This window comes from Pseudoalteromonas sp. MB41, from assembly GCF_020966275.1.
Lineage (GTDB): Bacteria > Pseudomonadota > Gammaproteobacteria > Enterobacterales > Alteromonadaceae > Pseudoalteromonas > Pseudoalteromonas lipolytica.
In genome coordinates this window covers 56054-113724 of sequence record NZ_JAJJZF010000013.1, presented here as the reverse complement: position 1 = coordinate 113724, position 57671 = coordinate 56054, and the positions used below count along the sequence as shown (strand labels likewise).

Below are 57671 nucleotides of genomic sequence, written 5' to 3'. Positions count from 1 at the left end.
CGGGATGTGAAGATATCGCCTCGCAACTCGTTAACTTCGAAGCAAACCTTGAAGCACGTTATGCGGGATTAGATGTTGATGGCTTAGAAGTCGTGTTGGGCGGTGGTCGTCGTCACTTCTTACCTAAAGATGCCGCGTTTAACTCTGCGGACGCTGTAAGCAGTGTTGAAGGTGACCGTACGGATGGTCGCGACCTAACTGCTGAGTGGAAAGCGAAATACCCAGCGGGTCAATATGTTATGGACCAAGCAAGTTTTAATGCTGTGAATGCAGACACAACTGAGCGTTTATTTGGTTTATTCAATGAATCACATATGCAGTATGAAGCCGATCGCGCTAACGATATTGCTGGTGAGCCTTCATTATCTGAAATGACCGCAAAAGCAATTGACGTGCTTGATAACAATGACAAAGGTTTCTTCTTAACCGTTGAAGCGGGTCGTATTGACCATGCTCACCATGCGGGCAATGCGTACAACGCATTAAGTGATACGGGTGAGCTTTCAAAGGCTGTTCAAGTTGCATTGGATAAAACCAGCATTGAAGATACTTTGATCATTGTTACGGCTGACCACAGCCATGTGTTCACGATTGCAGGTTATCCAAAACGTGGTAACCCAATTTTAGGTAAAGTCGTGCCTGTGGGGAGTGATGAGCCATCACTCGCAGCGGATAATATGCCATACACTACTGTAGGATACACTAATGGCGGTGGCTTTCGTGACTTAGGTGATGAAACTGATGCGGATGCGGGCTATAACTTTGCACCCGTGACTGGGCGTGTTGATCTCACCGATGTTGATACAACTACACCGGGTTTCCATCAAGAAGCGGTGGTACCGCTTAGCTCTGAAACACATGCAGCAGAAGATGTTGGTGTGTATGCAGTAGGCCCAGGAGCCCATTTAGTTACTGGTACGAATGAGCAAAGCCTTATTTTCCATGTGATGGATTATGCCGCTGACCTTGTGAAACAAGCTGATGCTAAATTAGCCCAATAAATGTTAGCAGAGAGCCCTTAGGGGCTCTCCTTACATCGAATACAACACCTTTAAAAGAAAAGAGACTCCCGTGAAAGCTGCGATATTAATTGCTTCATTACTTAGCCCACTTGCTGTTGCAGGTCAGTGCGATACAAACACCGGTTATGCGAAAGCAAACTATACTGTCACAACCGATACTGTTGCTAACAAACAGCACACAGAAAACGCCTTTACGCTTTGGCGTACGCCTCATCAAGTGGCTAAGCAAAACCCACAATTTGTCGAGTTGTGGCAACAGTTACGTAATCAGCAAATGCGACCAATCCGATACTTTCAACACGCACAGCGTGGTATTGAATATCAGCCTTCTGAGGTTCAGGGCGAACAGGATTGGAGTGCCAAATATCAGTTGGTAAGTAATGCACTGCTCGAAAAAATGACTTTAAAAAACAGTGCAGGCGAAGGTTGTGAGCTGACTGAACATTATCAATACCAGCAAGCAGAGACAAAAATAGAGTTAACGTGGCTTGCTAATCAGCAGCTGGTTAAAGAAATGCGTATTTCATCGCCTTCTTATAGTCGCACAGTTGCTTTAACTACGGTTGAGCACAATAAAGACGCGGTAACAGCACAATTTGCTAAGTGGGATAACTTTCAAACGACAGATTATGCCGACATTGGTGACAATGAAAGCGACCCCTTTTTAGCCAAGATGATTAATTTAGGGTTTGTAGAGCATGGCGCGACTGGTTTTTATGATGCGCAAGGTAATCAATTGCAAAGTGAGCATCAGCACCATCATTAACATGCCTTGCTAAACGTTGCCGCTGAATGTATTAAAGCGGCACACCCTTACAGCACGTCTATGGCTGTGCGATTTATCATTTAAAGTACACAGTTCAATAAGCACCAGCCCTTGGTTTTTTGTTATCAGTCCCAAGGTATAGGGTATACGCTAACGAAGGAGCAGACGAATGACAAAACATGTGGTTGTAACGGGTGCCAATAAAGGTATTGGTCTTAATTTCTGTAAGCACTATTTAACGCTAGGAAACCGTGTTACGGCGGTTGTTCGCACGCCAAGTGAAGAGCTAAAAGCGCTCGATGTGAAAATAATCAGTGATATTGATGTCGCTAATCCAGACGATGTAACAACACTTGCCAATCATCTTCATGGCGACAAAATAGATATTTTGATCAACAACGCGGGTATTTTTCATAACGAAACCCTCGATGAGATGGATTTTGCTGCAATTGAAAAGCAAATAAGTGTTAATGCCATCGCGCCTGTTCGTATTACTCACGCGTTATTACAAAACTTAGGGATTGATGCCAAAGTAGCGATGATTACATCACGAATGGGCTCAATCGCTGATAACGGCTCGGGAGGTTATATAGGCTATCGTATGTCAAAAGCCGCACTCAATGCTGCGGGAGTGAGTTTGGCTCATGAGCTTAAAGATAAGCAGATAGCCGTTGGGCTATTTCATCCCGGGTTTGTACAAACAGAGATGGTAAATTTTGCAGGTGATATCAGCCCAGAGACAGCCGCTGAACGTTTAATAAAGCGCATCGATGAGCTAAACCTTGATAATAGTGGTGGTTTTTGGCACTCAAATGGTGAAACCTTACCTTGGTAAAGAGTGAGAAAATAAGTCATTAACAGTAAAGCAGTTAGCAATAAAAAAGCGGTTAACTGCTGATAACTTTCGCTAATTTTTGCTCTTTTTGTTTGCTATACTTCTACAATGACAGCCATATTGATGTAGAGAACAGCACATGGAACTAGAGCAAAATAGCGATTTAACCCTTCCCCTTTTTTATTTCGATGAGCATCTCAATAGTCGTGACATTGAGTCGCCTGATTTACTTTTACACGTCACATTAGATGAAAATCTCCTTACTCAGCTTTGCCAGAACCCTGCTGTTGATAGTAGTGTGGCTATTGCCTTAACTGATTATCGACTCGAAGCATTGGCTGAACAATATCAGTCACTGATAAAGGGTGAGCACCATGCTCAGCTAACCCTTGTTCGTGGGCCACTATTAAGTGCAATGCTCAGCGCTGAGGGCGACAGCAGTTTTGTATCGCCTCAAGTCGATATGATGCCAACCTTTGACTTAGGTGATGACCTAGAGGATAGCGAGGAAGAAGGATGAAAAAAACCTTCACGACACTATTAGGCTTAATCTTATTAAGTGGTTGCGCTTATTTAGGGGCAGCGCACTATGATGAGCTATTTGGTAAAGAGCAACCTCAACAGCGTGTTGTTGCAGCATCAACCCCACAAGGTGCTGAGTTTCTGGCAGATGTAAAGCCAGTGCTTGATAGTCGCTGTGTGGTGTGTCATGGCTGTTATGATGCGCCGTGTCAATTGAAGTTATCCTCGGTTGAGGGCATCGACAGAGGCCTCAGTAAAGAACGTGTTTACGATGGAACGCGCTTGCTGGCCCAAGAGCCTAGCCGATTGCTGTTTGACGCACTCGATACCACTGAGTGGCGAGAAAAAGGTTTTACACCGGTGCTTAATGAGCGTGTGCAAACTGAAGAGGCGAATTTGGCTGCCAGTGTCCTTTACAATGCGTTAGTGCTTAAACAAAGTAGCCCGCTTCCGACACAAGCAATCTTAGGTGATGAGTTTGATTTTAGTCTCGATCGTGAGCAAACATGTACAACCATGAATGAGTTCGATGCGTTTGCAAAGGACAACCCGCACAGTGGGATGCCATATGGTTTGCCGGGTATTTCAAGTGAAGAATTTCAGCGTTTAGCAAAATGGTTAAAGCAAGGGGGCTATCTGGCACATATTGAGCCGCCAGAAAAAAACGTACTTAAACAAGTTGAGCGCTGGGAAGCGTTTTTAAACCAAGAGGGTTTAAAGCATCAACTTGCAGCTCGGTATATTTATGAGCACTGGTATTTAGCCCATATTTATTTCCCCGAACAGGGAGATAAACACAGCTACTTTAAACTCGTTCGCTCATCAACCCCACCGGGCCAAGACGTTAAAGTGATTAGTACGCGTCGTCCTTACGAAGATCCCAAGGTATCTCGGGTTTATTATCGTTTGATGCATGACCGTTCAACTATTTTGGCAAAAACACACCTGCCGCTTGCTCTTAATGATGAAAAACTTGCGCGTTTGCACGCTCAATTCATCGAAACAGAGTATCAGGTTGATAAGCTGCCAAGCTATAAACCGGATGTTGCTTCAAATCCATTTAAAGCATTTGCGGCCATCCCGGTAAATTCTCGTTATCAGTTTATGCTTGATGAAGCTGAACTGATCATTATGGGGTTTATTAAAGGCCCTGTATGTCGTGGTCAAATAGCCCTTAATGTTATTAACGATCAATTTTGGGTTGCCTTTGCAAAACCTGAAATGGCAGCAACCCCTAAGGTGGGTGAACTGTTATTACAGCATGAAGATGCACTGGCATTGCCCGCTGAAGAAGAAAGTAACGCACTGCCTATTTCAAGCTGGGTGAAATACTCAAAGAGTCAAAATAAGTATCTCTCTGCTAAAGTGGCTTTGGCCAACAAAATGTTCGCCAATGGCCAGCACTTAACCACCGATTTACTGTGGCGTGGCGATGGTCATAATCAAAATGCGGCACTCACCGTTTTTCGTCATTTTGATAGTGCAACCGTGGTTAAAGGCTGGATAGGCCAACAGCCTAAAACTGCATGGGTGCTTGATTATGCTTTGTTTGAGCGCATTCACTACTTGCTGGTGGCTGGCTTTGATGTGTATGGCAATATAGGCCATCAATTATTAACGCGTTTATACATGGACTTTTTACGCTTAGAGGGTGAGGGCAATTACTTAGCGTTACTGCCAGAGAACAAACGAGAAGAAATCAAAGCCCAATGGTATCGTAAATCACCGCCAAGTCTCACGAGCTTTTTTGAAGATGAACTGTCCTTTAGTCAGCCATCGGGCATTGAATATAAAACCACAGACCCACAGGCAGAGTTATTCAACATCCTTAAAGCAAAGTTAAAGCCTATATTGAGTACGCGTTATGATTACACGCAAGTGCCAGAGCCTCTCTCGCAGATTAATGAGTTACCGGTAAAAGCGATTAACTTATTGCCACAAATTTCATTTGTGTTAGTGAAAGAGGGGGCGGATGCGCATAAGGCATACACCATTATTCACCATAATGCTCATTATAATATTTCGAGCTTATTGAACGAAGAAGGTCAGCGTGCCTATGATGAAGATACCGTGACGATTGTGCCTGGTTTTATTGGTGACTACCCCGAAGCGATTTGGTACTTACACAATACTGAGCAAGTTAATGCGTTCGCATCAGGCCTTGCTAAAGTCACTGATGAAGCAGCGTACAGAGACTTGAAAAGTGAGTTTTCCATTCGTCGAACGCACCCGCAGTTTTGGCAATACAGTGATATTTTGCACCACGTTGCCAAGCAATATCGCGGTGTTGAGTTTGGGCTATTTGATTATAATCGGCTCGAAAATAGATAAAGTAATTGATAGTGTTAACCGATAGTTTAAAGCCCACCTAGAGTGGGCTTTATTGTGAAATGTGAACTACAATTATGCTTAAAAATAAATGAGTAATACATGTTGAAGCTAGTTAAGGATATCCGACAACGATATCGGTGGGGGTTATCAGCCATTGCTATTTTGATAACCATCTCTGCTGCCCTAATGCAGACTCTTTTTTATGTGCAAAAAGGGGATGCGAAGGTGATCAACATTGCCGGTAAGCAGCGGATGCTTTCACAAAAAATAGCGCTGCATGGAAATGCCTTGATCTATCAGGATTCAGAGCGTCTAAAAGAGCAACATCGTAGGTTGTTACAGCAGGCTGTAGAACAATTTGTGTCAGGACATCAGTTTTTACTTGAACAAGAAAATGGCGAATTTATTCATTTAAACTCTGCACTCGAAGCGCATTACTTTTCTCCTCCAAACCAACTTGATGCGCATGTTAAGCGCTACATAAGTCAGGCTCAGCAGTTATTAAATAGTCGCACTAACTCCAGCAATATAGACAGTTCTATTTTTGTGAGCGAACAATTAGAGGCGCTGCTAACTAAGTTAGATCAAGCGGTAAAATTACTCGAGCAAGAATCGGTGTATAAAGTCACGATTATCTCGGTACTTGAGGTGGTGTTTTGGCTTGCTGCTATTGTGTTGTTAATCATAGAGCTTATTTTTATTTTTAAACCAATGGAAAAGCTGATTGCAAATACCATTCAGAAATACCAACAACAAAAAGAGTATGCAGAGCGGGTTAATAAAAATAAAGAGCGGTTTATTGCGCGAACAAGTCATGAGTTCAGAACCCCCTTGCAAGGTCTTACCTCGTCGATAGAAGCGCTTGATATTAGCGATAATCAACAACTGACGAAGCAACAAGCCATATACTGCGTTAACCGTTTGGTAGCTATGCTCGATGAGCTACTCGATTTACAACAGCTATCATCAGGCGACTGGCAGCTAAAGCCACATTCAAGCAACTTACTAACCACCTTGAATCAAGCTATTGCGCCTTATAAGTACGCGTGTAACGATAAAAATATTACGCTCAGTGTGAATATGTCTGAGGCATTAGACAAAGACGTGGTGACTGATCACGCAAGGCTACAACAAGTGCTTTCTGAGCTTATCAATAATGCGGTTAAGTTCACCCCTAAACAAGGTCGAATTGCCGTGAATGCGATTTGCAAAGGTCACAAACAGGTAATTCTGGAAGTGCAAGATAATGGCACCGGTTTTGAGCATCCTCCTGCTGAGCTGCTTGACTTTGAGCATGATAGCGAACAGCATTTTCAGGGCTTAAAAACAGGCCTGTTACGGGTTATGCATATTGTAAAAGCACTGAATGGCAAGATTGAGTTTCAAAACGTTCAGCCTCATGGGGTTAAAGTCGTTATTCATTTGGATCTCGAAAATGCCCCCAAATCTGAAATGCCAATGCAGCTACCAACAAACCTGCATTGCTTAATAGTTGAAGATAATCCTCTCAATGCCACAATTTTAGGGCGTATTATTAGTCAGTTTGACTTTAGTTATGACATTGCGAGTAATGGCTTAATTGCGACAAGTATGACAGCTGAAAAAAAATACGATGTGATATTTATGGATTTAAACATGCCAGTTATGGATGGTTTTAAGGCAACAGATATTATCCGCAATGAACAATCGCTATTAACGCCGATACTTGCCGTAACAGCCAACACCTCGAATGAGGACTTGCAACGAATTTATGACTTAGGCGCCGATATGCATGTGTATAAGCCGATTTCAGTCGAGTCAGTGCAAAAAGCCCTCGGCGCATTATTCACAGAGGGCAAACAGGGATAAGTTGTTTAAAATGAAGAGTTAGTGTCTAACTTTTATGTCACCAACGCCGACTTCTACGTCAATGTTGTACTGACCGTTGTCTTGGTAACTTGACTGTGAGCTCACCACTTTACGGTGCGTGTTAGCCTCATTTTTTAAGCCACGAATTTTGGTATCACCAACACCTGACTCTAATTCAATGCGTTTGTAGTCATCAAGTGCACTATCGATCCGCACTGCACCGACACCCAGTTCAATCTCAACCGAATTGCTCAGTTCATTAATCTCAATGTCACCCACACCTAATTCAACATCAATCGCCATTGATTTTGGCATTTTAACTAACCAATTTTGTTGAATGTCATCGTTATCTAATTTCAAACTTAATAGATTAGCGCGTTGAGAGTGGTTCAGTTCGATGTCTGACAAGTCAATCTCTGAGCCAAACCAGCCTTTGTCATTTTTTGGCTCAATACGAATGGTGACGTGTACTTCGCTGCCGTCATAGCTTTGTACTTCTAAGCTGCCCACCGGAAAGTCGATATCAAGCTGACTGGCATTATTAATCGCAAACGTGTGATTGAGTTCACGTGAATCTTTTGCCATTGCTTGTGAGGTTGTCAGTATTAAGCCCACCGCTGCTACACCCAGTAATTTTTTCATTGTATGTTCCTGTTAATGACCTTTTATACCTTAGTCGCAGCGGTGATTAAAAAAGGTTTAAACGGTTTTTAATTTTTTATTGAATGCGGTAACGTCGAACTAAACATAACGTGGAATGAGGGTTCAAAGTGCAACAAACGCAGTTGGTTAATGTTAAAGCCAGCCTAAAAGGGCAGGGCAATGATGTATATTGTGTAGACAATTTAAGCATGACAGTATCAGCATCGCAGCACTGGGTGTTACTAGGTGCAAATGGTGCCGGAAAGTCGGCAATAGCGGCTGTTATCGCTGGGTTTGCTACTATCGAACAAGGCCAGTACACAAATAGTTTTGAGCGCGTCGCGCTGGTATCGCCAGATAGACAAAAGCAATTACTTGCAGAAGAATTAAACAAAGATCAGGACGATATTATTGAAGGGGTGTCTTCATTCAGTCGTGTCAGCGACCTCATTTTAGCAGGTCGAAGCCCTCAACAAATCGATAATCAGCTGCTCAATCAGCTATTAGAGACCTTTGATTTTGAAAGTAAACTACATAAAGCGTTTCGTGATTTATCGACCGGTGAAACACGTAAATTAATGCTGATCCAAGCGTTAATAGGTCAGCCTGAGCTATTGGTACTTGATGAGCCCTTTGATGGCTTAGATGTAGCAGCGATGACTGAATTGAACCATCAGTTAGCAAAGTTAAGTGAAACAACGACGATGGTTTTTGTGCTTAATCGATTATCTGAGATTCCAGACTGTGTTGATCATTATGCGTTTATAAAAGACGGTAAAGTTACTCATCAATTAGCGCAGCCAAGTGCTGAACAGCGAGATGATTTACTTAAACTATTGCATCTAACATACACCGATTTAGAGATACCAGAGGCTGATAGTGACCATCAAGCGCCACCGCTCATTGACCCTATCCTGGTTAAACTCACGAATGCGTCGGTCAGCTTTGGCGGAAAAGCTATTTTTGAAAAGCTTAATTGGCAAATTAATCAAGGCGAGCATTGGCAATTAACCGGCAAAAACGGTTCTGGTAAAACCTGCCTATTAAACCTCATTACTGGCGATAACCCACAGTGTTATAACAACGACATCAAGGTATTTGGTTATCAGCGGGGGAGTGGCGAAAGTATTTGGCAAATAAAGCAGCATATTGGTTATATTTCTAATGCGTTACACATGGACTACCGTGTGGGTACTTCGGCGTTGAATACGATTATTTCTGGTTTTTATGACAGTATTGGCCTTTATCAAAAAGCGAGTGATAAACAGCTGGCTATAGCTAAAAATTGGCTAGCACTACTTGGCTTAAGTGATAAACAAAATAGTTCATTTACTCAGTTGTCATTTGGTGATCAACGCCTGTTGTTGATTGCCCGCGCGATGGTTAAGCATCCTAACTTACTCATTCTCGATGAGCCATGTTTAGGACTTGATGAGGCAAACAGACAGCGGGTTTTATTATTAATCGAAAAAATTTGCAGCGCAAAAACCAGTACCGTGATTTATGTTAATCACCATGCAAGCGATCACATTGCTGGAATAGCGCATTATTTAGAGATGGAAAATGACATAAAAAAAGCGCCTTAGGCGCTTTTTGGACATGCAATTGATTTAAATGCGTGTCACCGTAAAGCCTTTATCGGCTAGCTGTTTAAGTAAACCGTGCTGCTCAGGCAAATGCAGTGCCCCGACTGCTATAAATAGCTTTTCTTTACCGATACGCTTAGATAATTGCTCAACCCAGTTGTTGTTGCGATCAATTAGCATCACTTGTTCACTGAGTTCACCATACTGTGAGTCATCAAAACTTTCGTTATAAAACTGAGTGAGTGTTTCCATATCACCCGACTTCCACGCGTTTATTAAACCAAAGAAATAGGTGTCGGCATCGGCGAGTTGCGCGAAAGTTTCTTCAATCATTTTATCATTCATGATTGCTAAGTGTTCAAACATTTCCATTTGTCGCTCTAGCGTTTCAAGCTCACCCACTGAAATTTTATGGTCTTTAGCGTAAGCAAGGACTTGCTTGTCAATTCCGTATTGGTCAGAAAACCCCACTTTTTGAAACTCCATTTGCATCATGGTTATCATGACGGCCCACGGTGCTAAGTTTTTAAACATAGCAATATCTATGGACTTATCTGCAAAGTATTTTTGCAGTTTGGCATAGTTAGCTTCAGAGAGTTCTGACTGTAATGTTTTGCCGTCTTTTAGCATCATAAAAGGCAATGAACGACGTTGCATATCGACAGGAGATATCGCACTGATATCGACTTCAACGATGACTTTATCGGTCTTATCAAGTGCATTGGTTACTTTGCTTGGCAGTCCTTGCATACTTTTATCACCGACATGCACCGTGCCGAATAAATATGAGGCAATGCCGTTTTTCTCTACTTTCCAAAGTCCTGGTTCAGCAAATACTTGCTGACTAAAGCCCAGTAGTAGTAGAACAAAAAACAGGGCATTAATACGCTGTATGAATTTCATAACTTTCCTTTTCATGCTGTTGTTGTTTTCAATACTAAACTAATTTTCACAGAGAGGTTTAATAAAATGAGAACAACCCGAAAAAAATTACCTATGAAAGCTAAAAATTAATCAATCATTTAATTGGTTATAACGAGGTATGAAATTTCAATAGCTAGCTATGTGTGAATTTTTAATCTTAAATATAGTTAATTTTAGATATTTATTTCTTTAATTTCGTTTTTTGTGATGTTTTTTGAATTGATTTTTATGTTGACTTGAAGGGCTGGGCGCGGTACTAATAGAAAAAGGCAGCGGGATGGCTAGATTTCCGCAACAAATGACACGAATTTGGTATCAGTAAATGCTTACAAATAAACTATCTCTAATCCTAATTAACGTCGTGGTGATTATTATTACCGCGGGGGCTACTTAGTGCTTAGAGAAAAGTGAAGCATTAAAAAAGCCCCCCGCACTTAACAGTCCGGGGGGCTTTTTGTTTTAACCGCAAAAAATACACAATGTCACTGAGGAATGAGGATTTAAGATGACAGGCGCAGAGTTAACAATCGATTTATTAGCCAAACATGGCGTAAAGGATGTCTTTGGTTACCCGGGTGGTGCCATTATGCCTATTTACGACGCTTTGTATGGCGCGCCCGTCAAACATTATTTGACCCGTCATGAACAAGGCGCTGGCTTTGCCGCTGTAGGTTTTGCACGTAGTACGGGTAAGTTGGGAGTGTGTTTTGCAACGTCAGGCCCAGGTGCGACCAACCTTATCACGGCATTGGCTGACGCGATGATGGATTCGGTGCCATTACTGGCGATAACGGGGCAAGTGCCTACCGCAGCGATTGGCTCAGATGCATTCCAAGAGATTGATGTACTCGGTATGTCGTTGTCTTGTACAAAGCACAGCTACATGGTTGAACGCCCTGAAGATTTAGCTGAAATACTGCAAGAAGCCATCCACCTAGCGCAAACAGGGCGTCCTGGTCCTGTGTTAGTCGATATTCCTAAAGACATTCAAATGGCACAGGTGCCATTCCATCCTTGGTTAGCGGCAGAAGATACGTTGCCAAAACTTGACCCCAACCAAGTTGCCATTGCGAATCAAATATTAAGTGAAGCACAACGACCCGTTGCCTATGTGGGGGGCGGTGTACAAGCCGCAGATGCACAAAACGAGCTTATGCAGTTTTTAGAAAAAACCCACATGCCAGCGGTAACAACGTTAAAAGCGTTGGGGAGTGTGTTACCTGATTACGAGTACGACCTTGGCATGCTAGGTATGCACGGTGGCAAAGCGGCTAATTTAGCAGTACAAGAATGCGATGTTTTAGTGTGTATTGGTGCGCGCTTTGATGACCGAGTAACGGGCAACCTAAGTAAGTTTGCCGCCAAAGCTAAAGTTATTCATTTGGATATCGATGCAGCAGAAATCGGTAAACGAAAGCCTGTAAAAGCGTCTCTCGTCGCTGACTTAAAAACGTCTCTACCGCAACTCGATTGCTTTGTAGCCCCAGATGAGTGGCTTTTGCATATTGAAAGTATGATGAAAGAGCATGCGTGGCGTTATGACTACCCGGGTGAAAAAGTATTTGCGCCTTACCTGCTAAATCAACTGAGCCAAAAAATGCCGAATACCGGTGTGGTGTGCTGTGATGTGGGCCAGCATCAAATGTGGGTTGCACAGCATATGAAGTTTTCGCACCCCAGCAATCATTTAAGCAGTGGCGGGGCGGGTACGATGGGCTTTGGTTTGCCTGCGGCAATAGGTGCACAAGTGGCACGCCCAAACGATTTTGTTATTACGGTCTCGGGTGATGGCTCAATCATGATGAACATTCAAGAGCTGGCGACAATTCGCCGTAATAATTTACCAGTAAAAATACTTATCTTAGATAACCAGCGTTTAGGCATGGTACGTCAATGGCAGCAGTTATTTTTCGAGGGGCGTTATTCTGAGACCAATCTTTCAGATAACCCTGATTTTGTACAACTCGCTGCAGTGTTTGGTATCCCAGGTCAAACCGTGACAAGAGCGGATGAAGTTGACACGGCGATTGATGCACTTGTGAATAGTCAAGGTCCTTACATTTTACATGTGTGTATCGATGACAAAGAAAATGTATGGCCGCTTGTACCACCCGGTGCAGCCAATGATGAGATGATGACGGAGACTGTAAAATGAAACACACCCTAACGATTGCACTCAAAAATCAAAGTGTCGCTGTTGAGCGCTTTTTACGCGTTGCCCGTCATCGCGGTTTTGATCTAACAAAAATGAACTTAGAAATGGCAGAAGATGCATTCAGAGTGACTATGACAGTGGTTAGCGATAAACCCATTCATTTATTAACGTCGCAGTTAAATAAATTGGTCGATGTAAAGCATGTGACGCTTGAGAGTCAGCTGCAACAGCAAGCAATTTAATCACAGACAAATTCAACAGGTAACTAGAGCAGCACAGACTATGCTTTAGTAAGAAATAAACTAGGAATGAGGAAGTCAGTGGCACTCCACTGCAACAACAGAGGTAACTATGGCTAAATTACGAAGTGCAACAACAACAGAAGGTCGTAAACGCGCAGGCGCACGTGCATTGTGGCGTGCAACAGGAATGACAGATAAGGACTTCGGTAAGCCAATTATCGCTGTTGTGAATTCATACACGCAGTTTGTTCCAGGGCATGTTCATTTAAATCAACTCAGTGAGTTAATGGCCGAAACGATTACTGAAGCGGGTGGTGTACCAAAAGAATTTAATACCATTGCGATTGATGATGGGATTGCGATGGGCCACGGCGGTATGCTGTATTCGCTACCTTCTCGCGATCTGATTGCTGACTCAGTAGAGTACATGGTTAACGCGCATTGTGCCGATGCGATGATCTGTATTTCTAACTGCGACAAAATCACCCCAGGTATGATGCTGGCTGCATTACGCTTAAATATTCCGGTTATCTTTGTGTCAGGTGGACCGATGGAAGCAGGTAAAACCCGCCTTGCTGATATCGACATTAAACTCGACTTAGTTGATGCCATGGTGAAAGGTGCCGATAGCTCAGTCAGCGACGAAGACTCAGACAAAGTAGAGCGCTCAGCGTGCCCAACGTGTGGTTCATGTTCGGGGATGTTTACGGCTAACTCAATGAACTGCTTATTAGAAGCAATTGGTTTGGCATTGCCTGGTAACGGCACAACACTTGCCACTCATAAAGACCGTAAACAGTTATATGTTGAAGCAGGCGCACGCATCGTTGATTTATGCCGTGAGTATTATCAAAAAGATAATGCCGACGTATTACCACGTGCCATCGCCAATCGCACCGCTTTTATGAATGCAATGGTGGTGGATATTGCAATGGGTGGCTCATCAAACACGGTGTTACATTTATTAGCCGCAGCCCAAGAAGCGGGTGTCGATTTTGATATGTCGCATATTGATGAGCTTTCACGCAAAACGCCTTTTTTATGTAAAGTTGCACCTGCCACAAGCAAATATCACATTGAAGACGTGCACCGCGCTGGTGGCATGATGGCAATTATCCGTGAGCTAGGTAAAGCGGGTTTAGTTGATTTGTCTGTGGATCACGTTGCTGGGATGACGATGGCGGAGTTAGTTGAGAAGTGGAATGCCACAGATCCAAACAATGCCGTTGCGCAAAAGTTCTATAAAGCAGGCCCAGCGGGTATCCGCACCACGAAGGCGATGAGCCAAGAATGTCGTTGGCCTGAACTGGATAACGATCGTGAAAATGGCTGTATTCGCAGTGTTGAAAATGCGTTTCGTCAAGATGGTGGCTTAGCGGTGCTGTCGGGAAATTTAGCGCTGGATGGTTGTATTGTTAAAAGTGCCGGTGTTGTTGAAGAAATGCTGCATTTTGAAGGCCCAGCAGTGGTTTACGAATCACAGGATGATTCAGTTGAAGGTATATTAAATGGTGAAGTAAAAGCGGGTGATGTTGTGGTGATCCGCTATGAAGGGCCAAAAGGGGGCCCAGGTATGCAAGAGATGTTGTACCCGACCAGCTACTTAAAATCGGTAGGTTTAGGTGAAAAATGTGCATTGATCACTGATGGCCGTTTTTCGGGTGGTACCTCTGGTTTATCGATTGGTCATGTCTCGCCTGAGGCTGCCAGCGGGGGAGCAATTGCGTATGTAGAGAACGGCGATAAAATTATTATTGATATCGCCACCCGCGAAATCACCTTAGCCCTGAGCGATGAAGAGCTTGAAGCACGTAAGCAAAAGCAATTAGCACGTGGTAAAGAGGCCTTTAAACCACGCGATCGTGAGCGTTATGTATCATCGGCACTAAAAGCGTATGCATTATTGGCAACCAGTGCAGACAAAGGGGCGGTCCGTGATTTAGCTAAGCTTGAGGAGTTAAGTTAATCATGGTTTCACAGGAGCTCGATTATTTTCGCGCTATCATCCAAGCAAATATGGAGCCGCTTGCAAAGGTTACTGAGGTCAGTGAAATGGCCGAACTTAGCGCAAGGCTCGGTAATCATGTGTGGTTGAAGCGTGAAGACCAACAACCGGTTTATTCGTTTAAATTGCGCGGTGCATTCCATAAGTTGAGTAAGTTGCCAAAGGGCTCTGATGTGGTCACTGCATCGGCTGGCAACCATGCTCAAGGCGTCGCGTTAAGTGCATCGTTTTTAGGGCACAAAGCGACAATTGTTATGCCGGTAACCACACCCGAAATTAAAGTGAGTGCAGTGCGCGCGCTAGGTGGTGAGGTTGTATTACATGGTCATCACTTTGATGCAGCAAAAGCCCACGCGTTAGCGCTAACAGAGCAGCGCAATGGCGTATTTGTGCCTCCTTTTGATGACCCCGATGTCATTATTGGTCAAGGCACAGTTGCGCGAGAACTGATGCAGCAGCTAAACGACCTTGATGCCGTTTTTATTCCTGTTGGCGGTGGTGGCTTGTTGGCGGGAATGGCTGTGTACATAAAATCATTGCGACCTGATATCAAAGTAATTGGTGTTGAAGCGGATGAAAGTGCGTGTTTAAAAGCAGCATTAGAGGCGGGGAAACCTGTGGAGCTTGACCGCGTTGGTAGTTTTGCTGATGGCGTAGCGGTAAAAATAATCGGCACCGAAACGTTCCGCTTAGCACAAAAGTTTTGTGATGAAGTTGTGACCGTGAGTGGCGATGAGATTTGTGCTGCTATGCAGGATATCTTTGTTTCTACCCGTGCAATTGCTGAGCCTTCAGGGGCCTTATCGACAGCGGGTTTGAAAAAATGGTGTCAGCAAAGCGGTGTAAAAGGCTTAAATGTTGCTGCTATTTTATCGGGCGCGAATTTAAATTTTGACCGTTTACGCTACGTTGCTGAGCGCACTGCGTTGGGTGAAAAGAACGAAGCATTACTCGCCGTCACCATCAAAGAAGAAAAAGGCAGCTTTAAGCAATTTTGCGCTTCGTTAGGTGGCCGAGCTATTACAGAGTTTAATTACCGTTATGCAGGACCGGGTGAAGCACAAATATTTGTGGGTATTGCACTTCGCCAAGGTCAGCAAGAGCTAGATGAATTAAAAGCGGTACTCACTGAGAATGGCTATACATTTTGTGACCTGTCAGATAACGAATTGGCTAAATTACACATTCGTTATATGGTGGGTGGAAAAGCCCCAGCGCAATTACATGAGCGATTATTACGTTTTGAATTTCCTGAATACCCAGGTGCATTAGCGCGATTTTTAGATACGTTAGGCAGTAACTGGAATATTACGTTATTCCATTATCGCAATCATGGTGGCTCTGTAGGTAATGTACTTGCTGCATTTGCTATCGAACCGAGTGATTACGACGTATTTAACGAGCATTTAAATCGTCTTGGTTATAATGTTCAGGATGAAACCAATAATCCATGTTTCACGCAATTTTTAACGACTCAAGGTCAAAAGTTGAGTGAAGCTAAAGCTGCCAATCAATAAACTGGGCTCCATCGAGGAGCCTTGATTTTTTGCATATTTTTCCTATAGTTATTGCACGATTGTAAAGCAAGGATGATGCGTGCGAGGAATGCGTTATTACTTAGGGTTACTCTGTTTAATGCTAAGCATAAGTGCCAATGGCTCTGACAAGGTGACCTTGCAACTAAAATGGACTCATCAATTCCAGTTCGCTGGCTATTACATGGCAGCAAAAAAAGGCTTTTATAAAGACGCTGGACTTGATGTCACTATTTTACCCGCAGATCCTAACAACCCTAACACGTTTGATCAGGTGTTAAATGGTCAAGCCGACTTTGCTATTACGCATTCTGGTATTTTGCAACAACGTGTGCAAGGTGCCCCCGTGGTTGCCTTAGCGGCTATGCTGCAGTTCTCCCCCTATTGTTGGATGGTTAAAAATAACTCTGATATTTTCCAGCCGCGTGATTTTGCGGGTAAAAAACTCAGTAAAATTAGCTCACTTGAAAACGCAGAGTTGTTAGTCATGCTGCAAAGGGCGGGGCTTGATTATCAAAGTTTAATGGCTGCAAGCCAAAAAGGCGGAATAGAGCAGTGGTTAGCTGGCGAACTTGATGCCGTGCAAGTGTATGTAACTAATGAGCCGTATACTTTAACACTGCGTGGTGTTGGGCACCGATTAATTTGTCCACAAAAATTTGGCCTGAATGTGTATGGCGATATTTTATATACCTCGCAGGCTATGCTTAAAAATAAACCGGATATAGTTGAGCGTTTTTATCAAGCAAGTTTAAAGGGATGGCGTTATGCACTGCATAATATGAATGAGAGTATTAATGTCACTCAGCGTGATTATGCCCCGCACAAAAGTATGCAGGAACTTGCTTATGAAGCCGATGTACTCGCTAACTATATTCAGCCACCGGGCAGCAAGTTGGGGGGCATGTCGATGGCTAAATGGCGACTTATCGCTGACCTTTACAACATCGATCAAGACGAATTTGATCATGCATTTTCAGGGTTTATGTATGATCAACAGCAAAGCGAGGGCATAGAGTTATCTTGGATGCTTATTTTAGCGATAATATTGAGCATTGCATGTGTTCCTTTGTACATTGGTCTAATAAGCAATGGAAGGCGTTAAACCTCTTAAAAACTGTTATACTCACTTTTATTTTTTGTCGTTTTTGTAGTTATGACACTTGCCCAGCACTTTGCTGCTTTAGATACACTGCTTTATTCAACTCGCCAATACTGGCAATGCACGGCATTTGACTTTGATGATATTCCATGGCCTGAATTAACGTCTTTATTATGGGCGATTGATGACAGCCAAGTGAGTGAACTTGATGCCGACCAGCATGCTTTATATCAATACTTTTGCGATGCTATAGACGGTGTTGATGAACTTAATGCCTTATGCGAACTGCCCACAACAAAGTTGCCAAGGAATGAGTTTCCATTTTGGATCAGTAATGGCATCAAAGGACGCAAGTTTGAGCAGTTACAAGATTTTGTTGCAGCGATCAGCCAAAATTCACAGCAACACCCTGTTTTAGAGTGGTGTGCAGGCAAAGGACACTTAGGGCGGATGCTGGCATTTAGTGGCGCACCCTCGGTACACAGTATTGAACTACAAGAGCACCTGTGTGAGCAGGGAGCTCATAGTGCTAAGCAGCAACAATTAGCCATGCAGTTTTCACAAGCGAATGTATTAACGGATAACACCGATGCATTTTTTAAAACAGAGCAACATGCCGTCGCTTTACATGCATGTGGTCGTTTACACCAAACATTTATGCAGCAGGCAAGTCGGGCCAAAACCCAGCAGATAAGCTTTTCACCCTGTTGTTATCACTTATTTACCGACGATGCCTACCAAGCAATGAGTGAGCATGCACAGCATAGTCAATTGACGCTAACCCATCGCGATTTAAAGCTGGCCTTGCAAGAAACCGTGACCGCACCAAGTCGGGTTGATAAAGTGAGAAAAACAGAAGTCGAGTGGCGACTTGGTTTTGATGCATTACGTAAATCAATTACCGGTGTTCAGCACTATGTGAGTGTGCCTTCCGTGAATAAAGCGGTATTTTCTGATTCATTTAGGTCATTTTGTTTGTGGGCAGCTGATAAAAAGTCACTACATATACCAGATGATATTGATTACAATGCATTTTTAGAGATAGGTAAGCAGCGTAAAAGGGTCACAGAACGCATTGAACTCATCCGACATGTGTTCAGAAGAGCAATTGAAGTTTGGCTCGTGCTCGATCGTGCTTTATATTTGCAACAACAAGGCTATCAGGTATCAGTAAGTACGTTTTGTGAAAAACAGCTCACACCAAGGAATATCTTGATCCAAGCTAATTATTAAAAATCGTAAAGAGGCGCAATGAGAAAGTTAAAAAATTTATTCGAAAATAATAGACGTTGGGCTGCGCGTACGAGTGAAAGTGATCCTGAGTTTTTTAAAATTCTATCAATGCAACAAAATCCCGAGTACTTGTGGATTGGCTGTTCGGACTCACGTGTACCCGCTAATGAGATAGTTGATTTATTACCGGGTGAGTTATTTGTACACCGTAACGTTGCAAATGTGGTTGTGCATACTGACCATAACTGTTTATCAGTCATGCAGTACGCGGTTGAAGTACTTAAAGTTAAGCACATTATGGTCGTTGGACACTATGGCTGTGGGGGTGTTCAAGCGGTTTTAAATGAAGCACGCTTTGGCTTAATTGATAACTGGCTACGTCATGTTGGTGATGTAAAAGAAAAACACATCGAACAGTTAAACGCATTACCAGAAAAAGAACGTTTAAACAGCCTGATTGAACTCAATGTAATTGAGCAAGTACGTAACGTGTGCCGTACGAATATCGTGCAAGATGCGTGGGCGAAAGGCCAAGAACTTACGATTCATGGTTGGGTGTATGGTTTAGCAAATGGTCATTTAAATGACCTTGAATCCGTGGTGACCTGTGCAGAAGAAGCCACAGAGACATACGGTACTGCGGTAAAACGTGTTTTCGAACGTATTGCAGAGAAAAGTTAAGACTTAAATGGATAGAAAAAAGGTGAGCTAAGTAGCTCACCTTTTTTATTGTTCGTCTTGTTTGCTAGCAAGTTGCTGTTCAAGTAAGGCAACCTTTTCTTCTAGCTCCGTGAGTTTTTCACGAGTTCGAATAAGTACTTGGCTTTGAATATCAAACTCATCACGGCTTACAAAGTCCATCTCAGCAAGTTTGTTTTGGATAGCTTGCTTCGTTTTACCTTCAATGGTGTCGGCAAGGTTTTTCACGCCTTGTGGCATGTTATCAGTGATTTGCTTTGCGATTTCTTCAAGTTTTGCTGGGTTGATCATCTTCGTCCCTTGAGTCACGTAAAAAAACAATCTTACCTTATTGGCTAGGCGTAGTGTAGTGATTACGGTAAAATTGCCGGTTCTGTCTTTGGATAATTTCTTAGGGGCTTATGAAACTCAACCCAAAACAAGATGAAGCGGTAAAGTATATCAGTGGACCGTGTTTGGTATTAGCTGGCGCAGGCTCAGGTAAAACGCGTGTAATTACCAACAAAATCGCTTACTTGGTGCAAAAGTGTGAGTATCAAGCACGTAACATAGCAGCCGTTACCTTTACTAATAAAGCGGCAAAAGAGATGCGCGAGCGTGTTGCACAAACGCTTGGTAAGCAAGAGTCTAAAGGGTTATGGGTTTCGACATTTCATACCTTAGGTCTTGAGATCATCAAAAAAGAATTAACCACATTAGGCTTTAAGCCAGGATTCTCATTGTTTGATGATCAAGATACCAATCAATTATTAACCGAGCTTACAGAAGACGAACTAAAAAAAGACAAAGACTTATTAAACCTGTTAAAAATGCGGATAGGCAGTTGGAAGAACGAGCTTATTTTACCCGAACGGGCGATTCGTGAAGCGCGTGAGCCACAAAAAGCACTGTTTGCCCAGTTGTATGCCCGCTATCAAAATCAACTACGAGCTTATAATGCCCTCGATTTTGATGATCTGATCATGATCCCCACCTTGCTACTGGGACAAAATGCGACAGCACGTGAGCGTTGGCAACAGCGTTTTCGTTATTTGCTGGTGGATGAGTATCAAGATACGAATACGAGCCAGTATCAATTGGTTAAGTTATTAGTGGGTGAACGTGCTCGCTTTACGGTGGTGGGAGATGATGACCAATCAATTTATTCGTGGCGTGGTGCTAAACCACAAAATCTGGTGTTATTGAGTAAAGACTTTCCGGGTTTGCGTTTAATTAAACTTGAACAAAACTACCGAAGTGCAGGGCGTATTCTTAAAGCAGCCAATATTCTTATTGCTAATAATCCGCATGAGTTTGATAAAAAACTGTTCAGTGAACTAGGTTATGGTGAACCGATTAAAGTCATTGGCTGTCGTGACGAAGAGCATGAATCTGAACGCGTTGTTGCAGAGATCATTTCGCATAAGTTCATGAAGCGGACCAGCTATAAAGATTACGCCATTTTATATCGGGGGAATCACCAAGCGCGTGTATTCGAAAAAGCGCTGATGAGTAACCGTATTCCATATAAAATTAGTGGCGGAATGTCGTTTTTCTCACGTTCAGAAATTAAAGATATCATGGCGTATTTACGCTTGTTGGTTAATCAAGACGACGACAATGCATTTTTACGTATCGTGAATACCCCACGACGAGAAATAGGTACCGTCACTCTCGAAAAATTAGGCACACTTGCCAACGAAAAGCACATTAGTTTATTTGCTGCCTGCTTTGAGCCTGAGCTTGCGCATCGTTTAAAAGGGCGGGGCTTTAATGCGTTAGCAGGGTTTGCTCGTTGGGTGGTTGAACTGTCTGATAATGCAGTGCGGGGTGACACGCTCGAAGCGGTAAAAGAGCTGGTCAGGCAAATTAATTACGAAGCGTATCTTTACGAGTCATCGCCTAGCGCAAAAGCCGCAGAAATGCGTATGAAGAATGTGTCGGAGTTATATCGTTGGATCACCGATATGCTGACCGGTGATGCCGATAACCCCCCGTTGAATTTAGCAGAAGTGGTGAGCAAGTTAACGCTGCGCGATATGCTTGAGCGCAATGAAGAAGAAGATGAATCTGATGCGGTACAGCTTTTGACTTTGCATGCCTCAAAAGGCTTGGAATACCCGTATGTATTTATGGTGGGAATGGAAGAAGGGTTATTACCTCATCAAGTGAGCATCGACGAAGATAACGTTGAAGAAGAACGTCGTCTTGCTTACGTAGGTATCACACGAGCCCAGCAAGAGTTGGTTATGACATACGCTAAGCTGCGCCGTCAGTTTGGTGAAACATCGGATACAGAGCTGAGTCGTTTTGTGCAGGAGTTACCACAGGATGATTTGGCCTTTGAAGCAAAGAAACCGCCTTCTTCTCAAGCAGAGCGAATGGAGAAAGGTCAAGCACGTGTTGCTAACTTGCGTGCTATGCTTAAAAAGTAACGCCGTTATGCTCAATGCACATGTTTAAATATTTATATCAAGTGGTATTGTCGAGTGTGTGCTTGTCGTCTCTTTATTGAAGGGCGCAAGTGCATGCTGTTTGCCAATAAACAGCGATAAGCCGTGTTTATCTAACAGGGTACGGTAGTTAAAAATCGATGGGCCTTTGGCTATGACTTGGATATTTTGAATATGGGTAATAGCCAGTACACCTTGAAGCTGTAAATGATAGTTTTCTTGTTGTAGCACACGCTTACTGAAAGTTGAGCTTAATAATAAGTAATCGAACTTAAATTCGGTCAGTAAGTTCAATTCACAGCGATCTTTTGCAAACTCATTCAAACCTATCGAGAATCCTTGTGCCACAAGACTTTTTAGGTTTTCTATTTGTACAGCCGATGCATAACGAATTTCTTGTTCATTAAATAATAAACATATCTTTTTAGCATCATGCGCTTTGAGAAGGTGACATAGCGCTTTAAAGTTAATGCGTTCAAGCACTAATCCTGAGCATGGAAATAACACCTTTTGTAACTTTGCTTGGGCGGCTAATGAAAAAGCTTGTTTGAGTAAACTCAGCTCAACTTCGAAATGCTGAATACGATCAGTGGCAAACTTCTTGAGTACTTCAAAGCTGGTACTGCCAAGTACAGGGTGTTCTCCAAACGCCTCTAATAGCGACTCAGCATGTGCTGACTCGTCAAGCGTAATGATTTCTGAGCTTCTAAAATGCATTGGTAAATCATCAAGGTGATGCATATTCTCAGCTTCATGCTGTGAGGTCGTCGCATTGAGTAAAGGATGAAAACACTCAAAGCGGTTGCGCCCTGCGTTTTTAGCATAATACATGGCCGCATCAGCATCACGAATAATCTCATCGGTGTGCTTGTAACTCGTTTTTGAGTAGGTAATCCCTATACTTGCACCGCTTTGAATACATTGACCTTTCATGCAGAAAGGTTTCTTCATGATTTCAATAATGCGTTTTGCAACATCTTCTGCTTGCTGCGGCTCTGTTAAATGGGTGAGCAAAACAACAAACTCATCGCCGCCTAATCGTGCAAGTAAATCATGTTCTCGAATACAGTGAGAAAATGATTCTGCGACACTAATTAAAAACTGATCCCCAGCTTGGTGACCTAATTGATCGTTAATATCTTTAAATTTATCTAAGTCGATAAACAGCACTGCAAATTGTTGCTCTGGATAGCGTTGATAATGCTGCAGCGTTTTTTCAAGCTGTGTTAAGAACAAGCTTCGATTCGGTAAGCTGGTGAGCGAGTCATGATGTGCATCGTGATATAACTGTTGTTCAATTTTTTTACGCTCTTCCATTTGCATTTGTAAGTGCATATTGGCTTGGCGCAATTCTTTGGTCTTTTCAGCAACGCGATGTTCAAGCTTTTGGTGGCTTTGCTTAAGTTCTTGGTTAGCTAAATGGGCTTGGATTACATTGGCGATTTGGTGTGAAACGAAGGTGATGAGTTCACAATCATCTTGGCTAAATTCATGTTTATTGTTATATGCTTGGCAAACAATTAAGCCAATTACCCCTTGTGATGTCTTTAGTGGCGCTCCTAACCAGCTGGTGGCAGATTCTTCGGGCGGAATATCTCTAGGCCTCTCAATGACACCCAGTTTTATGAGGCTTTTCGCGCGCTTTGCATCAATCACTTGGCATTTTTCGGTACTCAGTACCAACTCACTGTAGCCTTTAGCAAATGGCCGAGGTTCGGCATTATCGCTGTATTCATCAACGCAGTAAGGAAAGCTTAGCCAGTGAGATTGTTGGTCATACAGCGCAATATATAAGTTATCTGCGTACGTTATAGTTTTTATTATTTTGTGTACATGCTGATATACGTCTTCTAGATTTTCACTCAGTGTTGCAAGCTCAGAGATCTTAAACAGTATTTGCTGTCGTTCTAATGCTTTTTTTCGGTGTAATATTTCTTCATTGAGTGCCTGGTTACTTTGCGTTAGTGCGCGGGTGCGAATTTTGACTTCGGACTCAAGAAGTTCGCGCTTTTTAACGCGTTCTATAGCAGTTGCAAGGTAAAGTGACATCACTTCTAACAGTTCAATTTGCTGCTCAGAATAGCTTTGCGCTTTATCGTAGCTCTGCGCCACCATCACGCCAATGATGGTTTTATCACGATAGACCGGTACGCCAACCCAGTGCTCTGCGGGGGTCCCTAAAGCTTTAAATTGACCCTTTTCAACAGCTTGTTGGGTTTGTTCTTTAGTGAAGTAGCTGGTTTTACCATGTTTGAATACATGACCAGTTAACCCCTCTTTGAAGTGTTGATCGTATTTTAAGGGCACAGAAAGCCCATCTTTTTCGTCTGCAAAATACGACAGTTCTAAAAGATCGTTCACAGGGTTGTGCAGCACAACGTAAAAGCTTTTACTTGGGATAAAACTTTGCAATATATCGTGAATAGCGGGGTAAAGAAGGGTTAATTCGGCAACAGTGCTTGCTTGCTCTGATAACTGTAATAGAGCATGTTGCAAGTGATGAGATTGCTTATATTTTTGTATAAGCGATTTTAAGCGAGCATTTCTACGGACTAGCTTATCAATGTGTGTTGCTGAATCTTCCAATGATTTAGAACCAGTTTTTATTATTGTTTAAATATTGTTCTTTATAGTTCCACTTTTTTCGTAGATCGTCAAGTAGCAGATAGGCTAATTAAGGGGTTATATAGACAATGTTACTAGTACTAAATTATTATTTTCGTGTGTGTTTCAGGCATAAAAAAAGGGCCTAATAAATTAAGCCCTTCGTATTATGTGTTTATAACTGTTATTTGCTTGTCATAAAGTCGATAGCAGCACTGATTTCTTCATCAGAACAGTCCATACACGTACCTTTAGGAGGCATTGCATTGAAACCATTTAAGGCGTGATTAAGTAAAGTGTCTTTGCCTTTAGCGATACGAGGAGCCCAATCATCAGCTGATTTAGGTGCGCCTAATGCGCCAGTACCGTGACAAGCGAAACATGATGCTTGATACACCTGCTCGCCAGAACGAGGACCAGTAGGTTCAGCAGCCGCAGCAGCTTTATCACCTTCTAGATATACAGAACCAATTGGCGCTAGACGCTTCTTAATTGCGTCTTCAGTCAAAGAGTTGTCATACGCTTGTGCGTATGCCGTTGTTGCTAGCAGTAATAATGCAGCTGATAGTTTTTTCATTTTGCCTTGCTCACTTCGATTTGAACGTGATCAATCACGATATCTGACGGAAATTAGAACGATTATAACGCTAAGCCACAATTTATAAAATGATCTGAAAGGCTTTTTCTTGATAAAAAAAGCCATTTTTTGCTCCAGCGCAATAAAAATCAGCTTTATGTGCTGAATCGCTACAGTGTTATTATGCCAGTTCTAATACTTTACTGACTAATTTTTCAATCCCAGCATCAGCCTCTAAAATGCTTTGCGCAAGCATATATGCAGGGGTTGTAACCACTTTATGTTGTTCATCTACAACAATGTCGTCAACGGCACAGCACTGGTGATCGCCGCCTAGTTGTTGAATAGCCGCTGCGGTATCTTGGTCGTTACCAATGGTTGTTTTTACGCCTTGGCCATAAATAAGTGGCAGCATGGCAGGTGCAATACACATATATCCCGCTGCTTTATTTGCTTTAACAAACGCAGTACACGCATGGAGTACATCATCTTGTACTTGAGCATCTGCGCCTTTTACAGCAAAGTCAGATAAGTTTTTTGCCGCACCAAAGCCGCCGGGTATGATGAGTGCGTCAAATTCATTCACGTTTAGTTCTGTGATAGCTTTTATTTCGCCACGCGCAATACGTGCTGCTTCCACTAAAACATTACGATTTGGCGTCATCTCTTCACCGGTTAAGTGGTTAATGGTATGCAGTTGCTCAATGTCAGGAGCAAAACATTGATAGCGTGCACCTGCTTTGGCTATGTGTAGCAAAGTTAATACTGCTTCATTGATTTCTGCGCCATCGTAAACACCGCAACCCGCTAAAATTACAGCCACTTTTTTCATTAGATATTCCTCCTTAATGCAACTTTGGTTAGTGTATCAATTATGCGTGTCAGTCGACAAAATAAAAAAGTTTTCTGGGTCGACTGCTCGAGACGCTTGGTAAATTGCTGTTTATGCCTTTTTATAAAATACAAACGTACAAAAAAGTATAAAGGATCGCTATGATCTTTGATCCATTGTGCTAGAATACTCCTCCGGTTATGAAAAGGGATATTTATTCATCGTTAAGCAAGCAATGGACATGAGTAGCTAAAACCGTTTTCCACATCGGATAAAAATAATAAAAAAAGAACCTCGTATTATCTTTTTTAAATCAAAACATGTGCTTACAGAAAATTCCTAAATGTTTTTACATTTTGGGAGAATTGCTCGTGGGTTTTATCTACAAAGTTATCCACAGCTTGCTATTTATGAATGTGTTACTGCTCAATAATTCACAGTCGTTTTCTTCATAGCCTTATGGCATGCTTACAATCAATTTATTGTTATTCATTTAGGATCCAATTTCACCATGGCTCAGATCCCTGAAAATCCACTTATTCTTGTTGATGGTTCTTCCTATTTATTCCGCGCATATCATTCACCTCCTCACCTAACAAACTCGAAAGGAGAGGCTACAGGGGCTATTTATGGCGTCGTTAATATGCTTAAGAGTCTAATCAAACAATATGATCCGTCGCATATGGTGGTGGTGTTTGATGCCAAAGGTAAAACCTTTAGAAATGATATGTACAGTGAATATAAAGCGAATCGTCCACCTATGCCGGATGACTTACGCACACAAATAGCACCACTTCACAATATTATTAAGGCGATGGGTTTTCCGCTTATTAGTATTGAAGGGGTCGAGGCTGACGATGTTATTGGTACATTTGCACGCATTGCTTCTGAGCAACAACGCCATGTGTTGATCTCTACAGGTGATAAAGATATGGCGCAGCTTGTGAATGAGCACGTCACACTTATTAACACCATGACCGATAGTATTTCAGACCCTGATACGGTGGTTGAAAAGTTTGGTGTAGGCCCTGAATTGATCATCGACTACTTAGCGCTGATGGGCGACAAGGTTGATAACATTCCTGGCGTTGATGGTTGCGGCCCTAAAACTGCGGTGAAATGGTTGCAAAAGTATGGCTCGTTACAAGGCGTAATCGATCATGCCGGTGAGATCAAAGGCAAAATAGGCGAAAAGCTGGCAGCTGCGCTTGATCATTTACCACTGAGTTACGAACTGGCAACGATAAAATGCGATGTCGAGGTTGAATCTGACCTAGAAAGCTTCAAGTTACAAGAGCCTAATCGAGATGAGTTAATTGCTTTATACGGTGAGTGTGAGTTCCGTCGCTGGTTAGCTGAATTACTCGATAACCCGAAAGACGCAGATACACATTTAGATGTACCAACTGAAGAAAATGAATTGCCACAAGTGAGTGATGCTCATTACGAAACCATTCTTACTGAGCAACAACTTGATACGCTAGTTAAGCAGTTAAATGAGGCTGAGTTATTTGCCTTTGATACCGAAACAACCAGCCTTGATTACATGCAGGCACAATTAGTTGGTATGAGCTTTGCGGTTAAGGCCGGCGAAGCGGCGTATATTCCGGTTGCTCACGATTATCCCGATGCGCCAGAACAATTAACACTCGACACGGTAATGGCAAAAATTGGCCCAATTTTAGCCGACGAGCGCAAAGCGAAAGTGGGGCAAAACCTAAAATACGATAAAAGTGTACTGGCTAATGCTGGGTTTGAATTAAACGGTATAAAATACGACACGATGTTGGAGTCGTATGTATTTAATAGTGTGGGCAGTCGTCATGATATGGACTCGTTAGCACTTAAATACCTAGGGCATAAAAATATCAGTTTTGAAGAGATTGCTGGAAAAGGCAAAAAGCAGCTGACTTTTAATCAAATTGAACTTGAAAAAGCAGCGCCATATGCTGCTGAAGACGCTGATATTACATTACGCTTACACGAGGTGTTGTGGCCGAAGATTGAAGCTGATAGCCAACTTAAATCAGTATTTGAAGAGATTGAGTTACCGCTTGTCTCTGTACTTTCAGATATTGAGCGTACTGGTGTCGCGATTGACAGTACCATGTTAGCTGCCCATAGCCAGCGATTGGGTGAACGTTTACTCGAGCTTGAACAAGAAGCATATGACATGGCGGGTGAAAAGTTTAACTTAGGCTCACCTAAACAACTACAAGCAATTTTATTTGAGAAGCTTGAACTGCCAGTAATTAAAAAAACGCCAAAAGGGGCGCCATCTACAGCAGAAGAAGTATTGCAAGAGCTGGCGCATGATTATCCTTTACCTAAAGTAATCATTGAGCATCGTGGTTTATCAAAGTTGAAATCAACTTACACAGATAAGCTGCCATTAATGGTGAATGAGCGTACCAAACGCGTACATACCTCGTATCATCAAGCGGTAACGGCAACAGGGCGTTTAAGTTCAACAGATCCTAATTTACAAAATATTCCGATCCGCTCGGAAGAAGGGCGTCGTATCCGTGAAGCATTTATTGCGGCTGCGGGCCATAAAATTGTGGCTGCCGATTACAGCCAAATTGAATTACGTATTATGGCGCATTTATCGCAAGATAAAGGCTTACTGACCGCCTTTGCCAATGGCTTAGACGTACACAGTGCAACAGCGGCAGAGGTCTTTGGTGTTAGTCTTGAGGACGTCACCAGCGATATGCGTCGTAAAGCGAAAGCTGTCAATTTTGGCTTAATTTACGGTATGTCGGCATTTGGTTTATCTCGTCAATTAGATGTGCCTCGCCACGAAGCACAGCACTATATTGATAAGTACTTTGAGCGTTTCCCAGGTGTACTTGAATACATGGAAACGACGCGTCAAAAAGCGGCGGATAAAGGGTATGTAGAAACCATTTTTGGTCGACGCTTACATTTACCAGAGATCAATGCGCGTAATGGCGCACGACGTAAAGCGGCAGAACGTGCTGCTATTAACGCGCCAATGCAAGGTACTGCCGCCGATATTATTAAAAAAGCAATGCTTAAAGTGCATCAGTGGGTAAATGCCCAAGCCGAAGGCGCAGTGAAGCTACTTATGCAAGTACACGATGAATTAGTGTTTGAAATTAAAGAAGAGTGTGTTGATGAGTTCAAAGCTGAAATCTGTAAGCTGATGTCAGAAGCTGCGACCCTTGATGTCCCCCTTATTGTTGAAGCAGACAGTGGGGATAACTGGCAGCAAGCTCACTAGTTTTGCTGATTTTATGCCGAATATCTTGCTTAATGCTGGGTATTCGGCAATGAGGATAACCTGCACATTAATACCGCCCATGTTTTAACCCGCCAAAACGTAAAACGAGCACTTTGAATCTTCACCACACAGTTATTTTGATCATACAAAGTGAGCGTGTGATCCATTAAAAATGACCTCTTATGCCAGTTGAACGATCACTTTTTTTGTAAACTTAAGGTTAACAAGAAAAGACAGTTTTAGAGTTTCGTTATATGTTTATCAATTAATGGTCTTTTGCTGCATATTTAATTTATTTTTAGGTGGGTATTTGCTAAAGTCCGCGCCGTCCTCATCCTGTAGGACATCCTGTTGATGATGCATCTGAAAAGATGCAACGTATTGATAGCTTCTCCCCAGTTTGCTATACCGGCTCACTCTTTATTGAGTGAGCCGTTTTTTCTTGTTCTTATCATACAATTCATTGCACAAATTAGCGCAGGTGATACCATCAAAGTGATTCTTAATTACTTTCGAAGGAATGCGTTATGTTTAAATCTTTGGCTATTACAGCCTTATCATTATCAAGTTTATTTGTTGCCCCATTGGCGAGTGCTAATTGGCAAGTTAATAATGAACAAAGCAATGTAAGCTTTGTTTCAATAAAGAAAAACGCAATCGCTGAAGCTCATCATTTTAAAAACGTATCAGGAACCTTAAACGAGCAAGGTCAACTTAAGTTAATGATCGACCTGACGTCTGTTGAAACGCTGATCCCCATCCGTAACGAGCGCATGACTAAGCTCCTGTTTGAAACAGCCCAGTTTCCTAATGCCGTATTAACAGCTGATTTAAGCCAAGCTTTATCAAAGCTCGTGCCTGGGCAGCATGTATTAAAAGGTCTTAAAGCTGAACTTGATTTTCATGGTAATAAGAAAGAACTAACACTTGATGTACTTGCTAATATGTCGCCAACGGGTGATGTAACTGTGTCATCGTTTACGCCCGTGATTATTAATGCTGCTGATTTTAAAGTGACTGAAGGTATTGCTGAATTACAAAAACTGGCTGGTTTACCGTCAATTGCTACTGCCGTTCCGGTTACATTTTCACTGACTCTTGATAAAGAAAAGTAATGCAGTCACTTGCTGAGCTAGAAACCGCACTTGCACAGCCAGACAAACCATTTGATAAGTGGCAACCGACCCATTGTGGTCAGTTGCCAATTAGCATTGATGTGCATGGCGTGTGGTTCTACGCGGGCAGTGAAATAAAACGAGAAGCGATGGTTAAGCTGTTTGCCTCTGTTATTTGCAAAGAAGCAGACAGCTATTATCTAAAAACGCCTGTCGAGAAAATGGCTATCACCGTGGCCGATGTGCCTTTTATTATCGTAGATTGGCGCTTTGAAGAAACAGAGCAAGGAAACGCGTTGTGTTGTATTGATAATTTACAGCGCACTTGGTTAGTCACTGCGTGTCAGCCACTGCAACTGCGTGAATTTGAAAACGTGACGGTACCATACCTTAAATTGCCGCATGGACTGGCTGCCAGAGTATCGAGGAATGTGTATTATCAGTGGGCTGAAATAGCCAGCTCTGATGAGGATGGCTATTTCATTGAGTCATTATCCAAGCACTACTACTTGGCTTAATAACTTAAGCGTCTGGTTGTTGATCCGATTCTGATTCCGACTCTGCTTCTTGCATTTCAATAGGCCCTAAGAACCATTCGTCTAGCTTTTTAGCAACTTCAGGTAAGCCTGTCCCTTTCAATGATGAAAAGGCATGAACTGTAATATCGCCCTCTAAGCTGCTTAGTTCACGACGAACTTGTAAAACTTGTGCTTTGCGTGCACCTTGCTTTAGTTTGTCGGCTTTAGTGAGTAACGCAAGAACCGGAATTTCACTCCCGACCGCCCAGTCGATTAAGTCGCGGTCTAAATCTTTAAGTGGGTGACGAATATCCATTAACACAACAATGCCTTTAAGGCTTTGGCGTTTTTGTAAATATTCACCTAATGATTTTTGCCATTTCTTTTTCATTTCAATGGGGACTTTCGCAAAACCGTACCCCGGTAAATCGATTAGGCGCTTGTCGGCATCGAGCTCAAAGGTGTTTATAAGTTGCGTACGACCAGGTGTTTTTGAGGTACGTGCTAACTTTTGGTCTGTTAAGGTGTTAAGAGCACTTGATTTACCGGCGTTTGAACGACCGGCGAACGCGACTTCAATCCCCGTATCAGCAGGTAAACGAGAGATATCAGGTGCGCTGGTAACAAAGGACGCAGTATTGTATTTGATACGAGATTTGAGCACAGGCTCTCCTAATCTTTTATAAATAATAACAGTCAGTGGTCGAAAACCACTCAAGGCACGTATTTTATACTATTAAAGCAGCATTCAAAAGCGTATTTAAGCGTGCTAACTTGGCTTTGAACAAGGAAAATTGCTAGGTAGAAACTTAATCTAAGTCAAATCCCTATAAATTATAAGCTTAATGTGGGCAGAAAACGTGCCAGAGAATTTATTATCGTGTAGAATATAGAAATCACAACATCCATATTGTAGATGATACAGGGTCGGAAACAGAGAATTCACCATGAAAAAAATAGCACTATCTTTAACTATATTGCTTGGTGCGTTGTCAGCAAGCAACGCAACAGCATTTGATGGCGATGTAAACGCAGGTAAAGAAAAATCGGCAACGTGTGCGGCCTGTCACGGCCCAGACGGTAATGCGCCGGTTAATATCTACCCTAAGATTGCAGGTCAACACGCAGATTATATCTATAAACAACTACAAGAGTTTAAACTAGGTATGACATCGGGTGGCAAAGAGGGCCGTATGGACCCTGTAATGAGTGGTATGGCTATGCCGCTTAGCGATCAAGATATGAAAGACCTAGCAGCTTACTTCTCTTCATTAAACATGTCTGAGGGTGTAACACCTAAAGATGTTGTTGAAGTTGGTCAACAGCTTTATAAAGCCGGTGATGCAGAGCGTGGAATCCCAGCTTGTGCAGCGTGTCACGGTCCGCGTGGTAACGGCACATCGCTTGCTAAATTCCCTAAAGTTTCGTTTCAGCATCCTGAATACATTAAGTCGCAACTTGAAAAGTTCCGTGATGGTACGCGCAATAACGACTTAAATGGCATGATGCAAGACATTGCTAAAAAGCTAACAGACAAAGACATCGAAGTACTTTCAAAATACTTAGGTGGCTTACACTAAAGTCTGATTGCTAGCTTAAATTACTAGCATTATAATTTAGACAGTTTACAAAAAAGCAGCGCAAGCTGCTTTTTTTACATTTGCAGCATGCCGTAATTTCCTACTTTCTTGTGAGACATTGACCATATCCAACTGTAAGCTAAGTCTTATTTTTATTTCTTCATTTTGTGTAAGTCTTTGTTATTATTTAAGATGGTATTGTTACAAACTCTTCGTTGTAAGAAAAATTATATAAATTAGTTGTAACAAAATTATTAATGGGTAAATTAACCACTGTCGCTGAGACAGCAAAACAACATGGACAATGTAATAAGGAAAGTGACTGCGGCAAATCTTTAGGGGAAGACACTGATTAGTGTCCTAAAGGAAATAACAAAAAAGTGTCAGGATTGACCGAGAATAATAAAAGCTCATGGAAGTTTAATAATAAAAACAAAATGGAATGCTACATGGAAGGTAAAAATAACAACAAAATGGAAAAACAATAATAATAAAAATAATAAAGACTAAAAAGTCGAAGGGAGAAGTGTCCAGTTAATTGGCGCTCAGATTAGTAGGCGGTAGAGATGTTTTCTCTACCGCCTTTTTATTTGTCCTGTTACAATAGCCACCGTTTGTACTATAAGTATGAAAAGTGCGCAGTTCGTCAAGTTGACCAACCTCATCCGCACACCGAATTCTTCTGGTTATGCCAGCATTACAATGCCATTAAGGTGTTGTGCACAACCTCTTAAGTGAGATGATCAATATATGAGTAGAAAGAAAAAGTCGCGTAAAATTCCATCAAATGGTCCAGTACGTCTAAGTAAGGAAAAGCTTAGAGAGATGCGCGCACTAAAAGAGCAGCGAGTTAAGAAAACCAAAGGGGCTAAGCCTGGTTCACGTAATGCGCCAGATGCTCAAAAGGGTGATAAAGCTGCTACAAACAATCAATCGCAAGATAAGCGTGTTGGTAGTAAAAAACCGGTTTCATTAGTGGCGGTCAAGGCTGATCCTAAAGTCGAAATGAAACGTAATTTACAACCAATGGTTGAATTGAAAAAAGTGTCAGAGCCAGAGCTAACACCAGAGCAAGAGCTTGAAGCGTTAGAAAATGATGAGCGTTTATTAAAGTTGGTTGAACGCCATGAGCGTGGCGAGTTATTGACTGGCAAAGATGCGAAGTACTTCAATAGCCGTATCGCTCGTCACCAAGCATTGTGTGAGCTGCTAGGAATCGAAGACGAAGATGATGACTACGAAGACGACTTTGAAGATGACTTTGATGTTGAAGGCGGCTCTGATTTCGATAAGTACCTATCTGATGACTTAGCAAATGAATGGTACGATGACGAAGATGAGGATGATAGATGAGCACAACCTTGATTATTGCCATTGTTATTGGGGCGGCAATTATCGCAGGACTGGCTTTTTATGCAGGGCAATTACTATACAAGGTAAATGCTCAAAATAAGCTTATCGCAAAAAAACAAGCTGAGCATGAGCAAAAGCTTGCCGCGTCAAAAGCGACTCGAAATGCTAAGTTAGCGGACAGCATTCATTTAATTGCGCGTGCAATGAATGAAGAGCAGTGTGAATTTTCAGAAGGTTGCTTACGTATTTGGGTTCTTATTTCTCAATACAGCTTCGCAGAAGAGTTTGATTTACGCGAACGCTACCCTGGCATTTATAAAATGTACAATGTCGTAAAAGACATGCCAACGCATGATGCACGTAAGAAGTACTCAAAAAAAGAGGTCTTCAAGATGGATTCCACGCGTTGGCGTGCTGAAGAGCAACACAGCGATGAAATTAAAGCGGACTGTGTTAAGTTAATAGACGAGTTTAAAGCCGCGCCAGGCAGTGAAAACGTCGTATTTAACTAGCTTTCAACATAAAAAAGCAGAGCCTTCAAAGCTCTGCTTTTTTGTATGAGCATGATTGATATATCAAATAACCCGCGAAAAACGTGTTTGTTTGATTTGTTGTTGTAAGTGCGCATCAAAGCACATACAAATAATACGAATAAACAAATTGCCTCTCGCTGTAACCGTAATTTTATTGTCGCTTACTTTTATTAAGCCATCAGCAAGTAGGGGGGCAAGTGCACGTAATGCATCACTAAAATACTCGTTAAAGTCGATATTAAATTGCTGTTCAACAGCCGGCATATCAAGTTCAAACTGACAAATTAACTGCTTAATAACCGCGGCACGTAAAATGTCATCATCGGTGAGCATAATGCCTTTACACAACGCACTACCAGCGTTTTCTTGAACTGCTTTGTAATAATGCTTCAGTTCTTTTTCATTCTGTAAAATAGCATTACCAATCTGCGAAATAGACGACACGCCTAAACCAAGTAAATCACATTGACCATGCGTGGTATAGCCTTGAAAATTGCGATGTAATTTGCCCTCATTTTGCGCAATAGCGAGTTCATTATCCTTACGAGCAAAGTGGTCCATACCAATAAATTGATAGCCAGCCGCTAACATTTGTTCTAGCGTATTTTTAAACATCGTGAGCTTATCGCCCGCAGAAGGTAAATCCGCATCCTTAATTTTCCGCTGAGCCGCAAATCGTTCTGGTAAGTGTGCGTAATTAAATACCGATACTCGGTCAGGATTCAATGCTATAAGTTGATCAATCGTTTCTTTAAAGCTCTCAGGCGTTTGTAGCGGTAAGCCATAAATCATGTCGGCGTTTATTGATTTAAAGCCAAGCTCACGCGCTTCACTAATTAAACCTTTTACAGAGTCCACACTCTGCGGGCGATTAACCGCAAGCTGCACTTCGTCGTTAAAATCTTGGATACCAAACGATACGCGATTAAAACCAAGTTGGCGCAAGTGCGGAAGCATGCCATCCGCCAGCGAACGTGGATCAATTTCGATACCGCGCTCAGCGTCATCGGCAAAATTAAAATGGTGTTCAACTAAAGCCATTAAACGGCTCATTTGCTGCGCAGATAAAAAGGTAGGGGTTCCGCCGCCTAAATGAAGTTGTTCAACATGGTAATCAGCAAATAAGGTGGCTTGTTCAGCAATTTCAATTGCCAAGTTATCTAAATAGATATCCGCTTTTGATTGGTGACGTGTAATAACCTTATTACAGCCACAGTAATAACAAAGCTGGCTGCAAAAAGGGATATGGATATACAGCGACAAAGAGCGGCTTTTAGATGCCGTAATCGCGTCAATCATACTTTGTTGGTTGTAACCATCAACAAGAGACAATGCCGTCGGGTAAGAGGTATATCGTGGTCCAGAAATATTGTACTTGTTGATCAGAGATTGATCCCAGCTAGGTAAATTTATCACAGTCAGCACTCCGCAATTGATTAAGAGGCCATTTTAGCGAGTTTAGGCATTTTGCTATTTGATCTAGAACAATGTCGGAGGCTACAAACTAAGTGGCATGCTTTAAGGTAACTGAAAAACCGAAAAGTTTACTATTTGAGCAGTTAGTTTACTGATTGTTAAAATAAAGAGTTTTGCTAGTGACAAGGTTAAAAAAAGTTTTTATACTGCAACCCGCTTTAGAGACTTAACATCCTAAACGCATCACAAAAAATTAGCTTCGGCTAATACAATGGCCCCTTAGCTCAGTTGGTTAGAGCACACGACTCATAATCGTTAGGTCCCCAGTTCAAGTCTGGGAGGGGCCACCATTTTTACAAGCTTCCCAAGTAAACACCTACTAACAGAAATTACCCTGTGCTACCTCTGTGCTACTTTTAGTATAGCGGAAAACATCTCTATATGCTTGATATGATTAATCCCTTACCTTTTACTGAGCTTCACTTCTAAGCGGGAAAGCTTGTTGCTATATGATTGGACATTGTTTTGCTTGATAGTGGTCAACATTCAGGTAAATCATTTTTCCATCAAGTAAATGCTATAATATTCATCGTTCTAAGCAATAGGAAGCGAATGATGGATACTAACGAATACTACTTTCTAAAGAGCTTTTTAAAACCTAAAAGCTTATCGAAAGTGTTGAGAATGAGAGATTGGACTAGTTACTTAGGATGTGATGCAGAGCTCGCTTTAAATAAATTTGAAAAAGAGGGGGTTTTACAGTCAGCTAATACTCAGGAAGTTGTCACAGCGACTTATTCTGCTCCAAAGTTAAAAAGTATTTCTCAAAACCTTAACCTGCCAACTTCTGGTACAAAACCTGTTTTAGTTCGTAGGATTTTGGAAGCAGCACCAAATTATTTTAATGGTAATTCATTAGAACATGATTTTTTGGTTTGTTCCTGTGAGGGAGCGAAACAAATTGAAGCTAAAGAAAAAATCATCAAAAATGAAATGTTTGCTGCAATTGAGGTATCAGTAAATGCAGCTCTAAATAGAAACTTTGAAGATGCTTTTGAGCCAGTTAGGAAACATCAACTGAGTTTACCATTTCCATCAGGCTTAGGAGTTGACTGGTCTAATTTTGGTGGTTCAAGAGAGGTTTTTATAATTAATAATATTCTTGATGATTGGCCACTCATTCTTTCTGAGATACAGCCTGATTTAAAGCCTCTAGTGCGTCAAGGAGCAATTAGTATGTTTCTTTGGGGGTTAAAGTTGGATAATGAATTAAGAAAGAAATTAGCTAGCAATGGAACTCACTTGGACCCTGATGGCGTATGTCGCATGATGTTATTCTTTGCACAAAACAAGTTTCGTATATTTGATGCTAAATTAAAGTCTCAAGAACTTGGTATGCCGTATATCATGAAAACTATGCGGTTCGAAGGGGATTTTTGCTCTGCATGTGAAAAGCATAGAGTTGGGAATTATAGTCTAAGCGAAGTTCCGGAAATTCCGTTAGCTGACTGTCGGTGTAAAGGTGGTTGTACCATATCACTATCTGAGGCTCTTGATATAAACAAAATCACTACAATGTGAAAGACCTCGAAGATGAGTTAATGTGTAGTAGCTCATATTTAATCCGACAGTGCTAGTTGACAGGTTTCTCCTGTATCAAAGCAGATTGCTTTGAGCGAGATATAGACTTTATTAATATGCAAAATGTCAGTCAGATTCATTTATGTACGTAATTAGGGAAAGAAGATATCTCCTACTTTTCCTAATTAATAGAGACAAAACTTTATCTAAACAGTATGTTAAAGCCGTATAAGATCTAATTCGGGCACTACTATAAATTAGTATAAAAAGAAGGAGAAAAAATTGAGTTATTGGCCTATAGCATGGAGGGATGTACATTTCTTAGGTGGTATTCACGCAATTAACTTGCCATCATCTAATAAAGTTAAAATTTACCCAAGCACTACAGATGACAAGACTGCAATAATAACGATTCCAACATATCAGCAATTATACGTAGGCTTAGATCAATTAGGGTTAAATGAGCTAGTTGGTACAGAGTTTTATACTGATATATCTCAAATTGATGGCAGTGCTCCATCTGAGTGGAGAGTTCATACAGCTTACAAATCTAAGTCATGGTCACATATCGAAGCTATTTGGCATTGGTCACATATATCAAATCAAGGATATAAATTAAAAAATGCGTTCTTGTGGGATATAGCTAAACGAATATCGCACCAAATCAGTACATTAAATGAGTCTTTTAAAGTTTTGTCTCGCAGGTATAGAGATCAGCTAATGGGACGATGTATACAAGAAAAAATTGAAATTGGGAGTAAGTTTGAAGATAGGTTTTCAAAAGATATTTATAACTCCTTTCAACACTTTTTATTTGATGCATGCACTTTGAGAGATTATTTATCCGAGTTTATTTTTCACTTCATACTATCTGATGAAGAAAAGTCGGGAGTAAAACATATGAACATGACATCACGTATTTTCAAAAAATATTTCAAAGATAAAAGTCAGCCTACTGCATTCAGAAAAAACTTTAAAAGTGCTTGTGGCAAAAACGGATGGCTAAATATATTAGGATCGTATAGAGATCTGGTTACACATGCATGCCCAATGTCTATGGCTGGTGGTTACTTTTGGATTCGTGTTGAAAGTTTAGAACTGAATGATGGCAAATTACTACCTAAAATTGTTGCGCCGATTCCATTAAACCCTGAAGAAATAAAGCTGGAAAGAAATACACTAGAATCATTTGAGCGATTTGATCAAAAATTAAAGGAGTTTTTTGGTAAATCAAACGATGAAAAACAGTCAGTTGATATTTTAACTTACTCAAAAGCTGTTATGGGTAATTTTTCAAGTTTCATTTGGGAACTGGCGGAAGAAAGTCCATATAAAGGTATAAAGCATACAATTACAGATGATGAGATTGTTGGTAAGATAAAAATAGTAAATAGGTAGTTTATATGCCAAGAGTAGACTAATCATTTAGTAAGGATCAGGTTTTGAAATGTGTATAGTGCATGAAACTGCCGACCGCTGGCACATAATAGCTATTAACTCTAATTTGCAGCAACGTAAATATGGTTTACCTTAAATAAACCTCAGTAATTTGAGCCCTGAAGTGCCCTAGCTCTTGTGATACAGTTTCGAGAGCTATAGCCCTACTTAAACCGAAACTCCTTAGCTCAGCCATTCTCTCTTGTGCGTAGCTATGCCTGAGGCCATGACCGCCATTTGAAAAGAAGAGTGTGCGGCTAGATGCTTTTGAGAATGAGCATGACCATTTATGACCACCACCAATATCATAACGTTGTAAATAGTTAATTTCCCTATCACGAACCGTTATAGGCTGCGCTAAGCGCCTTTGTTCTAGCTGTGTAGCCAGTGCGTTAGGTATTAGTACATTACGGATTAAGGCACCTTTGCCTTTCACTGTGTAAATACGACCTTCTCGACCAAGCCATTTACTGTCTAGCGCTGGGCGGCTATCAGCTTTACGCTCTGATACTCTGGCAATCGTTAAAGCTTATGGGATCTCAGCCTTAATCACTTGCTAATAGGCACTTAAGTGACATAATGAAAAGAGAATCATAAGGCTTTATATGACACCAGAAGAACTAGAGCGGCAGGCAATTACCTACGCTAAAAGTAATAGGACTCGTATAGCTCGCGAGTTAACAGACAAAAGTCAGTTTCCTCCCGATACAAGACCAGTTTCTGTTTTTATGGCAGGTTCGCCTGGTGCTGGAAAAACTGAAACTTCAAAAGCTTTTCTAGAAGAAATTGGTGCTGATAATGTACTCAGACTTGATCCAGATGAGTTTAGAGAACTAATACCTGCTTACACAGGTGATAACTCTTATTTATTTCATCGTGCTGTATCTCTTATTGTTGAGAGAACACTTGATCATGCTTTTAAAAACAAACAGTCATTTTTGTTAGATGGTACCTTGGCAAGTTATGATGTTGCTGAAAAAAATATTGAGCGTTCTATTCGTAAAGGCCGAAAAGTGCTTATTTTGTTTGTATACCAAAAACCAGAATATGCATGGGAATTTGTTGAAGCCAGAGAGAAGTTAGAAGGGCGTAGAATTTTGCCAAATACTTTTATAGATCAATTTTTTGCATCACAAAATGTTATAAAGGAACTTAAATTAAAGTTTGGAAGTCAGATTAAAGTAGATTTATTAGTTAAGAATAATAAGGGTCGAACACGTTTTTATCATGATAACGTTCAGGCAATTGAGCATCATTTAGATGAAATATTCACTAGAGAAGATCTAGCGAGCCTGATAGAATCATCGTCCAGCTCAAAAAACGAGCTTTAGGAGTGCCTATGTTTTCAAATTTAATAAAGCCAAAGCAAGCTCAAAACTCGAAACTTTCAGACTTTGTGCTAAATTCTAGCTCTAGTGAGAAAAAGCGAGTTTATAACCAAGTTATTGAGCGAGCAATTTCCTCTCAAGTACAGGTAGTAAACAAAGCAACTGTAGGCCAAAGGTAATTAATAAAAAGTCCCGCATAGGGACTTTTTTGATTTAGAAAAATATTTTATAAATATCGACTTAACAAAGTAATCTTCAACTCAACTTTCTATTCTTTAGCTTAACTTGCTAACAAACGTTTAATTTCACTCATTTTATCGTCAGGCTTTTTGAACATGTATAATTAAGTTACTTTGCTTATTTATAACCATTAGGGTTGTTGCTTTGCCAGCGCCACGTATCTTGCATCATTTCATCAATGCCACGTTCGGCTCGCCAACCTAATTCGTTAAGCGCTTTCTCTGGCGCTGCGTAACACGCTGCAATGTCACCTGCTCGACGAGGTGAGATTTGATAGGGCACAGCCTGACCACTGGCTTTTTCAAAGGCTGTGACCATTTGCAGCACTGAATAACCATTCCCTGTGCCAAGGTTAAATACATGAGCACCAGTATCGTTTTTAATGCGGTTGAGTGCTTTTAAATGGCCAAGTGCTAAATCGACAACGTGGATGTAATCGCGCACACCTGTGCCATCAACAGTGTCGTAGTCATCACCAAAAACCCCCAGCTTTTCTAACTTACCAACGGCTACTTGTGAAATATAAGGCAGTAAGTTATTTGGAATACCATTCGGGTCTTCGCCAATTAAGCCTGATTCGTGAGCCCCTACAGGGTTAAAGTAACGTAAAATAACAAATGCAAAGCGCTCGTCTGATTTGGCGATATCTTGCAGCATCATCTCTACCATTAATTTAGAGGTGCCATAAGGATTCGTTGTGCCACCAACGGGGAAGTCTTCGCGAATAGGCAAGCTTGCTGGGTCACCATACACTGTAGCAGAGGAGCTAAATACTAACTTGAAAACACCTGCATCGCGCATTGCATCAACGAGTGTTAACGTGCCTTGTACGTTGTTTTGGTAGTACTCAATAGGTTTAATAACCGATTCACCAACCGCTTTTAAGCCTGCAAAGTGAATGACGCTATCGATCGTATGTTCACGGAAAATGTTATCTAGGCAGTCTCTATCAAGAATATCGCCTTCATAAAAAGTAACGTCTTTACCTGTGATTTGCTTAACGCGAGTCAACGACTCATTTGATGAATTGCTTAAGTTATCAAGCACAACAACCTCTGTGCCTTGCTTTAATAACTCTAAAACGGTGTGAGAACCGATGTATCCGGCTCCGCCGGTGACTAAAATGGTCATAAAATTTCCATGAACTAATACCTGGTTGAATTAGTCTTATTTCATCATATTCCGTGCAAAATTTCATAAATAAATTGTTATTTTTGAAAATTAAGCAAAAGCGGGGTAGCTTGTTTTTGGTTACATTTTGCACCATATTGGTAACACGAAAGTGAGGGAGTATTAAGCTATAGTTAATCCTCAACTGCTAGTTTTTAACTATTGGCTCAACCTGTAACGTGGAGAGAAAGATGAATACAGTAAAAAAAATTGCCTTGGCTATGGTTGTTGTTCTACCTGCTTTTGCTCACGCAGGTGAAGCAAAAGTAAAGTGGCATGATTTTAATGACTACAGAGATGTGCGCCCAGGAAATAACTCACCGAAAGGGGCGTTTCATAAAAATGTAGCGAAAAACTTTGAGAAACATTTTAAAAAATTAGCTGAGCAGCTTCCTGAAGGATACACTTTTAATGTTGAGGTAACTGACCTTGATTTAGCGGGAGATGTCCAGTTTGGTGGTATGAATGAACTTCGAATCATTAAACCTATTTATTTTCCGCGTATTGATTTTAATTACTCAGTTACAGATAAAGACGGCAAGGTGGTTAGCGAAGCGAGTGATGTAAAACTCAAAGATATGGGCTTTATGGATCGCATTAAAATGGGCCGTGACGAAGCGTATTATTACGATAAACGTTTAATTACTGATTGGTTTGAAGATGAATTATTACCTTCATTAAATAGTGCACAGTCGTGATGTTTGTAGTTGTGGAACTTGGTTAGCACGTTGTACGCTTTTTTGAACCACTGAGGCACAGAGAAATAGTGTAATCTGTTTTGTCACGTGAAGTGACTTGGTGTCCTCGGTGGTTCAAGTATGTATTTATAACGCGTGTTAATCTACTTAAACGTCGCTAACAGCTGTAATAACTGTTGAAGTTTAATTACGGTTTTTTTCAGCTTTTCTTCATCTAAGCCATCATTACTTAGGCTCTCAACATCGGCTGCAACGTCGAGTACATATGGCTTAAAGCGTTTTGCTTCAAAATCAAAGCCGGCATCTTTTGCAAATAAGGCTTTGAACTTGCCATGCCCTTGCTGCTGTAAGTCATCTAATTTTTTATCAGCATCAAGTGCCTGACGGTAAACGATTTTTAAGTTAGCATTGAGCTGTTCAATGATTGAATCCATTTTTTTCCTAAAGCTTTAGACTGCAATGCCGATATAGTACGTGGATTGTAATAAAAAGTCAGGTAGTGAACTATGAATATATCAGGATCAAGTTTACCGGCGATGAGTGGCGGCGGCGAAGGCGCTGAAGTTTACAGCGCATCACTTGCTAAAAAACAGCAAAAAGCTGATGGTGCTGCGGCACTTGCACTTATCGAAGGCGCAGCGATGAACACAAGCGCTGCACAGACACCCGCTAAATCGGTGACTGCGACACTCGGTAATAACGTAAACGTTTACGTTTAAGCATTAAACTAGGTTGAGATCGATAGGCGTTTTACTTTTCTCGCCGCCGATCTCACGAACTAGTTTGGGTACTAAAAACCCTGGCAATGCTTCGAGCATGTGTGCCACTATTTCGCGTGCGCGCTGCTCAGTAATATCAAAATGACTCGCACCTTCTACTTTATCAAGTAAATGTAGGTAGTAGGGTAAGATATCAGCCTCAAACAATGCTTCACTCAAGGCTATTTGAGCATGGCTCGAGTCGTTAACATCCTTTAATAATACAGCTTGGTTTAATAACGTGACGTTAGCGGCTTTTAATTTTTGCATCGCAGCTTTAAAGTCAGCATCAATTTCGTTCGCGTGATTAATGTGATTCACTAACACCACTTTTAAAGGCGAACTTGCAAATCGTGCGCACAGCTCATCGGTAATTCTTGCTGGGATCACCACTGGCAAACGACTATGAATACGCAAACGTTTTATTTGTGGTAATTGTTCAAGTTCATCCATAAACCAGTTAACAGCATCATCTTTGGCCATTAATGGGTCGCCACCACTTAAAATGACCTCATTGATATTTTTATCGGCTTTTATGTAGGCTAAAGCGTCAATTAAGCTGCGTTTATTTAATTGGTTTTCTTGATACGGAAAATGGCGTCTAAAACAATAGCGGCAATTCACGGCACAGCCGGTTTTAAACATGACCAAAACACGAGAGCGGTACTTATGTAATAACCCCGGTTGGTTATTATCTTGCTCTTTTAACGGGTCTTTATCGTAGCCTGTTTGCGCTAAAAATTCTTGGTGACGTGGCATCACTTGTAGCAAAAGTGGATCGTTTATATCACCAAAACGCATTTTTTTGATAAAAGGCAGAGGCACACGTACAGGAAAAAGACTACGAGCTTGGAGGTCTTTTTCGTCTACTACACTTGATAAACCTAGCATTTCTAGCAAACGTTCAGGGCAGGTGACAACATTTGCTAATTCTTTTTGCCAGTTTTTATGCAAATTTACTTCATTTCTTTGTATCATTGACACGTAGATTACTCGAAATTATTTAGACAGAGGAAACGATGGCGAATTATAGCACCAATGAGTTCAAGGGCGGCCTAAAAATTATGTTAGACGGCGAGCCTTGTAGCATCCTAGAAAATGAAATGGTAAAGCCAGGTAAAGGTCAGGCGTTTAACCGTGTTCGTATTCGTAAACTTATCACAGGTAAAGTACTAGAAAAAACATTTAAGTCGGGTGAAACGGTAGAAGGTGCTGACGTAATGGATACCGATCTAGCGTATCTATACACTGACGGTGAATTCTGGCATTTCATGAACAACGAAACATTTGAGCAAATCGCTGCTGACGAAAAAGCACTAGGCGACAATGCTAAATGGTTAGTTGAAAACGATGTATGTACTATCACGCTTTGGAACGGTAACCCAATTGCTGTTACTCCACCGAACTTTGTTGAACTAGAAATCACAGAAACGGATCCAGGTCTTAAAGGTGACACAGCCGGTACGGGTGGTAAACCAGCAACATTAAGTACGGGTGCGGTTGTACGCGTTCCTCTATTTGTACAAATTGGCGAAGTGATCAAAGTTGATACTCGCAGCGGTGAGTACGTAAGCCGCGTTAAGTAATAGGCTTTAAAAAGTTTAATTGATAAAATCCCAGCTTCTGCTGGGATTTTTTTTGGAGACTGTATGTCCACTGCTGTTTGGCAACCAAGCGCTGATATTGCGACTTTACGCGAGCGAGCTGCGATCATTCGCCGTATTCGCGAATTTTTCTATGAGCGTGAGGTGATGGAAGTTGAAACACCGACTCTTAGTGCGGCCAGTGTTACCGATGTACACCTAGCCAGTTTTAGTACCGAGTTTGTGGGCCCAGGTCATGCAGGTGGTTTGCCGTTATATTTACAAACCTCGCCTGAGTTTGCGATGAAACGATTATTGGCGGCAGGATCGGGTGCTATCTTTCAATTGTGTAAAGCGTATCGCAACGAAGAAGCGGGTAGTCATCATAACCCTGAATTTACCATGCTTGAATGGTATCGCCCAGGTTTCGACGAATTTGCGCTTATGGATGAAATGGACGAGCTTATGCAGCTTGTACTGGGTGTTGACGCGGCTGAGCGTTTAACTTACCAACATGCGTTTATAAATGCATTAGGTATAGATCCATTAACTGCTGACATGAGTACGTTACAGCACGTAGCAAGCGAACAAGGGTTTGCTGATATTGCCGCGCATGAAACGCATCGCGATACGTTGTTGCAGCTGTTATTTTGCATGAAGGTTGAGCCAACTATCGGCCAAGAAAAGCCATGTTTTGTTTACCATTTTCCAGCTTCGCAAGCGGCACTTGCGCAAATTTGTCAGCATGACAATCGCGTTGCTGGGCGTTTTGAGCTGTATTTCAAAAATATGGAGTTGGCTAACGGTTTCAATGAACTTACCGATGGAAAAGAGCAAGCCGCGCGTTTTAATGAAGATAATCAATATCGCCAAGCAAATGGTTTAAAACAGGTACCGATGGATACGCGCTTGATTGCAGCGCTTGAGCATGGCTTACCACAATGTGCAGGTGTGGCGCTGGGGGTTGACCGTTTAATTATGCTTGCAACGAACAAGCAAAAGATTAAAGACGTGATCACCTTTGATGTGGAACGAGCTTAAATGCAGGAACCTTTAACTCACACCGAATAATTCATTGAGTCGTGATATTCGCGGTTGAACCCCTTGTTACATGATTATGTAGAAGCAGATTCATCCGCGAAAATCAGGTGATAATAAGCGCTGGTTAAAACCAGCGCCTTCACGACTTACAGTTCGTAAATAAATGTCACACCGGCCACCATCGGTTCACCCAATTGTGTGTATGTGTGAGTGGTGTAACCATCCAGTGGGTCGTTACCAAACTCAAAACCACGGGTTGGTACATCTTCATCAAATAAGTTTCGTGCCCAGGCATTGATGCTCCAGTTTTCACTTTCATAACCTAACGATGCGTTCACTAAGTTAGAGCTCGGTGCTTTTGAGTTATGGCTATCTGAGAAGTAATAATCATCTTTGCCTTCAACACCAATCGATGCATATAGTGCAGGGGTAAAGTTATAGCGTGCCGTAAATGCATATTGATACTTCGGTGCTTGTGCTTGGTCGCGGCCATCTTGATCAAGGCCTGATTGGGCTACAAAGTCATTAATTTCAGTATTTAAATAGCCCGCACTCCCAGTAAGTAATAAATTCTCGGTTGCTTGGTAGCTGCCTTCTATTTCTAACCCGTAGTTTTCACCAGAGCTTGCGTTATCAATATAACCCGTGAACTTTTGCCCTTCGACTTGCCATGATTTCAACTGCATATCTTCACGGTACATGTAAAATGCTGCCAAGCGCAGTACGAATTTATCGTCAAGTGAGCTGCCTTTTACACCAAACTCACCACTCCAAAGGTATTCAGGGGCAAATGAGGTGTGGTTAGCAAAAAAGTCAGCGTCAAGATTTAAGCCTTCATCTTTCGCTTTTGCTAACGCCTCAGAGTTAATACCGCCAGCTTTGTAGCCACGAGTTATACTGGTGTAAATCATAGTGCGGTCAATGACTTGATATTCAAGAGCAAGTTTACCACCGACCATCACATCATCGGTTTCTTCAATAAAACCATTGTTGTCAATGTAATCACCTTTATATTGTTCTACACGCAATCCTGTGATTAAGGTTGTTTTAGGGCCAATAGGCGTTGTTAGCTGGCCATATGCTGCAAGGTTAGTTGTTTCATAATTTGATGCAAAAGGGTGTGCCAACCATGTATATTGGCGTTCTAAGTCAACTTCGCGTCCTTGGTAATAAATACCCGCCACCCAGTCGCCAGATTTACCGTTAAATTGGAGTTCTGCTGCATGGTCTTTACGGTCTCGTAAATAGGCGTCTGTTGAGCTGTAGCCCCATTCATGTAAGCCAGCTGCACACAATTGTGGCTGTGTTTCATCGTTACAAACCCAGTCTTCGTCATAGCTGTATAACAGTTCGCTGTCGATGCCAGATACGTTCAGACTGACATCAAACCAATCAAAACCGGTATAAATATTTGCCAGACCCACCGCAATGCTTTCTTGATTATCTTCACCAGGCTCATCAGCTACACTGTAGCGGCTGTTATCAAGGGTGAAAGCATCATAGCCATTATTAATATCGATATAATGCACACTTAGCTCTGTGCGTAAGTTATTTGTAAGTTGGCTGTGCAGTTTAAAGCGAGAAACAAGTTCATCTTGCTGTTGCGTATCTTTATTTAAATATATATTTTCAACATAGCCATCAGACTCGCGTTGATAAAGACTTGCGCGTACGCTTGTATCGTCAGTAATACCTGTACCTGCTGCAATGCCTGCTTCGTAGCTATTATAATTACCTGCACCGAGTTGCACTTTTACACTCGGATTGAGCGTTGGCGCTGCTGATTCCATTTGAATCATGCCTGCTAATGCATCTGCACCAAAACGTGTCCCTTGTGGGCCACGGTATATTTCGACTTGGTCTATATCAAATAACAGTGAGCTACCCCCTAGGCCAGAGTAGTTTATGCCGTCAATCACTAAGCCAACAGATGGATTAATGGGATCAACAAATTGTGAGCGTAAACCCACACCACGAATTTGCACAAAACGACCGCGTGATGCACCCGAAGTAAAGTTTACATTGGCTGCACTGGCTAGCATTTCATCTAAAAATTTCGCTCCACGCTGATTAATTTCATGGTCTGAAAAAAGGCTTGCGCTGGCACTTAACGTTTGAATACTTTCTTTTTTGAAATCGCCCGTAACTAAAATAGTTTCAAGCTCTGTGTCTTCAGCGTAAGCAATCGATGAAGCTGCAAATAATGGCAAAATAGCAGCTGATAATAATGATAAACGTCGTTTCATGCGGTTCTTAACTCCATTTTAGGGACTGCTATTCTAGCAAGCCTACTGGCCAAATGAGTATTTATACCTAAAAAAAGTGAATCTTTAGCTTGTTTAGGTATTTATGATATAAACGCAGGCAATTATACGTAAATTGATTAGGAATACGACTATGACCTTTAAAGTTGACTTTAAAGTGCGAGACTATGAATGCGATCTGCAAGGAATTGTTAATAACAGTGTTTACTTTAATTACTTAGAGCATGCCCGCCATGAGTTTCTACATGCTAAAGGAGTCGACTTTGCAAAGCTTGCGCGAGAAAAAATTAACCTAGTGGTGCTTCGCAGTGAAATGGATTACAAAGCATCTTTAGTTCCGGGCGATGAATTTTATGTGGCCGTTGAGCCGCAGAGAGTGAGTCGTTTAAAGTTTGCTTTTAAGCAGACCGTTTACCGTAAACATGATGATAAAGTGATGCTAAGCGCCTTAGTCATCGGCACCTCTGTCAATGAAAAAGGGCGTCCTTTTTTACCAGAAGAAGTCGATAACTTATTTAAATAACGCCCGTTGTTCTATTAAGAGCTAGCTTAGAACATTTTTTTACAGATAAAACATGTTTTTTTAACGATCAAAGTCGTTAAATGTTGTTATTATTATCGCATTGAAATTTTGGTCGTAAAAAAATATGAAGTTAGTAGCCTTGCCTATTCTTTTTGTACTATTTTGCATGGGCTGCTCATCGACAGGGAAGGTCACCAGTGAGCAATTAAAATATACACAGTGGCAATTATCAAAAGTTAACGGGTTAGCCATTAGCGTATCGCAAAAAGCGTCAATGCGTTTTATTGAAGCGATGCAAGTTAATGGGTTTGCTGGATGTAACAAGTTTTTTGGTGAAGGTCAGCTTGTTGAAGATACCTTAACAGTGAAAAAGCTAGGTATGACACGTAAATCGTGCGGAGATCAACTTGATGAACTTGAAAAGAAACTGCTGTCGACGCTAAAACAAGGCGCGGTCATTTCGCTAAATGGCGAGCAGCTTACTTTGCAAGGGGCGCACCATTTTACTTTCATTATTACGGCTCCTTAATAAGGCGAATTAGTATTAAAACTAAAGCGCTTGCAGCGAATTTTTAACTAACGTACACTGATTACGTTTTTATAAAACAACGAATTTATACTTGTCGGAGTGCCTTCAATAAGGCTGAGATCGCGAAAGCGGGATCCGTGAACCTGATCAGGCTAACACCTGCGTAGGGAACAAGCTGCCTCATAGGGCGCTTGTGCGCCAAAAAATGGGGCATAAGTTGCTAAGCTTAGGCTGCAATTGTAAGTGAAATAACTTACTAACGATCCAATGGCGTTTGCCACTCTCTATTGCACCTGCAATATCTGACAAGACAATCCTTAAAGCAATGAGGTAAGTCATGTCAAACACTACAACTAAACCGTCTCGCCGCGAAATTCGTGCGGCTGCATCTGATTATATTTATAACTTAACAGGGCAACCTTTCCCTAATTCGCACAAAGTATATGTTGAAGGCACGCAAGAAAACGTGCGTGTCGGAATGCGCGAAATAACCCTCAGTGATACTTTCATAGGTGGAACCGAAGAAAACCCCGTGTTCGAGCCGAATGCGCCAATTCGTGTGTATGATACATCGGGTCCATATACCGATCCTGATTTTAAACTCGACGTGCGCAAAGGGCTAGAAAAGTACCGCGAACAGTGGATAGAAAAACGTGGTGACACGGAAATTCTTGATTCAGTTACCTCGCAGTTTTCGCAGCAACGAATGGCTGACGAAGGTTTAGACCATATTCGCTTTGAGCACCTCCCAAAAATACGCCGTGCGAAAGCAGGTAAAAATGTGACGCAAATGCATTATGCACGCCAAGGCATTGTAACGCCTGAAATGGAATACGTGGCTATTCGTGAAAATATGGGCCGTGCAAAAATTCGTGAAGAGCTCCTTGCTGCACAGCATAAGGGAGAGTCATTCGGAGCCAGTATCCCCGATTTTATAACCCCTGAATTTGTGCGCGATGAAATTGCCCGTGGCAGAGCCGTGTTACCTAACAATATTAACCACCCTGAAACCGAACCAATGATCATTGGCCGTAATTTCCTTGTAAAAGTGAACGCGAATATTGGTAATTCATCGGTCACTTCGTCTATTGAAGAAGAGGTCGAAAAAATGGTGTGGTCGACTCGTTGGGGCGCAGATACGGTGATGGACTTATCAACGGGTCGTTATATTCATGAAACCCGTGAATGGGTCGTACGTAATTCACCCGTGCCAATTGGTACTGTACCAATCTATCAAGCGCTTGAAAAAGTAAATGGGGTTGCCGAAGACCTGACTTGGGGGATTTTCCGCGATACTTTGATTGAACAAGCGGAGCAAGGCGTTGATTATTTTACTATCCATGCTGGGGTGTTACTTCGTTATGTGCCAATGACTGCAAAGCGTGTCACGGGTATTGTATCGCGCGGCGGCTCAATCATGGCAAAGTGGTGTTTAGCACATCACAAAGAAAACTTCTTATACACGCACTTTGAAGAAATTTGTGAAATTTTAAAACAATATGATGTGTGTTTTTCATTGGGCGATGGTTTGCGTCCAGGTTCAATTGCCGATGCCAACGACGAAGCACAGTTTAGCGAATTACGTACACTAGGTGAGCTGACTAAGCTTGCATGGAAGCATGATGTACAAGTGTTTATTGAAGGCCCAGGTCATGTGCCAATGCATATGATTAAAGAAAACATGGAAGAGCAACTAAAGCATTGTGAAGAAGCACCTTTTTATACGCTTGGCCCATTAACGACTGATATTGCACCGGGTTACGACCATTTCACCTCGGGTATTGGGGCTGCACAAATTGCGTGGTATGGCTGTGCCATGTTGTGTTATGTCACCCCTAAAGAGCACTTAGGCTTACCGAATAAAGAAGATGTAAAAGAAGGTCTTATCACCTACAAAATTGCCGCACACGCAGCCGATTTAGCCAAAGGTCATCCAGGGGCACAAGAGCGTGATAACGCGTTATCGAAGGCGCGCTTCGAGTTCCGTTGGCACGACCAATTTAACCTAGGTTTAGACCCTGAACGTGCCCGTGAGTATCATGATGAAACTCTGCCACAAGAGTCTGGCAAAATAGCCCATTTTTGCTCTATGTGCGGTCCTAAATTCTGCTCGATGAAAATAACCCAAGAAGTACGTGATTACGCGAAAGATCTAGAAGCGCGAGGTATCGACCCTAACAATGTAGGCGATGCTATCGAAATTAAGATGGTCGATGTTGAAGCAGAGATGAAAGCGAAATCCGACGAGTTCAAAAAAACGGGTTCTGAAATTTATCATAAAGCAATTTAACCAAGGAGCTAGGTGCTAGAAAACGAGGCGCTAGAATGATTATCTCGCGCGAATTATCTAGCACCTAGAACGTTTATGTCTTTTAAAATAGCAATTTTGGGATTTGGTTTAACAGGACGACTTACTGCTTTAGCACTCTCTAAAGTGCATCAAGTCAGCGTGTATGAGCAAGATGATCAACACGCAGCAAACAGTGCCGGAAATGTTGCTGCGGCTATGCTCGCACCGCTGGCTGAGTCGGTATTATGTGAGCAAGATATAGCGCTGCTGGGGCTGGCGAGCATTCAACGCTGGCAGCAGATTATTAGTGAACTGGATGAGCCTGTGTATTTTCAGCAAGCGGGCAGTTTGGTGGTTGCTCATCAGCAAGATAAAGGCGATTTACACAGTTTTATTAGCCGCTTAAAACCATTAGCCGAGCATACAGCTGACACAGTGAGCAGCGCGCAAATAGCAGATCTTGAGCCTGAGCTTGCTGGACGCTTTCACCAAGGGGTGTATTTACCCTGCGAAGGCCAGCTCGATAACCAGGCCTTCTATGCTGCGAGCTATAAGCAATTAGTTGCTCGTCAAGTCAGCTTTAATTGGCACTCACACATTACTTTAACAGGTCATAAGGTGAATGGACAAAGTTATGACTTTGTTTTTGATTGTCGGGGATTAGGGGCAAAAACAGCTTTACCTAGCCTTCGTGGTGTGAGGGGGGAAGTGGCACGCTTATATGCACCAGAAGTAAACCTGTCTCGGCCAGTACGCCTTATGCATCCGCGCTACCCCATTTATATTGCACCTAAACCGAATCATCAGTTTGTGATTGGCGCGACTGAAATTGAATCGCACGACACAGGCAAAGTCACCGTGCGCTCAGCACTTGAGTTATTGTCGGCGGCTTATACGGTTCACAGTGGTTTTGCTGAAGCGCGTATTGAAAGTTTGCAATCAGGGCTTCGTCCTGCATTTGCAGATAACCGTCCACAGGTGACCCGAGAAGGGAGAGTTATAAGCCTTAATGGCTTATATCGTCATGGTTATTTGTTAGCGCCTTATGTTGTCGATGAAGCAATTAGCTTAATGGCTTAGGGGGTCATAATGAAAATAGTAATAAATGGTCAATCAGCTGTTGTGGCTGAGCAAATATCGCTTAGCGAGGCGTTGGCAAACTATGGGGCTAGGCCGCCATTTGCTGTGGCTGTAAACGGCGACTTTGTACCACGCAGCCAATGCGAAACAAAAACTCTTAACGAGGGTGACAGCATTGAGCTTTTGTCACCCATTCAAGGAGGTTAGCATGGATAGTTTTACTATTTATGGTGAACAAATACGCAGCCGCTTACTCATTGGTTCTGCATTGTATCCTTCGCCCAGTATAATGACAGAATCAATTGTGGCCTCTGGGGCTGACATTGTTACCGTGTCATTAAGGCGTCAACAAAGTGCGCAAGCCGGAGATGATTTTTGGCAGTTAATAAAAAACACCGGGCTTAAAGTGCTCCCAAATACAGCAGGGTGTCACAGTGTGAAAGAGGCAGTTACTCTGGCTCAAATGTGCCGTGAGGTTTTTGCCACTGATTGGATCAAGCTTGAGCTGATTGGTGATGAATATAATTTGCAGCCCGATCCTTTTGCGTTACTCGAAGCAACAAAAATACTATTAGATGAGGGCTTTAAAGTACTGCCTTACTGCACCGATGACTTAGTGTTATGCCAGCGTCTTGCTGATTTAGGCTGTGAAGTGCTGATGCCTTGGGGTGCGCCTATTGGAACAGGTAAAGGGTTACTGAACCCCTATAACCTAAGGATGATCCGAGAGCGTTTACCTAGTCATACCTTAATCGTTGATGCTGGATTAGGGTTACCTTCGCATGCCTGCCAAGCCCTTGAATTAGGGTATGATGCGGTATTATTAAATTCGGCAATCGCTGGAGCTGGGTGCCCAGTTACAATGAGCCATGCATTTCGCAGTGCCGTTGAGGCAGGCAGATGCAGCTATTTAGCCAAAGCGATGCCCGAAAAAGACGTAGCCAGCCCATCAACACCTACTATGGGCATGCCATTTTGGCATCAAAATTAAAGAAGAGGAAAACATGAATCAGGTTGTATGGAGCATAGCGGGATCTGATTCCGGCGGCGGGGCTGGAATTCAAGCTGATATTAAAGCGATGCAAAGCTTTTCAGTGCATTGCTGCACCGTGATCACAGCTTTAACAGCACAAAATAGTTTAGGTGTTGAGGCCTTAAATCCCATTTCAACTGAGGTGATTGAATCTCAATTACAAGCTTTAGTAACCGATATGCCCGCCACAGTGATAAAAATCGGCATGTTGGCGAATGTGCAGCAAATTCAGTTAATAAGTGAACATTTAAAACATTATAAAAACACCTGGGAAGTGCCGCCTTTGGTTGTCTATGACCCTGTGGCGATAGCCTCCAGTGGCGATTTACTCACAGAAGAAGATACCGTGAGTGCAATTAAAGAGTGTTTATTACCGTGGGTAGATGTTGTTACACCCAATACCCACGAAACGCAGTTACTGACCGGAGTGTATTTAATTGGCCCAAGTGCAGTAAAAGAAGCTGCGCAAAAGCTGCAAAGTTATGGCGCAAAATCGGTCATCATCAAAGGTGGTCATTGGGACTACCCAAGTGGTTATTGCATCGATTACTGCCTGCAAGATACACACGAGTACTGGCTTGGAAATGAAAAAATTCAAACACCGCATAGCCATGGCACCGGGTGTAGTATGGCCTCAGTGATTGCTGCCTGCCTAGCAAAGCGTTATCCACTGAAAGACGCTTTTATTCTCGCAAAAGCGTATATAAACCAAGGTTTAAAAGCGGCAGTGCGTTACGGTGAAGGAATTGGCCCTGTTGCACACACTCATTTTCCGGTTAATTTAGCAGATTACCCACAAGTGATTGAAGCGGGGAGTTGGCTTGGTGATGAACTCGACTTTGATCACCCTAGCAATTTTACTATGGCGGCTGGTTTTGCTGAGTGTCAATCTAAAAAGCTTGGCCTATATGCAGTGGTCGACAGTGTTGATTGGTTAGAAAAGTGTTTAGCTGAAGGCGTTAAAACCGTACAGCTACGAATGAAAAATACAGATGATGCAACGCTAGATGAGGCCATTGCCAGTGCTGTAATGCTTGGTCAAAAATACGATGCGCAGGTATATATTAATGACTATTGGCAACTGGCGATTAAGCACGGTGCTTATGGAGTTCATTTAGGCCAAGAAGACCTACAAACGGCTAATTTAATTGCTATAAAAGAGGCTGGCTTGCGTTTAGGCGTCTCGACCCATGGTTTTTATGAAATGCTGCGCGCCCATAATTATCGCCCGAGCTACATGGCATTTGGTGCAATTTACCCAACCACCACAAAAGACATGACAGGGCAAATTCAAGGCCTAGAAAAGCTTGAAAAATTTGTCCCGTTAATGGCCGACTACCCAACAGTTGCCATTGGTGGCATTGATGTGTCACGTGCAGAGCAAGTGGCAAATACCGGGGTAGGCAGTGTGGCTGTGGTGCGAGCAATTACCGAAGCCGAAGATTACCCCGCTGCGATTGCTAAACTCAAACAATGTGTTGAAGGCGATTCAGAATAATGAGTGCGTTAAGCGATAAAGAGCGCATACGTTACAGCCGCCACTTAATGCTTAAAGAAGTGGGATTGGAGGGGCAGCAAATATTAAAGGCCGCACATATTGCGGTGGTAGGTGCTGGTGGGCTTGGCTCACCTGCGCTACTTTATTTAGCTGCGGCTGGGGTGGGTAAGCTCACGTTGGTTGATAATGACAATGTCGAGCTTTCAAATTTACAGCGACAAATTTTGTATAAAGTTAATCACTTAGGGCAAGCAAAAACACAGGCAGCCTCGAAAGTGTTAGCAAGCTTAAATAACCAAATTAGTATTGAGCCCATTTGCCAAAGACTTGATGAAAAAAACCTTGCAGACGTTTTACAAGGGGCCGATATCGTACTCGATTGCAGTGATAACTTTGCCACTCGTTACTTAATTAATCGCTATTGTTTAGCGCACACAATCCCGCTCATTTCAGCCGCTGCGATTGCCACACAAGGGCAACTAATGTGCTTTGATTTTCGCAATTCTGACAGCCCCTGTTATGGCTGCGTATTCCCGCAAACAGATGATCAACCAGTATTAAACTGTGATAACGCGGGTGTAATAAGCCCATTACTGGGAGTCATGGGCAGTATGCAAAGCTTACTGGCGGTTAATATACTGTTAGGCCATAAAACGGGCAGCGAGTTTATTCAATTTGATGGGCTGACTTTACAGCAGCTACGTTTTACACCTCATAAAGATAGCGAATGCGCAGAATGCAAAAAGCAGGCTTGAAGCCTGCTTTTTAATTTTTGTATAACTAACGATGGTTAGTCTTTGATTGTCGCAAATGGTGTGCCCATGCGAGTGACTGTTTCTGGGTGCTGGTCAGATAAAAACTCAGCTTGGTTTGCACCCCAGGCTAAAATCACGGTAGACCCTAACTTAAAGCGACCCATTTCTTCGCCTTTTTTCAAAGTGATTGCGTTATCACCTTTGGTAGGGTAGTTCCAGCTGAATACATCTTTACCGGCAGGTGGTGTAACGGTACCTGCCCATATGGTTTCGATGCTGGCTACAATCGTTGCACCTACCAGTACCATCGCAAGTGGGCCTATGTCAGTTTCGAAAATTGCAACCACACGTTCATTACGCGCAAATAAGTTAGGGACGTTTTGAGCCGTAAGCGGATTCACTGAGAATAAATCACCTGGTACATAAATCATTTTACTCAGCGTACCATCAATCGGCATGTGAATACGGTGATAGTCTTTCGGTGCTAAATAGATTGTTGCGAACTTACCACCCAAAAATGGCACGGTATCGTCTTCGTTACCACCTAGTAATGCCTGTAAGCTGTAGTCGTGCCCTTTAGCTTGAATTATTTGACCATCTACTACGTCACCTAATTGGCTAATCGCACCATCAACTGGGTGAGCAATAATGTCTTTTTCTTCTGCAAGTGGGCGAATACCTTCCTTTAAAGGGCGAGTAAAAAATTCATTAAAGGTTTTGTAATGAGCTGGATCGGGGTATTTAGCCTCACTCATATCAATTTTATATTGTTTGATGAATAGCTTGATTAACGCCGTGGTTAAGCCACCCGCTTTCGCTGCTGCTAACTTGCCGACCATGCGCGAAATGAAATGTTTTGGCATGGCATACTGCATGGCAATTTTGAATTTATCTAAACTCACTTGTTATTTCCTAAATAGTTATACGCGAGGAGCGCGTGCACCCGCACGGCCATCGGCCATAGTTTCTAAAATTCGGTGGTAACTGTCAAAACGAAGTTCTGAAATATCTCCATCATCAACCGCTTGGCGAATGATACAGCCCGGATCATTTAGATGTTTACAGTCACGAAAACGACAGCCGCCAATAAAGTCACGGAACTCTTTAAAGCACCAAGTTACGCGTTCAACATCTAAATGCCATAGGCCAAACTCACGGATCCCTGGTGAATCAATAAGGTTACCGCCAGAGGGTAAGTGATGTAAACGTGAAACGGTTGTTGTGTGTTGCCCAAGACCACTATTTTCAGAGACTTCCTGAGTTAAAATAGCAGCGTCGGGTAAAACAGTATTAACTAACGTTGATTTACCCACACCACTTTGACCCACAAAGATGCTGTTTTTATCTATTAACGTTTGTTTAAGCTCATCAATACCTTGGCCCGTTTTATTACTGACGAGTAATACTTGATAGCCTAGCTCACGATAAATATCGAGAATTTCATTAATATAGGCGAGTCCTTCATCGTCAATTAAATCGATTTTGTTGAGCACTAAAATCGGCTCTATGCCCATGTCTTCACAGGCAACTAAATAACGGTCGATAATATTAGGAGTAAACTCAGGTAATACCGCAGACACCATTAAAATTTGGTCGATATTAGCTGCAACGACTTTCACACCGTCATAAAAATCTGGACGTGTAAGCTGCGAGCGACGTTCGTGAGTTGCTTCGATGACACCGGCTAAGTCACCCTCACTCACTTTGGCGCGACGAAATATCACTTCATCCCCGCAAACAAGGCTTGATACAGTGCGACGAATGTTACAGCGCAGCACATCACCAGAGTCCGTTTCGATATCTGCATGTTGTCCAAAACGGCTTAATACAACGGCATTTTCAGCAGGGCCTAAATTGTCGTTTTGCCATTGCACGGCTGCGCCCTTGTCTTGCTTTTTATCAGCATTAGACAAACGTTTTTGATGATTGGCCTTAATCCGACGAGACTGGCCTTTACTTAATTTCTTTTGTTTTGCCACTTTTGGCCTATAACTTGATTAAATGTCGGGCTTTTTGAAAAAAAAGCTTTAGGTCGACTGATGATACTAATATGATATATCTAAATGCGTTGGATCTAAAGGAAAGCACCGCTAAGGTAACTATGTCTTTTCATAAATCAAATCTTATCTGGCTCGACCTGGAAATGACTGGCCTCGAACCAGCAACAGATAAAATACTCGAAATTGCCACTGTTGTCACCGACAGCGAG

General features: G+C 42.1%; 52 protein-coding genes, 1 tRNA gene, 1 pseudogene and 1 riboswitch (2 of these 55 running past the window's edge). Of the genes and pseudogenes, 39 read left to right on the top strand and 15 right to left on the bottom strand.

The features are described from left to right. The 6 genes from LPA49_RS13695 to LPA49_RS13670 form a co-directional block, all read left to right on the top strand. On the top strand, positions 1-1001 hold the 3' portion of the coding sequence (locus tag LPA49_RS13695) for an alkaline phosphatase (RefSeq protein ID WP_230236830.1). It extends 799 nt beyond the left edge of the window; the window shows 1001 of its 1800 coding nt (coding positions 800-1800); its start codon lies beyond the left edge, outside the window; it ends in the stop codon at positions 999-1001. A gap of 70 nt (positions 1002-1071) precedes the next feature. Continuing rightward, positions 1072-1788, top strand: a complete 717-nt coding sequence (locus tag LPA49_RS13690; protein WP_036971545.1) for a hypothetical protein — start codon at positions 1072-1074, stop codon at positions 1786-1788. Positions 1789-1957: 169 nt separating this feature from the next. Continuing rightward, entirely contained in the window at positions 1958-2623 is a 666-nt protein-coding gene (locus LPA49_RS13685) for an SDR family oxidoreductase (RefSeq protein WP_036971542.1), read from the top strand. 139 nt (positions 2624-2762) lie between these two features. Further along, on the top strand, positions 2763-3143 hold the full coding sequence (locus LPA49_RS13680; RefSeq protein ID WP_036971539.1) for a hypothetical protein: 381 nt from the start codon (positions 2763-2765) through the stop codon (positions 3141-3143). Further along, positions 3140-5476 carry a fatty acid cis/trans isomerase gene (locus LPA49_RS13675; RefSeq protein WP_065978252.1) on the top strand — a complete coding sequence of 779 codons (2337 nt, stop codon included), beginning with the start codon at positions 3140-3142 and terminating at the stop codon, positions 5474-5476. Before LPA49_RS13680 ends, LPA49_RS13675 begins: the two co-directional genes overlap by 4 nt. A gap of 99 nt (positions 5477-5575) precedes the next feature. Continuing rightward, positions 5576-7324 (top strand): response regulator, encoded by a 1749-nt coding sequence (locus LPA49_RS13670; RefSeq protein WP_118843946.1) that lies wholly within the window; start codon positions 5576-5578, stop codon positions 7322-7324. Between the two features lie 18 nt (positions 7325-7342). On the opposite strand, the gene LPA49_RS13665 is transcribed toward LPA49_RS13670, so the two are convergent. Further along, positions 7343-7966, bottom strand: coding sequence for a DUF4097 family beta strand repeat-containing protein (locus LPA49_RS13665; protein WP_230236827.1), 624 nt, complete (start codon positions 7964-7966; stop codon positions 7343-7345). Between the two features lie 128 nt (positions 7967-8094). On the opposite strand from LPA49_RS13665, the gene modF reads away from it, so the two are divergent. After that, positions 8095-9552: a molybdate ABC transporter ATP-binding protein ModF gene (modF, locus tag LPA49_RS13660; protein WP_326847806.1), complete on the top strand. Its 1458-nt coding sequence runs from the start codon at positions 8095-8097 to the stop codon at positions 9550-9552. A gap of 24 nt (positions 9553-9576) precedes the next feature. On the opposite strand, the gene LPA49_RS13655 is transcribed toward modF, so the two are convergent. Beyond that, positions 9577-10455 carry a TraB/GumN family protein gene (locus LPA49_RS13655; RefSeq protein WP_036971526.1) on the bottom strand — a complete coding sequence of 293 codons (879 nt, stop codon included), beginning with the start codon at positions 10453-10455 and terminating at the stop codon, positions 9577-9579. A 526-nt stretch (positions 10456-10981) separates the two neighbouring features. Between LPA49_RS13655 and ilvG the strand changes: the two genes are divergently transcribed. From ilvG to can, 7 genes are all read left to right on the top strand, one after another. Beyond that, positions 10982-12631, top strand: coding sequence for an acetolactate synthase 2 catalytic subunit (ilvG, locus tag LPA49_RS13650; RefSeq protein ID WP_230236824.1), 1650 nt, complete (start codon positions 10982-10984; stop codon positions 12629-12631). Further along, on the top strand, positions 12628-12873 hold the full coding sequence (ilvM, locus tag LPA49_RS13645) for an acetolactate synthase 2 small subunit (protein ID WP_036971521.1): 246 nt from the start codon (positions 12628-12630) through the stop codon (positions 12871-12873). The genes ilvG and ilvM overlap by 4 nt, the downstream gene beginning before the upstream one ends. Before the next feature lie 109 nt (positions 12874-12982). Further along, entirely contained in the window at positions 12983-14839 is a 1857-nt protein-coding gene (gene ilvD, locus LPA49_RS13640; protein ID WP_036971518.1) for a dihydroxy-acid dehydratase, read from the top strand. A gap of 2 nt (positions 14840-14841) precedes the next feature. Beyond that, on the top strand, positions 14842-16395 hold the full coding sequence (gene ilvA / locus LPA49_RS13635; RefSeq protein WP_065978247.1) for a threonine ammonia-lyase, biosynthetic: 1554 nt from the start codon (positions 14842-14844) through the stop codon (positions 16393-16395). A gap of 88 nt (positions 16396-16483) precedes the next feature. Beyond that, positions 16484-17518, top strand: coding sequence for an ABC transporter substrate-binding protein (locus LPA49_RS13630; protein WP_230236836.1), 1035 nt, complete (start codon positions 16484-16486; stop codon positions 17516-17518). 51 nt (positions 17519-17569) lie between these two features. Continuing rightward, the gene (locus LPA49_RS13625; RefSeq protein ID WP_036971512.1) at positions 17570-18748 is read left to right on the top strand and encodes a methyltransferase; all 1179 of its coding nucleotides are present in this window, start codon (positions 17570-17572) and stop codon (positions 18746-18748) included. 18 nt (positions 18749-18766) lie between these two features. Beyond that, complete coding sequence (gene can, locus LPA49_RS13620) at positions 18767-19429, top strand: carbonate dehydratase (protein ID WP_036971509.1); 663 nt, start codon at positions 18767-18769, stop codon at positions 19427-19429. Positions 19430-19474: 45 nt separating this feature from the next. Here the strand turns inward: can and LPA49_RS13615 are convergent, their stop codons facing one another. Further along, complete coding sequence (locus tag LPA49_RS13615) at positions 19475-19738, bottom strand: accessory factor UbiK family protein (RefSeq protein ID WP_036971505.1); 264 nt, start codon at positions 19736-19738, stop codon at positions 19475-19477. A gap of 110 nt (positions 19739-19848) precedes the next feature. Between LPA49_RS13615 and rep the strand changes: the two genes are divergently transcribed. After that, entirely contained in the window at positions 19849-21861 is a 2013-nt protein-coding gene (gene rep, locus LPA49_RS13610) for a DNA helicase Rep (protein WP_230236821.1), read from the top strand. Positions 21862-21885: 24 nt separating this feature from the next. Here rep and LPA49_RS13605 read toward each other — a convergent pair whose 3' ends face one another. From LPA49_RS13605 to elbB, 3 genes are all read right to left on the bottom strand, one after another. Continuing rightward, positions 21886-24465 carry a diguanylate cyclase gene (locus LPA49_RS13605; RefSeq protein ID WP_230236818.1) on the bottom strand — a complete coding sequence of 860 codons (2580 nt, stop codon included), beginning with the start codon at positions 24463-24465 and terminating at the stop codon, positions 21886-21888. Positions 24466-24667: 202 nt separating this feature from the next. After that, a complete protein-coding gene (locus LPA49_RS13600; protein WP_065978244.1) occupies positions 24668-25060 on the bottom strand; it encodes a cytochrome c5 family protein in 393 nt (130 codons plus the stop codon). Positions 25061-25241: 181 nt separating this feature from the next. Further along, complete coding sequence (elbB, locus tag LPA49_RS13595) at positions 25242-25892, bottom strand: isoprenoid biosynthesis glyoxalase ElbB (protein ID WP_075594319.1); 651 nt, start codon at positions 25890-25892, stop codon at positions 25242-25244. 511 nt (positions 25893-26403) lie between these two features. On the opposite strand from elbB, the gene polA reads away from it, so the two are divergent. From polA to LPA49_RS13580, 3 genes are all read left to right on the top strand, one after another. Next, positions 26404-29139 carry a DNA polymerase I gene (polA, locus tag LPA49_RS13590; RefSeq protein ID WP_230236816.1) on the top strand — a complete coding sequence of 912 codons (2736 nt, stop codon included), beginning with the start codon at positions 26404-26406 and terminating at the stop codon, positions 29137-29139. Positions 29140-29666: 527 nt separating this feature from the next. After that, positions 29667-30254, top strand: a complete 588-nt coding sequence (locus LPA49_RS13585) for a YceI family protein (RefSeq protein WP_230236814.1) — start codon at positions 29667-29669, stop codon at positions 30252-30254. Further along, positions 30254-30772 (top strand): DUF1285 domain-containing protein, encoded by a 519-nt coding sequence (locus tag LPA49_RS13580; protein ID WP_074989665.1) that lies wholly within the window; start codon positions 30254-30256, stop codon positions 30770-30772. The genes LPA49_RS13585 and LPA49_RS13580 overlap by 1 nt, the downstream gene beginning before the upstream one ends. A gap of 4 nt (positions 30773-30776) precedes the next feature. On the opposite strand, the gene yihA is transcribed toward LPA49_RS13580, so the two are convergent. After that, positions 30777-31436, bottom strand: coding sequence for a ribosome biogenesis GTP-binding protein YihA/YsxC (yihA, locus tag LPA49_RS13575; protein WP_065978240.1), 660 nt, complete (start codon positions 31434-31436; stop codon positions 30777-30779). Between the two features lie 283 nt (positions 31437-31719). Between yihA and LPA49_RS13570 the strand changes: the two genes are divergently transcribed. From LPA49_RS13570 to LPA49_RS13560, 3 genes are all read left to right on the top strand, one after another. Further along, a complete protein-coding gene (locus LPA49_RS13570; RefSeq protein WP_036971475.1) occupies positions 31720-32352 on the top strand; it encodes a cytochrome c in 633 nt (210 codons plus the stop codon). 750 nt (positions 32353-33102) lie between these two features. Next, on the top strand, positions 33103-33705 hold the full coding sequence (gene yihI / locus LPA49_RS13565) for a Der GTPase-activating protein YihI (protein ID WP_036971473.1): 603 nt from the start codon (positions 33103-33105) through the stop codon (positions 33703-33705). Beyond that, positions 33702-34217, top strand: coding sequence for a DUF2489 domain-containing protein (locus LPA49_RS13560; RefSeq protein ID WP_036971469.1), 516 nt, complete (start codon positions 33702-33704; stop codon positions 34215-34217). The genes yihI and LPA49_RS13560 overlap by 4 nt, the downstream gene beginning before the upstream one ends. A 63-nt stretch (positions 34218-34280) precedes the next feature. Here the strand turns inward: LPA49_RS13560 and hemN are convergent, their stop codons facing one another. Continuing rightward, positions 34281-35654: an oxygen-independent coproporphyrinogen III oxidase gene (hemN, locus tag LPA49_RS13555; RefSeq protein WP_075594323.1), complete on the bottom strand. Its 1374-nt coding sequence runs from the start codon at positions 35652-35654 to the stop codon at positions 34281-34283. Positions 35655-35927: 273 nt separating this feature from the next. Here hemN and LPA49_RS13550 point away from each other — a divergent pair. The 3 genes from LPA49_RS13550 (at position 35928) to LPA49_RS13540 (ending at position 38633) form a co-directional block, all read left to right on the top strand. Continuing rightward, positions 35928-36004, top strand: a tRNA-Ile gene (locus LPA49_RS13550). Positions 36005-36266: 262 nt separating this feature from the next. Further along, on the top strand, positions 36267-37235 hold the full coding sequence (locus LPA49_RS13545) for a hypothetical protein (RefSeq protein ID WP_143474504.1): 969 nt from the start codon (positions 36267-36269) through the stop codon (positions 37233-37235). Between the two features lie 282 nt (positions 37236-37517). Then, positions 37518-38633, top strand: a complete 1116-nt coding sequence (locus LPA49_RS13540; protein WP_075594329.1) for a hypothetical protein — start codon at positions 37518-37520, stop codon at positions 38631-38633. A gap of 127 nt (positions 38634-38760) precedes the next feature. On the opposite strand, the pseudogene LPA49_RS13535 reads toward LPA49_RS13540, so the two are convergent. Beyond that, positions 38761-39198, bottom strand: a pseudogene (locus LPA49_RS13535) (site-specific integrase); the annotation flags it as partial. 79 nt (positions 39199-39277) lie between these two features. On the opposite strand from LPA49_RS13535, the gene LPA49_RS13530 reads away from it, so the two are divergent. Both LPA49_RS13530 and LPA49_RS13525 read left to right on the top strand, forming a co-directional pair. After that, positions 39278-40003, top strand: coding sequence for a zeta toxin family protein (locus LPA49_RS13530; protein WP_075594330.1), 726 nt, complete (start codon positions 39278-39280; stop codon positions 40001-40003). Positions 40004-40011: 8 nt separating this feature from the next. Beyond that, the gene (locus LPA49_RS13525; RefSeq protein WP_199525064.1) at positions 40012-40179 is read left to right on the top strand and encodes a hypothetical protein; all 168 of its coding nucleotides are present in this window, start codon (positions 40012-40014) and stop codon (positions 40177-40179) included. Between the two features lie 178 nt (positions 40180-40357). Here the strand turns inward: LPA49_RS13525 and galE are convergent, their stop codons facing one another. Then, the gene (galE, locus tag LPA49_RS13520; protein WP_075594331.1) at positions 40358-41371 is read right to left on the bottom strand and encodes a UDP-glucose 4-epimerase GalE; all 1014 of its coding nucleotides are present in this window, start codon (positions 41369-41371) and stop codon (positions 40358-40360) included. A gap of 230 nt (positions 41372-41601) precedes the next feature. Here galE and LPA49_RS13515 point away from each other — a divergent pair, with 230 nt between their 5' ends. Then, positions 41602-42108: a DUF3016 domain-containing protein gene (locus LPA49_RS13515; protein ID WP_075594332.1), complete on the top strand. Its 507-nt coding sequence runs from the start codon at positions 41602-41604 to the stop codon at positions 42106-42108. A gap of 143 nt (positions 42109-42251) precedes the next feature. On the opposite strand, the gene LPA49_RS13510 is transcribed toward LPA49_RS13515, so the two are convergent. Then, on the bottom strand, positions 42252-42542 hold the full coding sequence (locus LPA49_RS13510) for a prephenate dehydrogenase (RefSeq protein ID WP_065978238.1): 291 nt from the start codon (positions 42540-42542) through the stop codon (positions 42252-42254). A gap of 72 nt (positions 42543-42614) precedes the next feature. Here LPA49_RS13510 and LPA49_RS13505 point away from each other — a divergent pair, with 72 nt between their 5' ends. Beyond that, the gene (locus LPA49_RS13505; RefSeq protein WP_036971451.1) at positions 42615-42827 is read left to right on the top strand and encodes a hypothetical protein; all 213 of its coding nucleotides are present in this window, start codon (positions 42615-42617) and stop codon (positions 42825-42827) included. A 3-nt stretch (positions 42828-42830) separates the two neighbouring features. On the opposite strand, the gene epmB is transcribed toward LPA49_RS13505, so the two are convergent. Then, positions 42831-43844, bottom strand: coding sequence for an EF-P beta-lysylation protein EpmB (gene epmB / locus LPA49_RS13500; protein WP_036971447.1), 1014 nt, complete (start codon positions 43842-43844; stop codon positions 42831-42833). A gap of 41 nt (positions 43845-43885) precedes the next feature. On the opposite strand from epmB, the gene efp reads away from it, so the two are divergent. Beyond that, a complete protein-coding gene (gene efp, locus LPA49_RS13495) occupies positions 43886-44452 on the top strand; it encodes an elongation factor P (RefSeq protein WP_036971443.1) in 567 nt (188 codons plus the stop codon). Positions 44453-44515: 63 nt separating this feature from the next. Further along, positions 44516-45490: an elongation factor P--(R)-beta-lysine ligase gene (gene epmA / locus LPA49_RS13490; RefSeq protein WP_036971439.1), complete on the top strand. Its 975-nt coding sequence runs from the start codon at positions 44516-44518 to the stop codon at positions 45488-45490. 146 nt (positions 45491-45636) lie between these two features. On the opposite strand, the gene LPA49_RS13485 is transcribed toward epmA, so the two are convergent. Continuing rightward, positions 45637-47736, bottom strand: a complete 2100-nt coding sequence (locus LPA49_RS13485; protein WP_036971435.1) for a TonB-dependent receptor — start codon at positions 47734-47736, stop codon at positions 45637-45639. Between the two features lie 151 nt (positions 47737-47887). Here LPA49_RS13485 and LPA49_RS13480 point away from each other — a divergent pair, with 151 nt between their 5' ends. The 8 genes from LPA49_RS13480 (at position 47888) to LPA49_RS13445 (ending at position 55462) form a co-directional block, all read left to right on the top strand. After that, on the top strand, positions 47888-48277 hold the full coding sequence (locus LPA49_RS13480) for a thioesterase family protein (protein WP_036971432.1): 390 nt from the start codon (positions 47888-47890) through the stop codon (positions 48275-48277). A 124-nt stretch (positions 48278-48401) separates the two neighbouring features. Continuing rightward, positions 48402-48806, top strand: a complete 405-nt coding sequence (locus LPA49_RS13475) for an META domain-containing protein (RefSeq protein WP_036971430.1) — start codon at positions 48402-48404, stop codon at positions 48804-48806. An 85-nt stretch (positions 48807-48891) separates the two neighbouring features. Then, a riboswitch (TPP riboswitch) is annotated at positions 48892-48993 on the top strand. A 150-nt stretch (positions 48994-49143) separates the two neighbouring features. Continuing rightward, positions 49144-51096, top strand: a complete 1953-nt coding sequence (gene thiC, locus LPA49_RS13470) for a phosphomethylpyrimidine synthase ThiC (protein ID WP_230236812.1) — start codon at positions 49144-49146, stop codon at positions 51094-51096. Positions 51097-51171: 75 nt separating this feature from the next. After that, positions 51172-52176: an FAD-dependent oxidoreductase gene (locus LPA49_RS13465; RefSeq protein WP_230236809.1), complete on the top strand. Its 1005-nt coding sequence runs from the start codon at positions 51172-51174 to the stop codon at positions 52174-52176. Between the two features lie 9 nt (positions 52177-52185). After that, complete coding sequence (gene thiS / locus LPA49_RS13460) at positions 52186-52383, top strand: sulfur carrier protein ThiS (protein WP_065978234.1); 198 nt, start codon at positions 52186-52188, stop codon at positions 52381-52383. Between the two features lies 1 nt (position 52384). Beyond that, the gene (locus LPA49_RS13455; protein ID WP_230236806.1) at positions 52385-53167 is read left to right on the top strand and encodes a thiazole synthase; all 783 of its coding nucleotides are present in this window, start codon (positions 52385-52387) and stop codon (positions 53165-53167) included. Between the two features lie 13 nt (positions 53168-53180). Beyond that, a complete protein-coding gene (thiE, locus tag LPA49_RS13450) occupies positions 53181-54707 on the top strand; it encodes a thiamine phosphate synthase (protein WP_230236803.1) in 1527 nt (508 codons plus the stop codon). Further along, complete coding sequence (locus tag LPA49_RS13445) at positions 54707-55462, top strand: HesA/MoeB/ThiF family protein (RefSeq protein ID WP_196857565.1); 756 nt, start codon at positions 54707-54709, stop codon at positions 55460-55462. Before thiE ends, LPA49_RS13445 begins: the two co-directional genes overlap by 1 nt. Positions 55463-55497: 35 nt before the next feature. Here the strand turns inward: LPA49_RS13445 and asd are convergent, their stop codons facing one another. Further along, positions 55498-56364: an archaetidylserine decarboxylase gene (gene asd / locus LPA49_RS13440; RefSeq protein WP_182396094.1), complete on the bottom strand. Its 867-nt coding sequence runs from the start codon at positions 56362-56364 to the stop codon at positions 55498-55500. Between the two features lie 18 nt (positions 56365-56382). Next, positions 56383-57441, bottom strand: a complete 1059-nt coding sequence (gene rsgA, locus LPA49_RS13435; protein ID WP_036971407.1) for a small ribosomal subunit biogenesis GTPase RsgA — start codon at positions 57439-57441, stop codon at positions 56383-56385. Between the two features lie 122 nt (positions 57442-57563). On the opposite strand from rsgA, the gene orn reads away from it, so the two are divergent. Beyond that, on the top strand, positions 57564-57671 hold the start of the coding sequence (gene orn / locus LPA49_RS13430; RefSeq protein WP_036971404.1) for an oligoribonuclease. 438 nt of this gene lie beyond the right edge of the window; the window shows 108 of its 546 coding nt (coding positions 1-108); the start codon lies at positions 57564-57566; the stop codon falls past the right edge of the window.

What these genes read in the sequence shown, in the direction of transcription:
- LPA49_RS13685 (WP_036971542.1), top strand. Translation starts at nt 1,958, where the DNA reads ATGACAAAACATGTGGTTGTAACGGGTGCCAATAAAGGTATTGGTCTT.
- LPA49_RS13680 (WP_036971539.1), top strand. Translation starts at nt 2,763, where the DNA reads ATGGAACTAGAGCAAAATAGCGATTTAACCCTTCCCCTTTTTTATTTC.
- LPA49_RS13675 (WP_065978252.1), top strand. Translation starts at nt 3,140, where the DNA reads ATGAAAAAAACCTTCACGACACTATTAGGCTTAATCTTATTAAGTGGT.
- LPA49_RS13670 (WP_118843946.1), top strand. Translation starts at nt 5,576, where the DNA reads ATGTTGAAGCTAGTTAAGGATATCCGACAACGATATCGGTGGGGGTTA.
- LPA49_RS13665 (WP_230236827.1), bottom strand. Translation starts at nt 7,966, where the DNA reads ATGAAAAAATTACTGGGTGTAGCAGCGGTGGGCTTAATACTGACAACC.
- LPA49_RS13655 (WP_036971526.1), bottom strand. Translation starts at nt 10,455, where the DNA reads ATGAAATTCATACAGCGTATTAATGCCCTGTTTTTTGTTCTACTACTA.
- ilvG (WP_230236824.1), top strand. Translation starts at nt 10,982, where the DNA reads ATGACAGGCGCAGAGTTAACAATCGATTTATTAGCCAAACATGGCGTA.
- ilvM (WP_036971521.1), top strand. Translation starts at nt 12,628, where the DNA reads ATGAAACACACCCTAACGATTGCACTCAAAAATCAAAGTGTCGCTGTT.
- ilvD (WP_036971518.1), top strand. Translation starts at nt 12,983, where the DNA reads ATGGCTAAATTACGAAGTGCAACAACAACAGAAGGTCGTAAACGCGCA.
- ilvA (WP_065978247.1), top strand. Translation starts at nt 14,842, where the DNA reads ATGGTTTCACAGGAGCTCGATTATTTTCGCGCTATCATCCAAGCAAAT.
- LPA49_RS13630 (WP_230236836.1), top strand. Translation starts at nt 16,484, where the DNA reads ATGCGTTATTACTTAGGGTTACTCTGTTTAATGCTAAGCATAAGTGCC.
- LPA49_RS13625 (WP_036971512.1), top strand. Translation starts at nt 17,570, where the DNA reads ATGACACTTGCCCAGCACTTTGCTGCTTTAGATACACTGCTTTATTCA.
- can (WP_036971509.1), top strand. Translation starts at nt 18,767, where the DNA reads ATGAGAAAGTTAAAAAATTTATTCGAAAATAATAGACGTTGGGCTGCG.
- LPA49_RS13615 (WP_036971505.1), bottom strand. Translation starts at nt 19,738, where the DNA reads ATGATCAACCCAGCAAAACTTGAAGAAATCGCAAAGCAAATCACTGAT.
- rep (WP_230236821.1), top strand. Translation starts at nt 19,849, where the DNA reads ATGAAACTCAACCCAAAACAAGATGAAGCGGTAAAGTATATCAGTGGA.
- LPA49_RS13600 (WP_065978244.1), bottom strand. Translation starts at nt 25,060, where the DNA reads ATGAAAAAACTATCAGCTGCATTATTACTGCTAGCAACAACGGCATAC.
- elbB (WP_075594319.1), bottom strand. Translation starts at nt 25,892, where the DNA reads ATGAAAAAAGTGGCTGTAATTTTAGCGGGTTGCGGTGTTTACGATGGC.
- polA (WP_230236816.1), top strand. Translation starts at nt 26,404, where the DNA reads ATGGCTCAGATCCCTGAAAATCCACTTATTCTTGTTGATGGTTCTTCC.
- LPA49_RS13585 (WP_230236814.1), top strand. Translation starts at nt 29,667, where the DNA reads ATGTTTAAATCTTTGGCTATTACAGCCTTATCATTATCAAGTTTATTT.
- LPA49_RS13580 (WP_074989665.1), top strand. Translation starts at nt 30,254, where the DNA reads ATGCAGTCACTTGCTGAGCTAGAAACCGCACTTGCACAGCCAGACAAA.
- LPA49_RS13570 (WP_036971475.1), top strand. Translation starts at nt 31,720, where the DNA reads ATGAAAAAAATAGCACTATCTTTAACTATATTGCTTGGTGCGTTGTCA.
- yihI (WP_036971473.1), top strand. Translation starts at nt 33,103, where the DNA reads ATGAGTAGAAAGAAAAAGTCGCGTAAAATTCCATCAAATGGTCCAGTA.
- LPA49_RS13560 (WP_036971469.1), top strand. Translation starts at nt 33,702, where the DNA reads ATGAGCACAACCTTGATTATTGCCATTGTTATTGGGGCGGCAATTATC.
- LPA49_RS13545 (WP_143474504.1), top strand. Translation starts at nt 36,267, where the DNA reads ATGATGGATACTAACGAATACTACTTTCTAAAGAGCTTTTTAAAACCT.
- LPA49_RS13530 (WP_075594330.1), top strand. Translation starts at nt 39,278, where the DNA reads ATGACACCAGAAGAACTAGAGCGGCAGGCAATTACCTACGCTAAAAGT.
- LPA49_RS13525 (WP_199525064.1), top strand. Translation starts at nt 40,012, where the DNA reads ATGTTTTCAAATTTAATAAAGCCAAAGCAAGCTCAAAACTCGAAACTT.
- galE (WP_075594331.1), bottom strand. Translation starts at nt 41,371, where the DNA reads ATGACCATTTTAGTCACCGGCGGAGCCGGATACATCGGTTCTCACACC.
- LPA49_RS13515 (WP_075594332.1), top strand. Translation starts at nt 41,602, where the DNA reads ATGAATACAGTAAAAAAAATTGCCTTGGCTATGGTTGTTGTTCTACCT.
- LPA49_RS13510 (WP_065978238.1), bottom strand. Translation starts at nt 42,542, where the DNA reads ATGGATTCAATCATTGAACAGCTCAATGCTAACTTAAAAATCGTTTAC.
- LPA49_RS13505 (WP_036971451.1), top strand. Translation starts at nt 42,615, where the DNA reads ATGAATATATCAGGATCAAGTTTACCGGCGATGAGTGGCGGCGGCGAA.
- epmB (WP_036971447.1), bottom strand. Translation starts at nt 43,844, where the DNA reads ATGATACAAAGAAATGAAGTAAATTTGCATAAAAACTGGCAAAAAGAA.
- efp (WP_036971443.1), top strand. Translation starts at nt 43,886, where the DNA reads ATGGCGAATTATAGCACCAATGAGTTCAAGGGCGGCCTAAAAATTATG.
- epmA (WP_036971439.1), top strand. Translation starts at nt 44,516, where the DNA reads ATGTCCACTGCTGTTTGGCAACCAAGCGCTGATATTGCGACTTTACGC.
- LPA49_RS13485 (WP_036971435.1), bottom strand. Translation starts at nt 47,736, where the DNA reads ATGAAACGACGTTTATCATTATTATCAGCTGCTATTTTGCCATTATTT.
- LPA49_RS13480 (WP_036971432.1), top strand. Translation starts at nt 47,888, where the DNA reads ATGACCTTTAAAGTTGACTTTAAAGTGCGAGACTATGAATGCGATCTG.
- LPA49_RS13475 (WP_036971430.1), top strand. Translation starts at nt 48,402, where the DNA reads ATGAAGTTAGTAGCCTTGCCTATTCTTTTTGTACTATTTTGCATGGGC.
- thiC (WP_230236812.1), top strand. Translation starts at nt 49,144, where the DNA reads ATGTCAAACACTACAACTAAACCGTCTCGCCGCGAAATTCGTGCGGCT.
- LPA49_RS13465 (WP_230236809.1), top strand. Translation starts at nt 51,172, where the DNA reads ATGTCTTTTAAAATAGCAATTTTGGGATTTGGTTTAACAGGACGACTT.
- thiS (WP_065978234.1), top strand. Translation starts at nt 52,186, where the DNA reads ATGAAAATAGTAATAAATGGTCAATCAGCTGTTGTGGCTGAGCAAATA.
- LPA49_RS13455 (WP_230236806.1), top strand. Translation starts at nt 52,385, where the DNA reads ATGGATAGTTTTACTATTTATGGTGAACAAATACGCAGCCGCTTACTC.
- thiE (WP_230236803.1), top strand. Translation starts at nt 53,181, where the DNA reads ATGAATCAGGTTGTATGGAGCATAGCGGGATCTGATTCCGGCGGCGGG.
- LPA49_RS13445 (WP_196857565.1), top strand. Translation starts at nt 54,707, where the DNA reads ATGAGTGCGTTAAGCGATAAAGAGCGCATACGTTACAGCCGCCACTTA.